At 42.7% G+C, this 43,480-nt stretch carries 34 protein-coding genes and 3 tRNA genes (1 of these 37 running past the window's edge); 13 read left to right on the top strand and 24 right to left on the bottom strand.

Annotated features, from left to right (window positions below; all coding sequences use genetic code 11):
• Nucleotides 1-1,103, top strand: the 3' portion of a protein-coding gene (locus HRU23_15500) for a methyl-accepting chemotaxis protein (GenBank protein ID NRA55545.1). It extends 1,222 nt beyond the left edge of the window; the window shows 1,103 of its 2,325 coding nt (coding positions 1,223-2,325); its start codon lies beyond the left edge, outside the window; its stop codon occupies nt 1,101-1,103.
• An 87-nt stretch (nt 1,104-1,190) separates the two neighbouring features.
• Here the strand turns inward: HRU23_15500 and HRU23_15505 are convergent, their stop codons facing one another.
• From HRU23_15505 to HRU23_15540, 8 genes are all read right to left on the bottom strand, one after another.
• A complete protein-coding gene (locus HRU23_15505) occupies nt 1,191-2,957 on the bottom strand; it encodes a DEAD/DEAH box helicase (protein ID NRA55546.1) in 1,767 nt (588 codons plus the stop codon).
• Between the two features lie 6 nt (nt 2,958-2,963).
• A complete protein-coding gene (locus HRU23_15510) occupies nt 2,964-4,202 on the bottom strand; it encodes a glycosyltransferase family 4 protein (GenBank protein ID NRA55547.1) in 1,239 nt (412 codons plus the stop codon).
• 91 nt (nt 4,203-4,293) lie between these two features.
• Nucleotides 4,294-5,025, bottom strand: a complete 732-nt coding sequence (locus HRU23_15515) for a hypothetical protein (GenBank protein NRA55548.1) — start codon at nt 5,023-5,025, stop codon at nt 4,294-4,296.
• 313 nt (nt 5,026-5,338) lie between these two features.
• The gene (locus HRU23_15520; GenBank protein NRA55549.1) at nt 5,339-5,752 is read right to left on the bottom strand and encodes a rhodanese-like domain-containing protein; all 414 of its coding nucleotides are present in this window, start codon (nt 5,750-5,752) and stop codon (nt 5,339-5,341) included.
• Nucleotides 5,753-5,763: 11 nt separating this feature from the next.
• Nucleotides 5,764-5,988, bottom strand: a complete 225-nt coding sequence (locus HRU23_15525; GenBank protein NRA55550.1) for a DUF2892 domain-containing protein — start codon at nt 5,986-5,988, stop codon at nt 5,764-5,766.
• Between the two features lie 10 nt (nt 5,989-5,998).
• Nucleotides 5,999-7,315, bottom strand: a complete 1,317-nt coding sequence (locus tag HRU23_15530; GenBank protein NRA55551.1) for a hypothetical protein — start codon at nt 7,313-7,315, stop codon at nt 5,999-6,001.
• Nucleotides 7,315-8,109 carry an outer membrane lipoprotein-sorting protein gene (locus HRU23_15535; GenBank protein ID NRA55552.1) on the bottom strand — a complete coding sequence of 265 codons (795 nt, stop codon included), beginning with the start codon at nt 8,107-8,109 and terminating at the stop codon, nt 7,315-7,317. Before HRU23_15535 ends, HRU23_15530 begins: the two co-directional genes overlap by 1 nt.
• Nucleotides 8,110-8,118: 9 nt before the next feature.
• Nucleotides 8,119-10,695, bottom strand: coding sequence for an MMPL family transporter (locus tag HRU23_15540; GenBank protein NRA55553.1), 2,577 nt, complete (start codon nt 10,693-10,695; stop codon nt 8,119-8,121).
• Nucleotides 10,696-10,860: 165 nt separating this feature from the next.
• Here HRU23_15540 and sohB point away from each other — a divergent pair, with 165 nt between their 5' ends.
• A complete protein-coding gene (sohB, locus tag HRU23_15545; protein ID NRA55554.1) occupies nt 10,861-11,883 on the top strand; it encodes a protease SohB in 1,023 nt (340 codons plus the stop codon).
• Between the two features lie 239 nt (nt 11,884-12,122).
• On the opposite strand, the gene HRU23_15550 is transcribed toward sohB, so the two are convergent.
• Nucleotides 12,123-14,099: an Ig-like domain-containing protein gene (locus HRU23_15550; protein ID NRA55555.1), complete on the bottom strand. Its 1,977-nt coding sequence runs from the start codon at nt 14,097-14,099 to the stop codon at nt 12,123-12,125.
• A gap of 321 nt (nt 14,100-14,420) precedes the next feature.
• On the opposite strand from HRU23_15550, the gene topA reads away from it, so the two are divergent.
• Together topA and HRU23_15560 are read left to right on the top strand one after the other, a co-directional pair.
• On the top strand, nt 14,421-17,078 hold the full coding sequence (gene topA / locus HRU23_15555; GenBank protein NRA55556.1) for a type I DNA topoisomerase: 2,658 nt from the start codon (nt 14,421-14,423) through the stop codon (nt 17,076-17,078).
• Nucleotides 17,079-17,539: 461 nt separating this feature from the next.
• Entirely contained in the window at nt 17,540-19,033 is a 1,494-nt protein-coding gene (locus HRU23_15560) for an alanine:cation symporter family protein (GenBank protein NRA55557.1), read from the top strand.
• 699 nt (nt 19,034-19,732) lie between these two features.
• On the opposite strand, the gene HRU23_15565 is transcribed toward HRU23_15560, so the two are convergent.
• Both HRU23_15565 and HRU23_15570 read right to left on the bottom strand, forming a co-directional pair.
• Nucleotides 19,733-20,500 carry a hypothetical protein gene (locus HRU23_15565; GenBank protein NRA55558.1) on the bottom strand — a complete coding sequence of 256 codons (768 nt, stop codon included), beginning with the start codon at nt 20,498-20,500 and terminating at the stop codon, nt 19,733-19,735.
• A gap of 29 nt (nt 20,501-20,529) precedes the next feature.
• Nucleotides 20,530-21,225, bottom strand: a complete 696-nt coding sequence (locus HRU23_15570; GenBank protein NRA55559.1) for a HAMP domain-containing histidine kinase — start codon at nt 21,223-21,225, stop codon at nt 20,530-20,532.
• A 239-nt stretch (nt 21,226-21,464) separates the two neighbouring features.
• Between HRU23_15570 and cysB the strand changes: the two genes are divergently transcribed.
• Nucleotides 21,465-22,445, top strand: a complete 981-nt coding sequence (gene cysB / locus HRU23_15575; GenBank protein ID NRA55560.1) for an HTH-type transcriptional regulator CysB — start codon at nt 21,465-21,467, stop codon at nt 22,443-22,445.
• Nucleotides 22,446-22,699: 254 nt separating this feature from the next.
• Here cysB and HRU23_15580 read toward each other — a convergent pair whose 3' ends face one another.
• A complete protein-coding gene (locus HRU23_15580; protein NRA55561.1) occupies nt 22,700-24,067 on the bottom strand; it encodes an L-serine ammonia-lyase in 1,368 nt (455 codons plus the stop codon).
• A 205-nt stretch (nt 24,068-24,272) separates the two neighbouring features.
• Between HRU23_15580 and nagZ the strand changes: the two genes are divergently transcribed.
• On the top strand, nt 24,273-25,325 hold the full coding sequence (gene nagZ, locus HRU23_15585; protein ID NRA55562.1) for a beta-N-acetylhexosaminidase: 1,053 nt from the start codon (nt 24,273-24,275) through the stop codon (nt 25,323-25,325).
• A gap of 85 nt (nt 25,326-25,410) precedes the next feature.
• Here nagZ and HRU23_15590 read toward each other — a convergent pair whose 3' ends face one another.
• From HRU23_15590 to purU, 3 genes are all read right to left on the bottom strand, one after another.
• Nucleotides 25,411-26,370 (bottom strand): DMT family transporter, encoded by a 960-nt coding sequence (locus tag HRU23_15590; GenBank protein ID NRA55563.1) that lies wholly within the window; start codon nt 26,368-26,370, stop codon nt 25,411-25,413.
• Nucleotides 26,371-26,458: 88 nt separating this feature from the next.
• Nucleotides 26,459-27,259, bottom strand: a complete 801-nt coding sequence (gloB, locus tag HRU23_15595; protein NRA55564.1) for a hydroxyacylglutathione hydrolase — start codon at nt 27,257-27,259, stop codon at nt 26,459-26,461.
• Nucleotides 27,260-27,271: 12 nt separating this feature from the next.
• Nucleotides 27,272-28,123: a formyltetrahydrofolate deformylase gene (gene purU, locus HRU23_15600; GenBank protein ID NRA55565.1), complete on the bottom strand. Its 852-nt coding sequence runs from the start codon at nt 28,121-28,123 to the stop codon at nt 27,272-27,274.
• Between the two features lie 255 nt (nt 28,124-28,378).
• On the opposite strand from purU, the gene HRU23_15605 reads away from it, so the two are divergent.
• Complete coding sequence (locus HRU23_15605; protein ID NRA55566.1) at nt 28,379-28,639, top strand: DUF1289 domain-containing protein; 261 nt, start codon at nt 28,379-28,381, stop codon at nt 28,637-28,639.
• A gap of 69 nt (nt 28,640-28,708) precedes the next feature.
• On the opposite strand, the gene HRU23_15610 is transcribed toward HRU23_15605, so the two are convergent.
• Complete coding sequence (locus HRU23_15610; GenBank protein NRA55567.1) at nt 28,709-29,452, bottom strand: YciK family oxidoreductase; 744 nt, start codon at nt 29,450-29,452, stop codon at nt 28,709-28,711.
• 257 nt (nt 29,453-29,709) lie between these two features.
• On the opposite strand from HRU23_15610, the gene HRU23_15615 reads away from it, so the two are divergent.
• Nucleotides 29,710-32,124, top strand: coding sequence for a lipase (locus HRU23_15615; protein ID NRA55568.1), 2,415 nt, complete (start codon nt 29,710-29,712; stop codon nt 32,122-32,124).
• A 118-nt stretch (nt 32,125-32,242) separates the two neighbouring features.
• On the opposite strand, the gene HRU23_15620 is transcribed toward HRU23_15615, so the two are convergent.
• Genes HRU23_15620 through HRU23_15630 form a run of 3 tightly spaced genes read right to left on the bottom strand, consistent with a single transcriptional unit; the run spans nt 32,243 to nt 36,010 of the window.
• The gene (locus HRU23_15620; protein NRA55569.1) at nt 32,243-32,677 is read right to left on the bottom strand and encodes a hypothetical protein; all 435 of its coding nucleotides are present in this window, start codon (nt 32,675-32,677) and stop codon (nt 32,243-32,245) included.
• Nucleotides 32,667-34,805, bottom strand: coding sequence for a phosphate acetyltransferase (pta, locus tag HRU23_15625; protein ID NRA55570.1), 2,139 nt, complete (start codon nt 34,803-34,805; stop codon nt 32,667-32,669). The genes HRU23_15620 and pta overlap by 11 nt, the downstream gene beginning before the upstream one ends.
• 2 nt (nt 34,806-34,807) lie before the next feature.
• Entirely contained in the window at nt 34,808-36,010 is a 1,203-nt protein-coding gene (locus HRU23_15630) for an acetate kinase (protein ID NRA55571.1), read from the bottom strand.
• A 289-nt stretch (nt 36,011-36,299) separates the two neighbouring features.
• On the opposite strand from HRU23_15630, the gene HRU23_15635 reads away from it, so the two are divergent.
• Nucleotides 36,300-36,737, top strand: coding sequence for a DUF412 family protein (locus HRU23_15635; GenBank protein NRA55572.1), 438 nt, complete (start codon nt 36,300-36,302; stop codon nt 36,735-36,737).
• Nucleotides 36,738-36,885: 148 nt separating this feature from the next.
• Nucleotides 36,886-37,290 carry a hypothetical protein gene (locus HRU23_15640; GenBank protein NRA55573.1) on the top strand — a complete coding sequence of 135 codons (405 nt, stop codon included), beginning with the start codon at nt 36,886-36,888 and terminating at the stop codon, nt 37,288-37,290.
• Here the strand turns inward: HRU23_15640 and HRU23_15645 are convergent.
• Both HRU23_15645 and HRU23_15650 read right to left on the bottom strand, forming a co-directional pair.
• Nucleotides 37,270-38,028, bottom strand: coding sequence for a 4'-phosphopantetheinyl transferase superfamily protein (locus tag HRU23_15645; protein NRA55574.1), 759 nt, complete (start codon nt 38,026-38,028; stop codon nt 37,270-37,272). The genes HRU23_15640 and HRU23_15645 overlap by 21 nt on opposite strands.
• Before the next feature lie 102 nt (nt 38,029-38,130).
• A complete protein-coding gene (locus HRU23_15650) occupies nt 38,131-39,759 on the bottom strand; it encodes a BamA/TamA family outer membrane protein (GenBank protein ID NRA55575.1) in 1,629 nt (542 codons plus the stop codon).
• Nucleotides 39,760-39,949: 190 nt separating this feature from the next.
• Here HRU23_15650 and HRU23_15655 point away from each other — a divergent pair, with 190 nt between their 5' ends.
• On the top strand, nt 39,950-40,600 hold the full coding sequence (locus HRU23_15655) for an MBL fold metallo-hydrolase (protein NRA55576.1): 651 nt from the start codon (nt 39,950-39,952) through the stop codon (nt 40,598-40,600).
• 32 nt (nt 40,601-40,632) lie between these two features.
• Here HRU23_15655 and HRU23_15660 read toward each other — a convergent pair whose 3' ends face one another.
• The 3 genes from HRU23_15660 to HRU23_15670 form a co-directional block, all read right to left on the bottom strand.
• Entirely contained in the window at nt 40,633-41,034 is a 402-nt protein-coding gene (locus tag HRU23_15660; GenBank protein ID NRA55577.1) for an acyl-CoA thioesterase, read from the bottom strand.
• 298 nt (nt 41,035-41,332) lie between these two features.
• Nucleotides 41,333-41,408: transfer RNA gene (locus HRU23_15665), tRNA-Val, on the bottom strand.
• 40 nt (nt 41,409-41,448) lie between these two features.
• Nucleotides 41,449-41,524, bottom strand: a tRNA-Val gene (locus HRU23_15670).
• A gap of 381 nt (nt 41,525-41,905) precedes the next feature.
• Here HRU23_15670 and gltX point away from each other — a divergent pair.
• A complete protein-coding gene (gltX, locus tag HRU23_15675) occupies nt 41,906-43,315 on the top strand; it encodes a glutamate--tRNA ligase (GenBank protein ID NRA55578.1) in 1,410 nt (469 codons plus the stop codon).
• An 88-nt stretch (nt 43,316-43,403) separates the two neighbouring features.
• Nucleotides 43,404-43,479, top strand: a tRNA-Ala gene (locus tag HRU23_15680).
• The last annotated feature ends 1 nt before the right edge of the window (nt 43,480 follow it).

A 43,480-nucleotide genomic window follows, 5' to 3' on the forward strand; every position in this document is an offset into this window, starting at 1 on the left:
TTGCCGATAAACAGCAAATACTCAAGAACCTGGCGACAGACAGCGCAATTGTTATTATCGTTGCGCTAGTAGTCGCGACATTATTTGGGATTTTAATTTCGAGATTGTTGGTTAATCCAATTCAGCAGTTGGTGAGTTCGTTTGAGGAAATAGCGCAAGGCGATGGCGACCTTAGCATTGTGCTCGCTAGTGCCGCGCGCAAAGATGAAATAGGGGAGCTCTCCCGGGCCTTTAACACTTTTATTGCAAGTATTAGAGGTGTCGTGTCACAAGTTATCACCACGGCGACGGAGTTGACTTTGGTCGCTGCTAACTTGCAGCAAAGTGTCGACAATACGTCGTCAAGCATGGGGAAACAGCGCTTGATGACCAATACAATTGCTAGCGCGATGACCGAGTTCTCTGCGTCGATTGATGAGGTTGCCAGAGGAAGTAACGATACGCTAGCAACAATGAATAACGCTGGTCAGGCGACAGTGAAAGGCGCTAGCAGTGCCCAAAAGTCTGTTGTTGAAATTGATCAATTAGCCCAGGGCACCAGTGAGTCAACCAGTTCGATCGCGCGACTATCTACAGAGATAGACCAAATAAGCGAGGTGCTTGATGTGATTAACGGCATTGCAGAACAGACGAGCCTGCTGGCATTAAATGCGGCGATTGAAGCAGCGCGGGCGGGTGAGCAAGGCCGAGGTTTTGCGGTGGTTGCCGACGAAGTGAGAACGCTGTCATCACGGACTCAGTCTGCCACGGTCGATATTAAAGAGAAGATGGTCCAACTAAGAAGCGCAGCTGACGAGTCAGTGAGCCGAGCTAATAGTTCGCTTGATAATGCCAAACACGGCATTGCTTTAGTCAACCAAACGGCGAGTGAACTTGAATTGATATTGAGCTTAGTGAGTGAAGTAGAGACAATGCATTCACACATTGCATCAGCCGTTACCCAGCAGCAAAGTGCGATCAGAGAAATAGAACAAAATGTCATTGAAATTGACGGGCTTTCTGAAATGACCCTTAGTGGCACCGAGCAAGCAGCGAAGTCTACGCAGGAACTGCAACAAATGGCGGTTAAATTACGTGATTTAGTCGGGCACTTTAAAACCTGAGACTAACCTAAAGTTAGTCGACTGATAACAAAAGGGGTGCTTACTTAAAGGCATCCCTTTTTTTTTACTCAATCAATATTCGTGGTATTAACCTAACTGATTGGCTTTGCGGTAGTTGCCTTGATAGTCGAAAACTTTTTCTTTGATTTGCCAGTAATGATTTTGTTTACGGGCAATCACAAAGTCAGGCGCAATAAAGGCTGCTGCGACAGCTAATACTGTAGCGGCATCTTTAAATTGTTCTGGCCGTGAACCTTGTTCGAAGCGCCGCCCAAATTGCTGATTGAAGAGTTCGCGTGACGTTTTATGGTTAAAATTAAACTGTTCACTAACTGTGGCGCCATCTTCATCAAAATATGAGATTTTAATCCGATTCTCAGCTTTGGCGGCTGGCTCAATTAACATACCGCTGCAACGTAAGACCATGGCATCTTTGAGCTTAAGTGCATTTTTCAGTAATTGGTCTGGATCGATAATCGCATGTTGGCATTGTAAACAGCGCCGGGCTGCAATGTCATTTTCGGCACCACACTGGCTGCATTCTTTAAATCGAAAGCGGTAATCACAGCGCACCTTGCGTTGTTGTTCATCTAGCTCATAACCCCAGCAGCGGCGGCCATAATGCTCGATAATTTGGTTGTCTTCACTTACTTTGCCCCAAAAGGTATTGCCGAATTGGCAAATAGGGCAGTTAACTAACACGGGCACACTGTCGCTGTTTGGTTTGGCACTGCCAACTTCTGGGCTGTAAATATCAAAGCCACTACCAGCGTAGTCGATAATTAGGCAGTCTTTTTTGTCTGGAGCGAGGCGTAAACCGCGGCCAACAATTTGTTGAAACAAGCTCAGTGATTGAGTAGGGCGTAACAAGGCAATAAAATCGACATGGGGCGCATCAAAGCCGGTGGTTAGCACCGCGACATTGACTAAATATTTAATCTGTTGCTGTTTAAAATCATTAATTATTTGGTCGCGTTGCTGGTTAGGCGTATCGCCTAAAATCATCGCGGCATTGTGACCCTTAAGATAACCCATAATTTCTTTGGCGTGATCAGTGGTCGCCGCAAAAATCATCACCCCACGGCGGTTTTTACTTAAGCTAATCACTTGCTCGATAATCGCTTGGGTTACCCGGGCGTGCGTCGTTAGCAACGAATTTACTTCCTGTGCAGGGTAGTTGCCTAATTGGTTGGCATTAATGCTCGAAAAGTCATAATGCGCAATGGTCGCGTCAATCAAATTAGGCTGGGTTAAAAAACCCTGCTTAATCATTAATGCCAGCGGCATTTCATAGATACAATCAACAAAGGGTCTGGGTTCGTCGGTTCGGGTAAAACCGTGGTAATGATGTTGATAAATCCATCCAATGCCTAACCGAAAGGGCGTGGCAGTTAATCCCAGTACTTTTAGTTTAGGGTTAGCGATTTTTAATTTGCTAATCAACTGTTGATATTGGTTTTGTGCCTCGTCGTCTTCACGGGTTAAGCCAATGCGGTGGCATTCATCGATAATTAATAATGAATAATAGTCGCTAAAATCGGCTAAGTTCGGTGCCGCCGATTGAATACTGGCAAAAGTCACTTGATGATCTAATTGCTTGCGGCCAAGCCCAGCGGAATAAATACCCGCGGTTAAACCATAACTTTGATACTTTTCATGATTTTGCTCGACCAGTTCTTTGACATGCGCCAGCACCAATATTTTATGCCGGGCTAGGCTGGCCAGTTCGCTAATGACCAAGCTTTTACCACTGCCAGTGGGCAATACGATAACCGCGGCATCGTCAGTTTGACGAAAGTGTGCCAAGGTCGCGTTAACCGCTTGTTGTTGATAAGGACGTAAGGTATATGCCATTAGGATTTAATCTTGAGCCGGTAATTTGTTTTTTGCTTCAATCCATTGTGCCATATATTTGGTACTTTTATGATGATGATGACGTAACATCGCGCCCGAAAAATTGGCAAGTCGATGTTGCGGTAAATCATTAAGCAGCTGATTAATTTGTTGCAACAATAAATTACCTAAATGGTGTTTGTCATAAAGTGTTTTAATAATTTGGTCACCATGGTTGACCGCTTGCTGCCAGCTTTGTTGGTCGTTATAAAGTGCCACTGCTTGATCTGCAAAGGTTTGGGCATCGTCCGTGATCATGCCAGACCACGGCAATTGACCGTGCATAGCCTCGCTGCCGATACTGGTAGTGACATTAGGCGTACCATTAAGCATTGCGTCGGCTAACTTGCCCTTGATGCCAGCGCCAAAGCGAATTGGCGCCAGACAAACCCGTGCTTCTCGCATCACTTGGTGAGCATCTTTAGCCCAACCTTTAACATGAAAACCTTGTTTTGGATTATCAAATGCCATGGCTTTCGCTGGTGGATAAGCGCCATATACATTGAGTTTGGCTTTAGGCAGTTGCTGACGAATAAGCGGCCAGATAGTCTCTTTTAAATAACGTACGGCATCCCAGTTTGGGGCATGGCGAAAATTACCGATTGAGACAAAATCAGCGCGTTGATCAAAGTCAGGTCGTGGCTGTGACAATTGCTGTGGCTCGAGCATAAAGGGCAGGTGGTGCAACAAAGCGGGATCAACACGATAATGCTCGCTTAATAAGCTCATTTCATAAGTAGATATAATCAATGACATATCGCAGCGTAAAATCGCGGCGATTTCGCGCATTGCAATATCAGAGCTCAAATCTTGCTTGGTGACAGCCCGCTGCTGCTTGTAAGCACGGTGTCTGGCATCGCGTAATGAATGAAGGTCTTCGGTATCTAGAATGCGTAGTGCATTAGGGCACTGCTGCTCAACACGCCAACCAAACTGTTCTTCCATCATAAAGCGGTCGAACATTACGATATCGGGTTGTAATTGGCTAATGTAGTGATCGAAACTTTCATTGTTCAGCTCAATATTGACCGTGGGCACATCGATAGCCGCAAGGTCAGCCATGTGATCTGACAGCGCTGCTGGACTGGCAAAGGTGACTGCCCACTGTTGACTGCGAAATAGGGAAATTAATTCCATCATGCGGGTGCCAGCGGCTGAGGAATTTGGTTCAGGCCATACATAGCCAATTATTAGGACATTTTTCATCATAAGTATCGATGGTGCAAGATGGCGCAGATTGTAGCTGGAACTTAGCGAGGAAACTATCGCAATCAACTAAAAAGGCTGGTTAAGTCCATTAATATTTAACTTGGGCGCCGTTTCTCTGCTGCTTGATTTTATTGGCGATCGCTGGCAGTAAAGCTTGATGTTTTTTATGCAGAAATAAATACAATGGGTCGGTTCGCAAAGTTGGTTCTAAAATACGTAGGCTACCAGTTAAATCAATATTTACGTGACCTTGGGCAAAACTGCGGCTATATAAAATAATATCAAGACGCTTTGCTTGCAGCATGTTAAATAAAATTTGCTTATTAGCAATCGCATAGGTGTTTTTTAAATCTTTTATCAATGGCTTAATCAGTAGCCAGCCGGCAATGTAACCAATTTTGTAATGACTAAGCTCTGATAGGCCGTGGCTTAAGTTAATGTCCGGGTTGGTTGTGATAGCCACTAACTCGTGTGAGCCAAGTGATTGTGGCACCTTGATTAAATTTTTATAATGTAAACTTGTGCTGGATATATGTGGGTATGAACCGTCAACAAAGCCTGAGTTAGTTTCTCTAAAGGTACGTATCGAAGGGGTGTTGCGATATTCTAGCTTAATATTTAACTGAGAAAAAACCTGCTCGATAAACTGATCTAAACTATGTGCTGCTTGACCTTTATCTGAGGGCGGCACGGCGGAATTTAATATAAAAGTGTTAGGTTGGTTAACCGAGTGTTGACTTGCTAGTACCTGCTGATTAAGTCCGAGGCCAAGAGCTAATAACCAGCCAAGGCGGATTATGGTGCGTCTTAAATAGTTCAAATAAACCCCTTATCTCCAATTATTACGTGATCAATATGCAGGCAGCACTATTTTTGTGCTCCAATTTAATCACTACTCACATCCTTGTTGTTTTATGTTATCGGCCAAAAGCATGATTAGTATAACTATTTTAATAAACAATTGTTAATTATTAAAATGGTGGCAGCTAGCCGTGAGCATTAAACAATGCCGTGATGGAATAGACGAGAAGAGGTAATGAGGGAAATACAGCGAATAAGTCGGCTTGGTGTTAAAGCCAGCCGACTAATATTAAGTAACTAATGTGTATAAACTGGGCACCGCTAGTGTAGCGTTATTGGCTAAAAATTTCGGGTTTGGCAGCCAATATTGCGTTTAAACCACCGCCATTGTGCAAATTGGTATAACCGGCTTTGGTTAAACTTTCAAATGCCATTCCTGACCTATTGCCACTGCGACAATATAAGACAATGTCGCGATTCTTGCTAATATCCAAGGTCTTAAACAGACTAACCGCGACATCAAACGGAATGTTTATTGCACCCTCTAAATGTCCCGCAGCGTACTCTTGCGCCGTTCGAGCATCAACAATTAACGCGCCAGCTTCGATTAACTGCCAGGTTTTTTGTTCGCGGCTTTCTTGGACGATAGTGCTCTGTTCTAGATTCTTTTGCGGTGACAAATCACCAGCAATTACCGATCCTGCGATTAATAAATACAACATACTTACGATTTTAAAATATTTCATCAGAGACTCGACTAGTTGTTAGCGCTGCTATTTGTGGTGGTATCACAGGCTGACTTTAGACCAATTTTTTTGAATAACCAAGCGGCAGGGCAATAACCGCTTACCGAAAATTGCAACATGTTGGCACCAACAAACAAGGTAAACCAATAAAATCGTGGGTCAACCCATAGTGTTAAGGCGACCGATAAAAAGATCATCATGCTAATAAAGATAAAGAGTGCGCGTTGTTGAGTCATGTTATTACTCCTAGTAATAATAAGTGAGCCGTAAGTAGGCATTGTTGTTAAGCTGAAATTGACCAAAGAAGCGAGCTGCATCGCCGTTAAATATATTGGTGCCAAGCACTAATTGCAGTTGATCATTGGCACGATAGCGCAGCGATGCTCGGGCATAGCTGTCATGCTGATTCGGTGAGATAAACCCAAACAAAGTGGCGTGCCATTTATCGTTGGCACTGCGATGTGTTAATCCTAGTGTCAACACCTGACGGCTGGCATCAGTGCTTTGTTTTTGATGGTCGGTATCGTGTTCAAGGTAAAACTGGCCAGACATTGTCAGCCGAGTTTGTAGCTCTTGTTGATAGCCGACCAGCAACCTGACTTGATCGCTCGGGGCGTTTTGGTCTGTTGACTCGTAATCATGATAACCAAGCTCAACATTAACCAAACCCGCTGCCAATGGGCTAATGATGCTAGCGCCAAGCGTGGAAAGTTGAGGATGATAAAAAGCACTGTTTTGCTGGTTAATATCTTGGTGGCTGACATGTTGTCGGTAGATCGGTGTGCCGCGATAGCCATGGTTGACGTAAATACCGATATCAGCTTGGTGATAAGTAAAATAGAGTCGCGCTGCTATAGCTCCATGAGGCTGCTGTTCACTGGTCAGTGGTGAGCTTGGCACAATAATCTTTTGACTTAGCGGGTCGTAAAAACTAAAACGCTGGCCATCAATATAGCGATCGCTGACAAAGCGGGGTTGCCAAATTAAATCAAGGTTAAGTCGTTGGCCAAAATAACTCAGCTTAACAACATCGATTGGTGCTTTGAGGTATTGATCGTCGCGGCCATTAAAAAAAGAACGCCAATCTTTGCGAAATAAATCGTTGATAAACACCAGATCACCCGTGCCCCATGTCACCACTTGCCGACCCAGTTTAAAACTGAGGTTATTTAATACAGGCGCAGCAGCAAGCGCAGGTAAGGGCACAACATCAGCAAAGTTGCCACTAAGCAATACTTGGCGCGGTTGCAGCTTAAACTCGGACATGGCCTGATCATAGAGCGCGTCGAGCTTAAATTTAAACTCGAACGTGTCAGCTTGGTAAGCTGTTTCAAGGCGCAGGCGCAATTCACTGAGACTGTTGGTTAGCGGTAATATGTCGTTATTTGTTAACCAACTGCCGTAAGCGAGTTGACCAAAACCGCTTAAGGGTTGCCACGACGATTCGATTGGCGTTGGTAACTCATCCTGCCAATTGTCCCAGTCGTCGAGATCATCACCTGTGGCAAGAACGCTGGTGCTAACCAGTGCCAAACCTGCCAGCAACAGCGGGGCAATATTCATTAGTTAAACCACTTTCTTGGCGGGTTACGCAAACTGCGTTCACTAAAAATAGCTTGTGGCATGTGATTGTCATAACGAATTCGTCTAAATTGGATTACCGTTGAACCGCCATTGATAAGGTCGCTTGCCTTTGATTTAACCACGCTAACCTTGCCTTGAACTTCGGTTAACTTAAGCACCTCAACTTTACGATATTGTTGATTATGGCTGTTGGTATAAACAATGCTCATCGGTAGCATGGTGGTTTTATCTATAGTGACCAGATAGCTGGCGAATTCGACCGAATCAGGATCTTTAGGCACCGCCTTAATTTGATAAGCACTGGTTGTTTCACCCACTAGGGTGAAATTATCGTCGCTGATGTTACGCCCTGAAATATCCTCGTAAAAGAAATGCGAACCAACAAAACTGGTGCGTTTGTCACCCGCTGAAATGCGTTTTACCAGATCGAGCGCCGGTAAATACAACCACCGATCATCATCGCTGTTTATATGCTTGGCGACTCGCAGCATGGTGCCCTTAACATCGGACGGTTTACTAAATTTAAGCATGATGTCTTGATCGCCACCATCGAGCTTATCTTTTCTCGCCAGTGAAAATTGACGAATTTGTTGATTACCTTGCGAGTCACTAATTAACATTCTCGCTTGGGCTGTTGCATCGTCCCCGAGATAAAACGCCGCTAAGTTCGCTTGTGACACAATAGCCATCACATCGGTTTTGGTGTTCGCATTAGTCGAGGCATTAGTGATAAGTAATGCTGCAAGTAGCGATAATTTAATGATATTTTTCATCAGATATTCCTAATTATTTGCTGACTGAGCGTCGGAGATTACCTTGGATACTGGCCGCGGCGAGTTCGCCAGCGTAATAATGGCAGGCACGAGCATTAAGGTAATGATTGCTGAAATCACCATGATGCTGGCGAGGAACAATCCAACGGTGATATAGGGCACTAAAGGTGCGAACAGCAAGGGGGTAAAACCGCAAGCGATCACAATGGCATTACGGCTAATGGCTTGCGCGGGTTCTTTGAACATGAGGTTGATTGCCACAATACTGTTGTGGCCCTCGGTCAGCAGTTGTCTATAACGTTCAATGAAATGAATCGCAAAGTCGACCGATAAACCAAGGGTTAACGATGAAAGCACGGCAATTGGCATGTCATAATCTTTGCCAACCCAGCCAATTAAGCCATAAATTAGACCAATGGTGATCGTGAGCGGTAACATTGCCAGCAAACCATAACGAACTGATTTAAACAGTGCCATCATCATTAACAGCACCACCACAAATGCACTGGCTAATGAATTTAACATGCCGGCGACCATTTCTTGTTGCCACACCACATTGATATAGGCTTTACCTGCCCACTTTAGGTCAATGTTGGCCGGCAGAGGGTGAGCGGTTACGTACTGTTCAACCAGCGCCATTACCTGTTGCATGCTTTGATTGTCGCCACTTTTTAATTGTAACCACAACAAACTTGCTTGTTGGTCACGCGTGACAAAGTGCCATAAATCATTGGGACGGTGCGACGATTGATACTGCATTAACACTTGAGCAACGCCATTGCTGGTGGCTGGCAGGACAAAATCTTGCGCTTGACCACTGACTAATTCACGATTAACGGTTTTAACCAGATCGGGCAATGAATTAACGTTGCCAACAATTGGCGAGCTTAATAAGGCTTGTTCTAGTTGCTCGATATAGCGCAACATTTGCGGCTGATAAAAACTCGCGCTCGAGCTTCTTAATGCCGCTGTGACTGTTAACTGTTGCTGGATTAAACGCATTTGTTGCTGGGTTAACTGGCTGTCAAATTCAAATAAGTAATCATCGAGCAGTAACGTCCATTGGTTGAGTGCCGCGGTTAAATTGTCGCTGGTGGTCACTGGTGGCAATGGCAAGGCTAAATTTAAGTCTAATGCACGAGCATCTACGGTAAATTGATTTAGTTGCTGAGCAAATAGCGCCTGTTGTGCGACTTGATCGTTGCGAGACAACACCAAATAAGCGTTATAGGTGCCAGCGAAATGCTGATTCAATACTTTATCGGCAATTCTAATTTGATGATCTTGTTTAAACCAGCGTACCGGATTGTCGTTAATGGTGATTTGGTTAATGCCAAAATAACTGATAACACCAATAAGCAACGTAATGCCAACAATGAGTCGGGGGTAACCAATACTTAATCGTCTGATTACGTCTAATCGGCGCTCAAGCGGTGAAGTACGTTCGACCCTGAGTGATTTAAGCTTGGCTAATGCACTAGGACTTAGCCGTGACAGGTAAGCGGGCAATAACACCATGGTTAAAACAAACGCCAGTAATATCCCAAAACCAACGAAACCACCAAAAATTTTGACCGGCGGAATGGGCGTTAACATCAATGAGAAAAAACCCACTGCAGAAGTGATCGAGGTAAATAACATTGGCCTAAATAAATGACGGACAACTTGAGTTATAACTTGGGCCGCCGTCTGATTACTCGTGCGGTAGCGATCTGAAAACTCAGACATAATATGAATGGAATCAACCACGGCGATCGGCATTAGAAAAATGGCGATCATCGACGATAATATATGCACCTTAAAACCAAGTGCGATCAGCAAGCCCATTGTGATAATGACTGTCGCTAAGGCAACTAACATTGGCGCGACTATTAAGGTGACATTGCGAAAGAGCAACCACATCATGAAAAATATCATCACCCCTGCCAGCGGGGCACTGATTGCCATTTGCACAAACATTTCACGGCCAAATTGGTCTTCTGCCACTGGCAAACCACTGATATAAAACTGATGTTCGCCGCTTAGCGGTGCCACATAGGCCCGAATTTGCTCTGCGAGCTGATAACTCATCGTTTTCGACGTTAGCGGAATGAAAATGGCGATGGCCTGATGATCGCTTGAAATCATCGTGCTGTTAAGTAAAGGCAGACGGGATATGGCATTGGCTATTTTGTCAGCGCCGACCTGAGTGGCTGGTGGCTGCTTCATTAACCACTCAAATCGAATTACACCTTGATCTTGATTATAGATGTTATCAACCACACTTGGCGCAATGACGTCTTGTTTAATCACGCCATCAAGCGACAACAAATACTGGGTAACTTGATCAACGAGTGCCAATGATTGCGGGTTATAAATACCTTGGTTATTGACTATGCCCAATACCATTGAGTCGTGTAAGGCAAACTGACGTTTAACTTGATTATGGTAACTGCGGTCAACATTGGTTGGTGCGAGCATGTTTTCTGGATCGGTATCAATATCGAGTGCCGGGATCTGGAGCATAAAAAACAGCACCACTACGGATATCAGGGTATAGACAATTTTAGGAAAACGGATCACATAATCAACCAACGTACTTTTCATCACCATGCCTTTTAAATACAAATATTATGAATTGCTAATATAATACGACGAAATCACACTACATACAATAGTGCTAATGTATGAATTGCTAATATACTGAGTTGATGACTTTTATGCTGATGTTTTGATAGAATTAAACCGACCGTTAATGTATTGGAGAATATTTTGGAATTTTTGTTCGAGTATGGATTATTTTTAGCGCAAGCCGTGACCATTGTGGTGGCGATTGTCACAGTGTTAGTAACTGTGATTGGCTTGTCGACGAAAGGAAAAGCAGAATCAGGCAGTTTAGTGATAACGAACCTCACTGAAGCATTAAACGATGTGGTGCTGGCTGTTAAGCAACAGATTTTAACCAAAGAGCAACTTAAAGCGTTAGCTAAAGCCGATAAAAAACAAAAGAAAGCCGATAAAAAGGCGCCGCCAGCCGCCAAAGACAAATTATTTGTGATTGACTTTAAAGGCTCGATGGATGCGCACGAAGTTGAGGCACTACGCAAAGAAGTGAGCGCAGTGGTTCAAGTAGCCACCAAGAGCGATAAAGTATTAATTCGCTTAGAAAGCCCCGGTGGTGTAGTGCATGGTTATGGTTTGGCCGCTAGTCAGCTTAAGCGCATTACCGATCGTGAAATTCCGCTGGTGGTTGCGGTTGATAAAGTAGCAGCCAGTGGCGGGTATATGATGGCTTGTATTGCCAACGAAATTGTCGCCGCACCTTTTGCTATTATTGGCTCAATTGGTGTAATCGCTCAAATACCAAATTTTAGTAAAATCTTGAAAAAGAATGATATTGAATTTGAACAAGTGACCGGCGGTGAATTTAAACGGACCTTGACCTTGTTTGGTGAAAATACCGATAAGGATCGTGAAAAGTTTCAGCAAGAAATCGACGAGACTCACGAGCTGTTTAAGCAGCATGTCAGCGTTAACCGGCCAAGTCTTGATATAAATAAAGTAGCAACCGGTGAGCACTGGTTTGGTAATCAGGCGATTGATCTTGGTTTGGTTGATAAAATCACCACCAGTGACGACTATCTATTGGAACAACATCAAGTGCGCGATATTTTTCATCTTAAATTTATGGTGCCAAAAACCTTAAGCCAAAAGCTAGGCAAAGCAGCCAGTGTTTCCGTTGACAGCACGTTGACCACATTATGGAATCGTTTACATAGCAATCGTTGGTTTTAAGCCTTTGTAAGCTCTATTTAGATTCTCTGTTTTTAAAGGCCATCACTAAGGTGATGGCCTTTTTGTTGGCAGAAGTTAAATAGACACTTCAGATTAAACTAAACATTAGGCTAGAGTTTTATAGTAGTAGGTCGGCAATTGCTAATACTGATTAAGAGCAGAGCCAAATATTTAGTGGCTATGAATAAAAATGGCTCCACAAGGGAGCCATTTAATTACAAAAGAGAATCAACTAAGGATTAATCGGATGTAGAGCAATCGCCTAATAGGCCAAACGGACCATTTCTACCAATACCGGCTCTAGGCGGGGTTACATTTTCTGCAGAAACATCTGAGGCGAGCACCGGCAATGTGAAAATTGCCTGAGCAGAGCTTTCTGTACCACCGACCTGTCCCGAAACCACTAATCTGATGTCGATCCAGCGCGCGAAACTTTGCGCATAGTCAATATCAATGGTCGCTTGGCCGTCATCATCGGTGGTGATCTGGCCCTCTGCGGCAACCACGTTGCCTGGGGTTAGCATGCCGTTGTCGTTTGTATCTTCGCCAGCGTCAAGAGTACCATTAGTATTGAGATCTTCATTGACACATTTAAATCGGCTTTCAGCACCAGTCGCTCCTAGAGCAGCCCAAGTTTCAAAATCGCCATCGGCATTATAAATCTGGTACCAGGCACCTTTATAATAACTTTGTGGCACTGCCGAAACAGTTAAAGCTTGATTTTTAATCGGGTTTGAATCGACGTCGGTGACAAAGACGGTATATTGCTTAGTGTAGGAATTGTTATCTTTTTCGATCAGACTATTACCCGTGCCTAAGCTAATAAATAAACCACTGTCAGCGACAGTGAGTGTTACGGTATCAAAGATAGAGGTGTCTTCACGTACTGTAGCAATAATCGAGACATCATCTTGAGCTGAGACTGCATTTGAGGTGTAAACAGTCGAGGCGCTACCGCTACTATCTGTTATTGCATTAGCAGGATAAATTGTACCGCCATTGGTATCAGTAAGGGTGAAATCAATCATTTTGTTTTTGACCAAATTACCATTAATATCACGCACTACCACTGATATTGTAGACGTTTGACCATTGGGCCCAATACTTTGAGGGAAAACTTGCGCTACTACGGCGTTAGCGGTTTCAGCAACAAATTCAAATTCTAACTGATTGTTTAATTCGATGACCTCACCGTTATCGTTATCTGTCCCGCTGAAGGTCAATAACGCTTTGCCCGAATTATTCGAAGTAACCCTAGCTGTTACTTTTCCGTCTACAGTTCCCGCTGATGATGCGGCTAAAATGCCTCTAGTTGAAGAAAAATCAACTTGGGTGCCATCAGTTACAGGCTGACCCTCACGTAACCAAGAAAGTGTTACTTCGACTTGATTCGAAAGTAAAACATCTGGAATGACGGTGCCTAAAGATGGATTAACAGTACTAGAAGTATTGTTAAAGCTAGTGAATAAAAATGAATCGGCTTGGACTGCAACAGCGTGGGTAGAGCTAGCCCCTAGTGCGTTGGCTACAATGCTATTAGTACCGCCTGAAGTACCAGTAATATTAACCGTCACCTGACCATTAGAGTCTGTCGTAACTGAGTCCGGTATTGTAATATTGGCCACATTACCACCATTGGTGGCTGCGTTTGTTAATGTCAGCGCAACGTTAACATTGGCAATGCCGGTACCATTAGAATTGAGTACATTTATAATATATGGCGTTGGGTCACTAAGTGCTAGCGAAGCTGAGCCCGTAAAAGAAACCGTGGTACCAATGACCTGCACCGTTATAGAATCGGTAATGTTACTACTAATTGCTGAAATTGAAATCAACCGGTTTTCCGGAGCATTCTCGGTTGTTAGTGTGGCAGTTGCCTTGCCATCTGACCCTGTCACAGCGTTAACAATTTGCAATTGACCAGAGTCGCTGGCAAATTGCACCGTAATCCCCTCAAGCAAGTTGTTACCGGAATTTTTAGCTATGGCAGTAAGAGTAACTTCTTGGGAGCCATCGGATGATATTTGTTGTGTGTTGGCATATAAACTGATGTCATCAGCTGTAATTGTTACTACGCTATCATCGCCATTTGAACTAGAGTCGGTTGTGTCGCCATTCGTTGAACTAGAGTCACTTCCGTCTAAGCTTCCGCCGCCACCACAACCAACCAACATTGTGAGTAATAAAAAACAACTGAGTCGCTGAACTATGCCCATATAACATTCCCTAAACTAAAAAAGTTAACAATAGTAATTTCCAGCCATTATATTAGCTGATAAATATCCAAAAAAAAGCACTAATTGATGAATAAGTGCTAGTTATTAGTAAGGTGGTTTATCTGAAACAACAAAATAAGCGATCACTTCTCTAAAATATTAAAAGTGGCGATAAATAAAACATTTGTTGCTCGGTTAAGCAAAAAAACCGAGTAAAGAGGTGTTATTTTAGGTTAATGCTTGAAATCCTCTCCTAAAGCAATTATATAATGGCAAATATACAATCATTTTTTCCATCTCCTTATTGGACGCATTTAATTTATGGGTAAATCATTAGTAATAGTGGAATCGCCAGCGAAAGCGAAAACTATTAACAAATACTTAGGCAAAGACTTCATTGTAAAGTCATCGGTTGGTCATATCCGTGATTTGCCGACATCAGGTTCGGTAAAGAAAAACAAATTTACCAAGACACCAGCCGAAGTACGGAAAATGCCTGCCGAAGAAAAGGAAATTTATAAAGCGGCTCGCGACAAGCAACAGCTAATTAACCGGATGGGCATTGATCCACTCGGCGGCTGGGATGCGCACTACGAAGTGCTGCCGGGCAAAGAGAAAGTGGTTAACGAGCTAAAAGCTCTGGCTGAAACCGCTGATTTTGTCTATCTCGCATCGGATTTGGATAGAGAAGGTGAGGCTATTGCTTGGCACCTCAAAGAAATTATTGGTGGCGATGAGTCGCGTTTTAAACGCGTTGTGTTTAATGAAATCACCAAAAATGCGATAAGCGAAGCCTTTGAAACGCCAACCCAGCTAAATATGGACGGTGTTAATGCCCAGCAAGCCAGACGCTTTTTAGATCGCGTGGTTGGTTACATGGTTTCACCACTATTGTGGAAAAAAGTGGCGCGTGGTTTGTCTGCTGGTCGAGTACAGTCGGTGGCAGTACGCTTGGTTGTTGAGCGTGAGCGAGAAATTAAAGCGTTTAATCCTGAAGAATTTTGGGATCTACACGCCGATTTAATTAACCAAGCACAAACACAGTTGATGCTTAAAGTCACAAAGTTTGCCGATAAAGCGTATAAACCTGTTAGTGCTGAGCAAAGCGAGGTGGCAGTAGCTGCATTGAAGGGTGCTGACTTCACGGTTAAGTCTCGTGAAGACAAGCCAACCAAATCTAAACCTAGCGCGCCATACATCACATCAACGCTTCAGCAGGCGGCAAGTACTCGTCTTGGCTTTGGGGTTAAGAAGACCATGATGATGGCTCAGCGGCTCTATGAAGCTGGTTACATCACTTATATGCGTACCGACTCGACTAACTTGAGTAAAGAAGCGGTTGAGAACGTGCGTGAGCACATTTTGAGTGAATACGGCAAAGCCTATGTACCTGAAGAACCTATTCGATACGGTAGCAAGGAAGGCGCACAAGAGGCTCACGAAGCTATTCGTCCTAGTGATGTCTCACGCAGCGCAACGTCATTAACTAAAATGGAGCGTGATGCCGAGCGTTTATATGAGCTTATCTGGCGTCAGTTTGTTGCTTGTCAGATGACAACAGCGCTTTATGATGTGACGAACTTAAAAGTGACCGCTGGTGACTATGAACTAAAAACGACCGGGCGCACACTTAAATTTGATGGTTGGACTCGCGTTCAAACCTCTGTTAAGCGAAAAAATGAAGACGATGTTACTTTGCCCGCTGTTGCTGTTGGCGAGTCATTAGACTTACAAGAGCTTCGTCCTAAGCAGCACTTTACTAAACCAACGGCGCGATTTAATGAAGCGTCACTGGTTAAAGAGCTTGAAAAACGTGGCATTGGTCGTCCGTCAACGTACGCATCAATTATTTCAACCATTCAAGATCGCGGTTATGCGCGGGTTGAAAATAAACGATTTTTCGCTGAAAAAATGGGCGAAATTATCACCGATCGTTTAGTGGAAAACTTTGAAGAATTGCTGTCTTATGACTTCACCGCGCAAATGGAACAAGAGCTTGACCAAATTGCCCAAGGTGGCATGGACTGGAAAGATTCGCTTGATAAATTCTATGCCGGTTTTACACAGCAGCTTGATATCGCCAATTTAACACCTGAAGAAGGCGGAATGCGCCCGAACCAAATGGTAATGACGGATATTGAATGTCCGACTTGTGCCAGAAAAATGGGGATACGTACTGGTACTACCGGCGTATTCTTAGGTTGTTCAGGTTATGATTTACCGCCCAAAGAGCGTTGTAAAACCACCATTAATTTAACCAGTGGTGACGACGCAGTCGCTGCTGATGATGAAGCCGAAACGCAAGCATTGATGGACCGACGTCGCTGTAGTCAGTGTGATACCGCGATGGACCCCTATTTGGTGGATGAAGAACGTAAGCTTCACGTGTGTGGTAATAACCCCGCGTGTGAAGGCAACGAGGTTGAGCAAGGCCAGTTTAAGATTAAAGGCTATGACGGTCCAATTATTGAGTGTGATCGCTGTACGCATGACATGGAGCTTAAGAACGGCCGCTTCGGTAAGTACTTTGCTTGTACTAATGTTGATGAGTGTAAAAACACCCGTAAACTGCTTAGAAGTGGAGAGGTTGCTCCGCCTAAAGAAGATCCGGTTCACTTACCTGAATTGGAATGTGCTAATCACGACGCGTATTTCGTACTACGCGATGGTGCCTCAGGCATATTCTTAGCGGCGCATACTTTTCCTAAAGCTCGTGAAACTCGCGCGCCACAGGTGGCAGAGCTGCATCGCTTTAGAGACAGAATTTCGTCAAAGTTTTATTACCTAGCTGATGCTCCACAAAAAGATCCTGAAGGGAACTCAGCGATTGTTCGTTATAGCCGTAAAAATAAAGAACAATATGTCATGACTGAAATAGAGAAGAAGGCTACAGGCTGGACCGCTCATTTTGAAAATGGCAAATGGGTTGAAAACCAAAAAGCTAAGCGAGCACCTAAAAAAGTTGCTGCTAAAAAATAGTACAAACTCTTAATTGTTAAAAAGCGCCTTAGGGCGCTTTTTTTGTTACTGATAGGTATCAATAACTTTTAATACCTCATATCTCCTTATGCAGTCTTTTTAAAGTAACAAGCCTTAACTCAAACACTGATATTTAACCTTTTGTTAACAAGTTTAACATCTGTTATGTGGGCTTGATCATGTTTTTAGGCTCGACTGCCTGAAATGTGGTCTATTCTCGCTTGTTTCGCCGTTCAAACCAGTTGCAATTGTAATTAATGGTTAATACAATTGTTGGCATGTTTTTTTACCTGACTTAACTTGTTAAAAGGTTAAGCAGACGAGTTGTGTGGCTTGGGATCAAAAACATTTAGATTATCAATTCAAATGATTGTGACGCTATGGTGTAACAAGTTGTTTGAAAAAGAGAAATCACTAATTATAAGAACAATCAATACAAAGACAATAAAGAGGTTTTATAGATGCAAGATTTAGTTAATTATATTAACGGTTTTATTTGGAGCCCGGCATTAATTTATTTATGTTTAGGCACTGGATTATTTTATTCGATCGTAACGCGTTTTGTGCAAGTTCGACTACTTAAAGAGATGTGGAATTTACTATTTACAGGTAAAGAATCTGAAAGCGGTATTTCATCATTTCAAGCGTTAGCCGTTTCGTTATCTGGCCGGGTTGGTACTGGTAATATTGCAGGTGTTGCTGCTGCGATTGGTTTTGGTGGCCCTGGCGCTGTTTTCTGGATGTGGATTGTGGCCTTTTTGGGTGCTGCCACTGCATACACCGAATCAACTTTAGCGCAAATCTATAAAGAAGAAGATGAAGGTCAGTACCGTGGTGGTCCGGCTTACTACTTCGAAAAATGCATGGGCCAAAAATGGTTTGCATGGATTTTTGCTATTTCGACTATCTTCGCTTGTGGTGTTTTCTTACCGGGTATTCAGTCAAATGCGATCGGTAATGCGATTGCAACGACTTTTGGTAGTGGCAACATGATTGATACCGCGATTGGTGTTATCAGTGTTACTAAGATTGCGACTGGCACAGTGATTGTGACTATGCTTGGTTTCATCATCTTTGGTGGTGTTAAGCGTATTGCACACTTTACTCAAATTGTTGTGCCTTTCATGGCATTGGCATACATTATTATCGCTTGTGTCGTGATTATATTAAACATCGACATGCTGCCTGAAGTATTTGCGCTGATCATCGGCGATGCATTTACTCCGATGGCTGGTTTTGGTGCTGCGATTGGTTGGGGTGTTAAACGTGGCGTTTACTCGAACGAAGCTGGCCAAGGTACTGGTCCTCATGCTGCTGCGGCCGCTGAAGTTGCTCACCCAGCTCAGCAAGGTTTAGTACAAGCATTTTCGGTTTACATCGATACCTTATTAGTTTGTACCGCGACAGCATTGATGATCCTTATTACGGGTGCGTATAATGTTCACGGTGCGGCAGAAGGCGCATTTATTATTCAAAACCTTGGTGCGGATGTGGCGGCAAATAGCCCAGCATTTACTCAGCAAGCGATTGAAACCGTGTTACCAAACGTTGGTAATCCATTTGTTGCTTTCACGCTGTTCTTCTTCGCTTTCACTACGCTGTTAGCTTATTACTATATTGCTGAAACCAACATTGCTTACATTAATCGTACGATTAAAATTCCTGGTCTGACGTTTGGGCTTAAAGTTGTATTGATGGTTGCTACATTCTACGGTTGTGTTAAAACAGCTAACTTAGCGTGGGGCCTAGGCGATATTGGCGTTGGTTTAATGGCATGGTTAAATATCATTGGTATTCTAATTATCTTTTTTGTGTCACGCCCAGCGATTAAAGCGTTAAAAGATTATGAAACTCAGCGTAATGCCGGTGTTAAAGATTACACCTTTGATCCAATTAAACTAGGGATCAAAAATGCAACGTTCTGGGAAAAGAGAATTTCTAAAGACAAAAAATAAGCATCAAGGCGTTAGCTAACTGCTAACAAATTATTAGCTTAAAAGGCTCAAGTCGCAAGACTTGGGCCTTTTTGTTTTTACGATGTTATTTAGTGTAAAAATATAAATGGACCTAATACCCGAGGCTGTCTCAGGTCTATTTAATTGTGTGGTTTGTTGCACCCATGGAGTTGCCATGAGAGCAGCCAGTCCGTATAGCCATTGCTATGTCTGCGAAGTTTCAGCGGCTATTGAGGCATTTGTGTTTGCTTAACCTGAGTTCTGGATAAGAGTTTTGTAACAGCTAGAAACTAAAGGAATACTTATATAATGAACTTCCAGTGACACAATTTTGGTGGATATTACAAGTTATCTGCTCCAGGCATAACTTAAGTACCAGCATCTATGTAGGTAAGGCATTTTTACTCCCAATAGCTGGCTATCAGCGTTGTTGGAAAAATTCACTTATCAGGTATTCAGGTTGCTTAATACTCTAATGGAATGTTCGGTTTAGAAGTACGATTAGCAGTCCTATCCCATTATTTAAATAGAAGCTGGGTAGGGTAATGCTGATTAAAAAGATACTGCCCAATGAAACTAGCGACAGCACTTGATATTAGACAGGGCGAGATTGGTCGATATGTCGGAGCTATTGAGCAAGGAAAAGCGCCACTAGGGCGCTTTTATCGCGAGATGATTACCGGATCTTTGTGGTAATTATTACCATTTCTTCTTCGGTTGAAACAGTAAATCTAGATCGGTACTTGATTTTTCTTCTTGTTCTTGACGCTGGCGTTCTTGGCGATCAATTTTCACTTGATCGAGAGTTTGCAACATTTTGCTGGCTTCTTCTAAACGTTCGCCAACAAAGGTGTCGCCGTCACTGTTGATCGCTTTGAGGGTTTTAATCGCCTTGTCTAAGTAAGTTCTCGCTGAGCCTATTTGCTTAGCTTCAATCGCTATTTTAGCTCGCTTGATAATCGAATTAATATTGACACGGATTTGTAATAAGTCGATGCGTTTTATTTCATTACTATAAACTTCAGGGTTTATTCGGCCACGCTTTTGCTCCGAATTAATTGTGCCTTTTAGTTTTTTTAGTACCTGGACCAATTGCAGTACTTCGCGATCGTCGGTTGGTAAATTAAAGGTATCAAGCCCTTTTGAATGAAAGGTTTTGCCAATTTGTTCAATCAGCATCAGCCGGTCATTGATTTGGCTGGTTAAACTATTATCACTGTTAATTTGTTTGATGCTTTTCTGCGTTTCCATAATGCGGTTGTGTAATACCATCATCAGTGATTTGGTGACCGGAATATTGGCAATACGCGATAAAAGATCTTCTGTCTCGTCAACCGTAATGGTTAACCGTGCAACCTCTGCGCGTTGATCTTGCTCAACGCGACGTTTTTGTTGCTGCATCACAGTGAAGGCGATAAGGATAATAATGAGCGCCGAGACTGCAACTAAAATAAGAGTAAAGGACATGTAAGGCAATCCATATTGTTCTAAGGAAACTAAGGTAAGCGAATTTTAAACGAACTACCGTTGAGTTCGCTATCGTTAGATAAAATTATTTCACCCGTTATATCATTTTGCAGGTGTGATACAGCAATTAAACGGGAAAATAGTAAACCTATGCCCATTCTACCGTATTTAGTATCAAGTGTATCTATTGGAGCCGCAGCCGCTTCAATCATTTGAGCCGGATACCCGCTCGAATCATCAATCACGTCAATTTCAAGAATATTGTTAATTAACATAGCCCTGATAATAATTTTATCTTTGCTGTATCTAATTGCATTGCTGAGTACATCATCGATTAAATATGAAATTAATTCTTTATCTAAATACCACATTAAATCAATGTCGACATCAAGTTGGCAGTCTATTTTTGTGCTTTGACTATAGATATCATTTTGGCAAATCACAGATTCCAGTAAGTCATGGACCAATACTTGCTCTATATTAACCAGTAAACGATCTTCTTCGGCTTGATATAATCCCATTATTTGGGTTAGGCCACCGTTGATTCGCTGAACTTGATAATTAATATCGGATAGTTCACGTGCTGATATTACTTTGTCTTGTTCTGGTTGTTGATTAAGCGTTTGCAGCGATTGAAACATCATCGTTAATGAGTTTCTCATATCTTGAGCTATAGCAGATAAGACCTTGTTGTAATTAATTTTACTGCTGGATGATTGCGTCATAATAGATATCTTTTATCCTACATTAGCCGATTTACATATTTCTCTATCATAACGCTACTAGCGATATAAAAGCTAGTTTCAAGCCTTAACTGAGCAAGTTATCCGTCGGATGAAAAATAAATAATTAGACAAACTTGTTTCTTATTACCTTTGTACGGTATATTGTGATTGCTTATAGCAAAAAGCTATTAGTAAACGACTAGCTAGAATCCCCGTAATACCTTATTAGAGTATCCATTATGAAGTTACAACAGCTTAGATATATTGTTGAAGTCAACAATAACAACTTAAATGTTTCGGCCACCGCTGAAAGTCTGTTTACCTCACAGCCCGGTATCAGTAAACAAGTTAGGATGCTTGAAGATGAATTAGGGATTCAAATTTTTGGCCGTAGTGGTAAGCATTTGACCCACGTGACCAACGCCGGCCTTGAAATTATTAGCATTGCTAATGACATCTTGTCTAAAGTTGAGAGTATTAAGTCAGTGGCGTATGAACATACTAAACCAGACGAAGGGGCGCTAAATATAGCGACTACTCATACTCAGGCCCGTTACGCCTTACCAAATATTATAGGTAAGTTTATAAAAAGCTATCCTAAGGTATCGCTGCACATGCACCAAGGAACGCCATCACAAATTAGTGAAATGGCGGTTAAGGGCGAAGCTGATTTTGCAATTGCAACCGAGTCGATGCACCTTTACCATGACCTTATCATGTTGCCTTGTTATCATTGGGGCCGCTCTGTGGTGGTTAAAAAAGATCATCCCTTGGCTAAAATGACTAAAGAGAATTTAACCATTGAAGCGGTAGCTAAGTTTCCATTAGTGACTTATGTGTTTGGCTTTCAACGCAAATCAGATTTAGAAATTGCGTTTAACAAAGCTAATTTAGAACCCAATGTTGTTTTTTCTGCGACTAGCGCTGATGTGTTAAAAACCTACGTTCGGTTGGGCTTAGGGGTTGGGGTTATTGCGACAATGGCGATTAATGCTGAATTGGATGATGATCTTGTTGCAATCGATGCTTCACATTTGTTTGGTTTAAGTACCACTAAGATTGGTTTTCGAAAAGGCACGTTCTTACGTACTTATATGTACGATTTTATTGAAGAGTTTGCACCGCACTTAACCCGTAATTTGGTGTCAACTGCCGTTACTTTAAAAGATTCAGATCAAGTGGATGCTTTGTTTAAAGACATTAAGTTACCGATCCGCTAGTAACGCACTTAATTAATAAAATTGATATTACGGCATAAAAAAGGCGAACAATTAATTGTTCGCCTTTTTCGTTCATCATGTTAGTGACTAATACAAATTCCGTTAAATTAGTGGCCAATTTATTAACGAGGGAAAACGGATGAGAACAAGGCATTTATTTACGTCTGTAGTAATTCTACAGAGAAAATAAATAACGCGGTTATCATTTGTTTTAACCGTTAAGAATGATCAGTTAATTATCGGAATTGGTATAACTAACACTCAACAATATTCACCGCGAGACCACCACGAGCTGTCTCTTTGTATTTGGTCTTCATGTCGTTGCCAGTCTCCCACATGGTTTTAATGACTTTGTCTAACGACACTTTTTGATTGCCATCACCACGCAGTGCTAACCTTGAGGCATTAATCGCTTTTACTGAGCCCATCGCGTTACGTTCAATGCAAGGTACCTGCACCAAACCACCAACAGGATCACAGGTTAATCCTAGATTGTGTTCCATGCCTATTTCAGCCGCGTTTTCGACTTGGTCGACCGTGCCACCCATAATATCAGTAATGGCAGCAGCGGCCATTGAACAGGCAACACCCACTTCACCCTGACAGCCAACTTCGGCACCGGAAATTGAGGCGTTTTTCTTGTATAAAATACCAATGGCGGCGGCAGTAAGCAGATAACGAACCGCAATTTCATCGGTGACCGGCTCAACGAACTTGTCGTAATAACACAGTACAGCGGGCAGAATTCCTGCCGCCCCGTTGGTGGGTGCTGTGACCACTTGACCGCCAGCGGCATTTTCTTCATTGACTGACATCGCGAACAGATTAACCCAATCGATAGCTGTTAAAGGATCGGTCGAATGAATGCTTTCGGCACTTAACTGGCGATACAATGCCGGGGCACGACGGCGTAATTTTAAACCGCCTTCTAAGATCCCTTCACGACGGAAGCCACGCTCGACACTTTTGCGCATAGTCAGCCAAATATTTGCTAGCTTGTCACGTACTTGTTGTTCTGGCAGCAATTGCTTTTCATTTTCCATCATTAAAGCCGAGATACTTAACCCATTCTCTTTGCAGGTTGCTAATAGTTCTGCGCCGCTACCAAATGGATATTTAGATTTATCTTCTTGGTTGGTGTCGACCAATTTTATTTCTTCGTCGTCAACAATAAAACCGCCACCAATTGAGTAGTAGACTTTGCTAAATAAAAGTTCTTTGCCATTGTAAGCGAGTAATTCCATCGCATTAGAATGCGTCGGCAGAGTTTTACGGCGATGAAAGATAATGGCATCTTTTTTTGGAAAGCTGGTATCGTGACTGCCAAGTAAAGAGATCCGTTGGTCGGTCGCCACTTGTTTTAAAATGCTGTCGATAATTTCAGGATCAATGGTGTCTGGTTCATGACCGGCTAGCCCTAAAATTACGGCTTTGCCGGTACCGTGGCCGATCCCGGTTTGACCTAGAGAACCATAGAGCTCGGTCTTTACATGGCTCACTTGGCTTAACAGGTTTTGCTCTTCGAGCAGCTTAGTAAAACGGTAGGCCGCTTTCATCGGGCCGACGGTGTGGGAGCTTGAAGGGCCTATACCGATACTAAACATATCAAATACACTAATCATACTTTTTCTCAATAAATACTTAATACTATACTTAAGGCTAATGTTACACTATGGCCCATTTCCACTCAACGTTCCACTAGGTTGTATTTGGTAATTCTTTGTTACCAAATTGTAAATAATGAGTGTGTAAGCGGTATATATCAATCCGGATTGAATGCGGGATTGGCATTAGTTTAAAGTCGTTGTCAAACAAAGGAGTAAGGTTTTGGGACCATTGATGTTAGATATACAAGGGTTGAGTCTATCGGCAGTTGAGCAAACACAGCTCGCTAGTCCTTTAGTGGGCGGCGCTATTTTATTTAGTCGAAATTTCGATAATTTAGATCAACTAAGCCAGCTAATAATAGCGATTCGTGAGATTACCGGTGAGCAATTTATCATTGCGGTTGATCATGAAGGCGGCCGAGTTCAGCGCTTTAAACAAGGGTTTACCCACATTCCGGCAATGGCGAGCATTTTAAAACATGCGCAGGGCGATCTAGTGCAAGCAAAAGTCGATGCGGTGGAATTAGGCTGGTTAATGGCGAGCGAATTGTTAAGTCTCGACATTGATATCAGCTTTGCACCGGTACTAGATGTTGATGGTTGTTCAAGTGTGATCGGTGATCGTGCCTTTTCAAGTGAGCCAGCGCAAGTAATCGCGCTAGGGCAGAGTTTTATCGAGGGCATGGCGCAAGCGGGAATGAAATGTACCGGAAAACACTTTCCGGGTCATGGCAGTGTCGCGGCAGATTCACACATTGCAATTCCGGTTGACGAGCGCTCTCAGGCTGCAATAGAAAGCTTAGATATGTCAATTTTCAAGAACTTGATCGGTCAACAAAAACTGAATGCGTTAATGCCAGCTCATGTTATCTATCCGGCATTTGACGACAAACCAGCAGGGTTCTCGCCATTTTGGATCCAGCAAGTACTGCGGCAGCAGCTTAAGTTCGATGGGGTAATTTTCAGTGATGACCTTGGTATGGAAGGCGCGACTGTTGCCGGTAATTTTGAGCAACGAACCCACGCGGCGCTAACGGCCGGCTGCGACATGGTTTTAGTGTGCAATAAGCCACAAGGTACCATTGAAGTTTTAGCTTACTTAGAGCGCGAGTTTAATCAGTTAGTATCTTTAGTCGAGCGTAACCAATCGGCGGCTCGGTTACGTCAAATGTTGCCAACAGCGCAGCATGATCGCGTGCAATTATTGGCGAGCCAGCGTTGGTTAAGTGCAGTGGCAACCGCTGAGGAACTTCGACTAGCCTTGATAAGCTAAGCGTAACAAGGCAACTCTACGCACGCTTACGCACAACCTCAGTGATTGTGCGTAACTGTGCTAAGCGTTGCAGCGACTAAAAGTATTAACCTTCAGCACACTTTTTCTTATTTCGTTTAAACATTAGCCCCAGCTTTCCTTTACTGCTTAACTTTATCTCGCTGAGCAAAGTCGCACCAATAATTAATGCCGCGCCCCACAGCTGATTGCCGGTTAAAATTTCGTTGCCGACATAGACCCCAAAAAAAGCGGCGCTGACGGGTTCCATGGTAAAAATTATCGCGGTTTTGGTCGCTGTGGTGTACTGCTGCATGTATGTTTGCACTAAAAATGCATAAACAGTCGCAAAAACAGCTGTAATCAATACTGCTTTGACAAAAGTGTAATCAAAGTTTAAATCGAAGGTCGCAGGTTCTAGGCCCAGTGAAAAGACCAATGACAGGACTGTTACCGTAATAAATTGAAATAACACCACGATAAAAACATTGGCTTTACTGGAAAATTGCCCGGTTAGTACAATATGTAAGGCAAACATCAAGGCGCAAATTAAGACCAGTATTTCGCCAAAGCCAAAACTAAGGGTACCGCTCATGGTTAGGAAGTACAACCCGGCTAGGGCGACCAGTGTACTAATGATAATCTTTTTACTGATGTGCTGTTTAAACAGCATATAAGCTAAAAATGGCACCAAAATGACATTGAAGCCAGTGATAAAGGCAACGATAGAGCTTTTTACCGAGAGCAGACCGAAGGTTTGAGTCGCAAAACCCGCAAATAGTACCGTGCCTAAAATAACCCCATAACGAACGGCCACAAGGTCTATCGCCGGCAAATATTTATAAGCAATCACTGCCATTAATAAGGTGGATATAAAAAATCGCCAAAATAAGAAGGCATATACCGGGACATCTGCAATGGCGTCTTGCACCATTAAAAAGGTTAAACCCCAGGCAATGGCGGTTGTTAATAACAAAAAATCTGCTTTTAGTGCTTGAAATCTAGCTAAATTCACTTCTACTTCTCTCAACTGTTGACGGTAAACCATTGGGCATCTTACTGGCTAGTTCCGTTAAATTCAATCGAAGTGAGTATAAATTAACCCAGATTGAGGGTTGCTTTAGGCCGGTTACTAACTAAAAGTTGTCTTTCCATTGCCGCAGTTGGGCAAAAGTCTCAACGGAGTTGGGGATGGGTTTTGTCGATGAACGAATTACAATACTGGCAATAACCGTCGCTTCTTTGGTACGTAAAAAGGGATTGGTCGCACGTTCTTGCTCGATGGTTGAGGGCACGGTAGGCTGCTTAAGCAGGCGTTGTTGCTGGCAGTAAGCAATGCGCGCCGAAATCGTTTCATTGGTCGGCTCTACAGCCTGCGCAAAATCAAGATTACTTAACGTGTATTCATGGGCGCAGTATACTTTGGTTGCGCCGGGCAGCTCGGCTAACTTTTGCAGTGACTGAGCCATCTGTTGCGGCGAGCCTTCAAATAAACGACCACAGCCGCCAGCAAATAAGGTATCACCACAAAATAGACTGTCTTGATCATAAAAGGCAATGTGGCCTAAAGTATGACCGGGCAGGTCAAGTACTTTAAGAGTTAGCCCCAACGCCTCAATGTAAGCAATATCACCTTGTTCTAGCGCGATATCGGTTACTGATTGCGCTTCAATTTTGGGGCCGTAGACCGTAAACGGTTGCTTGTTTAAGGCTGCATGGCTTCGTAATTGCGCGATACCGCCGATATGATCTTGATGATGATGGGTCACCAGAACAGCCGCCAATTCTAGTTGACGCGTTGCCAATTGCGCAATCACTACGTTGGCATCACCGGGATCAACAACAACACACTGATTGCTGTCGGGGCGGGTAATTAGCCAAATGTAGTTGTCATTAAATGCGGCAATCGGGCTTACGTCATAATTGTGGCTGTTCATGGTTACCTGCTTTTAGTCTAAAATAACGGTTTTGTTACCGTGAATTAATATTCTGTCTTCAATATGAAGGTGCAGGCCACGGGCTAACACGAGTTTTTCAACATCTTTACCCAATCTTACCATGTCTTCAGGTTGGGTGCGGTGACTGATCCGTGCAACGTCTTGTTCGATGATTGGGCCGGCATCTAGATGTTGCGTTACATAATGACAGGTTGCGCCAATCAGTTTTACGCCACGCTCAAAGGCTTGGTGGTAAGGCTTAGCACCGGCGAATGAAGGTAAAAAGCTGTGATGAATATTGATAATTCGATCTTGGTATTTATGACAGACCGATTCCGGTATTATTTGCATATAACGCGCAAGTACGATGGTATCGGCATTATGCTGGTCGATAATCTCACTCACTTTATCAAAATGAGCCTGCTTATCTTTGGTCATTGGCACATGGAAAAAAGGAATGCCATACCACTCGACAAGTTGACGTAGATCGTCATGATTAGAAATAACACAGGGAATATCGCAAACTAAGTCACCACTGTGCCAACGGTTTAAAATATCAGAAAGACAATGTGATTGCTTACTACACATCAACACCATGCGGTGAGCGATAGCGCTGTCGGTGATTTTCCATTGCATTGATAGCTCTTGCGCTAGCGGGGCAAATTTTTGCTTAAATTGTTCGAGTCCAAAAGGCAGTGAACTGGCGGTGATTTCGTTGCGCATAAAAAACCAATTCTGATCTTTCTCAGTGTGATGATTGGCCTCTAAAATCGAACCCTGATGTTGGGCAATAAACTGACTTACTTTTGCCACAATACCTATACTGTCTGGGCACGACACGGTTAAACGATATACTCTTTCCACTGTTGCTCTTACCTATTAATTAATGACTTAAATGACCCTAGCATCTTAGGTCAAAGCGGTCATCATGCCAACGACAATTTTAGTAATGATTAGGCCAATGGCTAAAATTGTGATTAACGCTGGTGTTATTGAGTTAAGTTGAGTAGCTTGGTTAAAATAACCGCATTTTTGGCGTGTTACGGATACGGTCATTAATCCGGATTGGTATAATAATTAATGGCTTTAAAATGACGCCTTTAAAATAATGGTTTGATAATGACAACCGCGATAAATGATCAATTACAGTTATTTGATATTGAAAACCCTTGCATCAAAGTGTGCGAGGTCAACAATCGTGGGTATTGTCAAGGCTGTATGCGTAGCCGTGAGGAGCGTTTTCATTGGCATCAGTTAAATGATTCGACCAAAAGCAAGGTGCTTAAATTATGTCAGCTGCGACGTCGTCGTCAGGTGCGTGATAAAGCCAGAAAACAACAGGCTGAGGACAAGGGACCAGAAAATTTGTCTCTGTTCTAACCCTGTCCTGAACTTGCGCCTGTTGGTGTAAAATAGTCATTGAGCCGTTATTGAATTGTCATTGAGTATTTATTTCGGTTGGGCGTCGATTGACTCACCCGTTACCTTGGCGCTTTCATCGGCCATTAAAAACAAATATGGTGCCATAATATCACGTGGCGATTTAAGTAAGCTGGCGTTCTCGCCTGGGAAAGCCCGTGCGCGCATTTGGGTGCTGGTCGCACCTGGGTTGATACAGTTAACTCGCACTGGGGTGTTTTCTAATTCATCGGCCAAGGTTTGCATCATGCCTTCTGTTGCAAATTTAGAAATGGCGTAGGCGCCCCAGTAAGCACGACCTTTTCGACCCACGCTGCTCGTGGTAAAGATAACAGAGCTGTGAACTGATTTTTTCAGTAGCGGTAGTAGTGCTTTGGTCATCGTAAACGCGGCAGTTACATTTACCTTCATGACATCGTCAAAACTGCTTTGTTCTATTTGCTCAAAAGGCGATAACACGGTTAATATCGCGGCATTATGCAAAACACCATCTAAACGCTTAAATTGCTGTTCGATGGTATCGGTCATGTCGATATAATGTTGTTCGGTAGCACCTTTAAGATCTAGCGGTACTATTGCAGGCTCAGGGTGACCCGCTGCGACTATTTGATCGTACACACTTTCTAACTTACTGACTGTCTTACCGAGCAAGATGACGGTGGCGCCTTGCTCAGCATATGACAACGCTGCTTGACGCCCAATGCCGTCTCCTGCACCCGTTACTAATATCACCTTAGATTTTAGTGCATTTGCTTTAATTGAAAGGTTTAACATGGAATGTCCTAATAAAAAAAGATTAGAGCTTTTTGTCTAAATATAACTCAACTTTCAATAAGTTATTTAAATATCTATTAAAAAACAATATCTTTGAGAGCTGTAAAACCTTCAAAATTGATAGATTAATCAGATTCTTTAGGTTAAGTTGAATACTATCTGTACATATTTCATAAAGATACCACTCGATATAAGGGCTATTCTATCAAGCTTGACACGAGATTAAACAATAATAATTAAAGTAAATAGGGAAATGTATGAAAAAATTACTACTGAGTGTTTCTATTGCCAGTGTCCTTGGTTTAGCGGGCTGTAGCGGTGATGAATCAATCGCCGAAATTAAGCAGCAAGTAGAGGACGCAGGGGGTGTGCAACAGCCTGCTTCACGGATTATATTTGATCCATCTGGGGGAAACCTATCAGTACCAAATGACTTACTGTTTAAAGATACTACAGACGGTACGTTGTTTTTACCTGGTGAGAAAGATGCTACTGGTGTAGCGTTAGCTGCTCCTGATTATACCGACCCGAGCATTGCACTTGGCGCGTTAGATGGGTGGTCAACCACTTCGGCTTTTTCGGTTGATGTTGCTATGGGTGCTGCTGGTGTTACTCTTGCTCCTGCAGCCTTTGCACAAGCTGGAGCCGTCCGTTTATTTGAAGTCAACTTAGGCGGCCTTTTATCACCGGTTGCAGATTGTAATACAGTTGCTTCTCTTCACTTGTGTGGTGATATTGTACAAGAGTTAGAGTATGGTCAAACGGGCGACTTTATTGCTGCGCCTAGTGACAAGAAGATAGTTATTATGCCAATGAAACCTTTCAAAGCTTCGCAAGGTTATTTATTAGTATTAACTAATAATATAGAAGACAGCGAAGGTAACGCGTTACGCGGTTCGTCTACTTATGAAACCGTGCGAACAGATATAACAACCATGCCATTACCTTTGCCATCGCAACTTGGTTTGCAATCTATAATCAATTCTTATGAAGCTGGCGCCGTTGCTGCAAGTGATTTAGACCAAGATAGCATCATTTATACCGCCGCTTTCACCACTCAATCGGTCGTTGACGTGTTTGAAACAACGAAGTTCTTGATGGTAAATCCACTAGCTTCTCCATCATATACATCATACAAACCGAGCATTTCGGCAGCTCCAGAAATCGGTACTTCACCTGCACCATCAATTTCTATTGCCGCCGTCGACTATTATACTGCGAGCTTAACTGTACCATTTTACGGTGAATGTTCGAAAAGTGCTTGTCTAGGCCTCAATGATGAAAACGAGACTGTCGCATTAATTAATGGCCGTTGGCAAGCGGCAAGTGAAAGTCCGGTTGCACAAGCAATGATGGTCACTGATACAGCCAGACACTTAACACGCTTTAACCCCGTGCCCGCTGTACAGAGTATTGAAGATATTCCAGTTCAAATTACGATCCCTAAAATTGGCACCAAGCCAGACGCCGGTTGGCCAGTTGTTATTGCCATGCATGGTTTAGGAGGAGGCAAAGAGTCAACGTTAGCCTATGCTAATGCCTACGCTGCTGCGGGAATTGCGACAATTGCGATTGATATGCCTTTACACGGTGAGCGCTCGTTTGGTTTCGGTGCTGGTAGTACAGGAGGTTACCTTGTAACTGCCACTAATGTCGCCTATGGTTCATTAATCGGTCAACCAACAGCATTTACTGACGGCGATACTTTAGCTTTCATTAATGTTGGCAGTCCGTTAACAGTGCGCGATAATTTCCGTCAAGCTATTTTAGACAACCTTGCACTGCGTTTAGCACTGAACTCAATGCCTGATATAGCAGGTATATCTGATACCTTAGATGCTACAAAAGTTAGTATTCAAGGATTGAGCTTAGGGGGGATTGTTGGCACGAGCGTGGCCACTTACGCCAACTCAGGTTTGTTTAATCCTGCGACGAAAGAGCTGCTAGCTGTACCTAATTATTTTGCGCTTACGAATGCTGCTTTAGTCGCACCAGCAGGAGGATTGGCGGGCTCATTTGCTGGCTCATCAGCTTTTTCACCAGTATTGTTTAACACCATTGTCGCTACCGATGACTTCCAAGAATTGGTTGATGCTGCTAATACCCAAGGCCATGCTGAAGGTACGTCGGATTATAATGACGTTGTACGGGCAGAGTACGGCAAGTTCATACCATCATTTGCTTTTGCAATTCAAACCGCGGTTGACTCCATTGACCCAATTAACTATGGCGCGGCATTAGCGGCATCAGAAATACCGGTTCAGGTCATTGAAATTGTGGGGGATGGGGCTGATAATTTGTCTGATCAAACATTACCAAATCGCGTTTTACAACTGCCATTGCCTAACTTAGACCCATTGCCTATCCCATTCCTGCTGTCAGGTACTGAACCATTGATTGCTAGTTTAGGGTTGGATTGTGTTGATAGTATGACCACTGGTGCAACGTCTGGAGTCGTGCGTTTTACCAAAGGACATCACAGTTCATTAGGTGACTCGCGTGAACAAACTGGTATTACTGAGGATTTGGGTTTTGCACTACTAGCCACTATGGAAATGCAAGCACAGGTAGCTAGTTTTGCCGCGACTGGTTTTGTTGATTCAATGACTGAGACTGTCACTAGTAGAATCACAGTTACTAATGATGACGTAGTAAAAGCTTGTGCCCCTTAAGTAATAAAGAAAATGCGTGTTAGCTGTCGCGATACAGTAAGTTGCAGCTAGTACAACAAAAAAGCCCAATCAATTTTCATTGATTGGGCTTTTTATTACGCTGTAATTAGCGATTTTTTTAAGACTTAGATATCCGCTTAACTTTCCAGCGGCCATCTTGATGAGTCATTAATAAAAAACGATCATCGGCGACAATGCCACCATTAACCTTGCCACGAATGTGCAATTCAACCGTTAGATCCTTGCGGGTCTTGCGAAAGAAATCGCCGCCAACATCTGACACCTCAATCGTTGCTTTATTCAGTGACAAGTCCATGACATGACGCTGGATCATTTTTATGCTGCGATAATGGCCAACGATATCGGCAATTTTCTTAGTCGAATGCGACTTAATCGTTTTGATGTCTTTTTGATTGTAGACCGCATCAACAAATTCCTTGGCAACTTGCTCAGGTAACATGATTGATTCTTTATCGCCACAAGCTGTGACGCCAATAGCGAGCGCCACAATGAGGCCTTTACGTAATATTTTTAGGTATTTATTAGTTTGCATTTTGCTCGGCTTGTTTACTTTGAATTGCGGTTAAAGCAATAGTGTAAACAATATCATCTACTAATGCACCTCTAGAGAGATCATTTACCGGCTTACGCATGCCTTGCAGCATTGGACCAATACTGATTAGATCGGCACTTCGTTGCACAGCTTTGTAGGTAGTATTACCGGTATTTAAATCTGGGAAAATAAATACATTCGCTTCACCGGCCACTGGGCTGTTCGGTGCTTTTGACGCAGCGACATTTTTCATCACTGCAGCATCGTACTGCAGAGGTCCGTCAATAATTAAATCGGGACGACGCTCTTTTGCGATTTTGGTCGCTTCACGTACTTTTTCAACATCAGAACCGGTACCAGAAGTACCCGTTGAGTAACTGATCATGGCCACTTTAGGTTGAATGCCAAAGGCTAGGGCTGAATCAGCCGATTGAATTGCAATCTCTGCTAGTTGCTCAGCGGTAGGATCTGGATTGATCGCACAGTCACCATAAACATAAACTTGTTCTGGTAACAGCATAAAGAAGATTGATGAAACTAAACTTGAGCCTGGGGCTGTTTTAACCAACTGCAACGGCGGACGTATCGTGTTGGCTGTGGTGTGAATGGCGCCGGAAACTAGCCCATCGACTTCATTTTGCGCTAGCATCATTGACGCTAATACTACATTGTCTTTAAGCTGTTCACGGGCGACGACGCTGGTTAGGCCTTTGTGTTCACGTAGCTTAACCATAGGCTCAATGTAACGCTCGCGTACTGATTGTGGATCAACAATAGTAACACCACTACCAATTTCTACACCTTGCTGCTTAGCAATTAATGAAATTGTTTCAGCGTTGCCCAATAAAATACAGTTAGCAATATTACGCTGAGCACAAATTGTGGCGGCTTTAATAGTACGTGGTTCTTCACCTTCAGGCAGTACAACTGTCTTTTTAGCTCGGCGCGCCATTTCAGTTAATTGATAACGGAAAGCGGCAGGAGACAAGCGGCGTTGCCGACTAGACACTTGAGTTAGAGTACTAATCCAGTGCTTATCAATATGACTGGCCATAAATTCTTGCACTTGAAGAATACGCTCGTCGTCATCAACTGGAACTTCGTGATTAAAGTTTTGTAAGTTGATTGAAGTTTGCCATGTGTTGGTTTCAACTAACAAAATGGGTAAACCAGTCGCCATTGCTTGTTGACATAACGCCATTACAGCGGCTTCTGGCTCATAATCATTGGTGAGTAGTAAAGCACCAACCTTGACGCCATTCATTGCGGCTAAACATGCAGAGACAATAACATCAGAGCGGTCACCTGAGGCGACCAATAATTTGTCCGCGACAAAATTCTCAACCATGTTAGGAATACTGCGTGCGCAGAAACTGGTACTGCGTAAACGTCGGGTATGTATTTCACCCTCGTTTAATACCTTAGCATCAAGGTGTCGACATAAATCAATCACGCGTGGCGCGATGATATTCTCATTCCATGGCACATAACCTAAAACGCGAATTGGGCTGCGACCAAACAACTGGAATACTTCCATTTGTTTTTGCTGATTGTTGCTTTTTGTGCCGGCTAAATCAGGTCGAATCACGCCATTGGCATCAATCGGTGCATTGATTTGATTTACGATACAACCCAAAATTCGTTCTGAGTCGGTGCCGCCAAAGCTTTGGCATGCAATTTCGATTCGTTCTTTTTGTTGAATTGCATTGTCGCTACCAGGTGAAGTAACAAAAACAACTTCAGCGTCTAACGCACGCGCAATATCATTGTTAAGGCTGCTCGAAAACTGGTGCTTTCGGCTCGGCACTAGGCCTTCAATAATTAAAATATCATTATTGAGCAGAGCTTTGTTTGCCCGTTCGACAATTTCTTCAAGCAAGGTATCTGCTTGATCGTTACTCATTAAACCAGCAACGTAGGCCGAGCTAAAAGGCTGTGGCGGTTTAATATTAGGGTTTTTACCAATAATAGCGGTAGAGCGTTCGCAGCCATTGTCGCTCGGTTGTGCTACTGGTTTAAAAAAGTTTACCTTAACGCCATGGCGTTCCAGCGCATGGACTAATCCGAGACTAACAGAGGTTAAACCAACACCTGAACAGACTGGGACTAACATAATAGTTCTTGCCATGATTATTGCTCCAACGTTGCGATTAAGCTGATAGCATCTTGAGCGATAACCAGTTCTTCATCGGTTGGAATAACGATGGCTTTCGGGCCTGTTGGACCATTGATAAACCCAGCATTACCAAAACGAGCATCAAGATTTGCTTGTTTGTCGACTGTAAAGCCAAAGATCTTAAGTAATGATAAAACTTTGGCGCGAATTACGTCTGAATTCTCACCAATGCCACCAGTAAAGACGACAGCGTCTAGCTCACCTAATGGTACGGTATAAGATGCGATATATTTAGCTAACCGATAACAGAAAATATCAAGGGCCAGTTGCGCGCCTGCATGACCTTGTTCTGCTGCTTCTTCGATTAAACGACAATCGTTAGATAGCTCAGAGATACCTAGTAGGCCACTTTTCTTGTTAAATAACTCGGTAACTTGGCTTTGATCATAGTTCAATTGTTCGATCAAGTAGTTATTAATTGCAGGATCAAGGTCGCCACAACGTGTGCCCATCACCAAACCTTCAAGTGGGGTAAAGCCCATGCTGGTATCGACACTTAGGCCATTTGCAATGGCTGTAACACTAGCGCCGTTACCAAGGTGGGCACAAATAATATTGGTTTGATTAACTGGCTTGTTAAGCATTTTTGCAGCTTGACCGCTAATGTAGAAATGGCTAGTACCATGAAAGCCGTAGCGACGGATGCCGTTCTTCTTATATAACTCATAAGGTAGCGCATATAAATAAGCATGAGCAGGAATAGTTTGGTGATACGCGGTGTCAAATACTGCAACTTGTGGCAACGTTGGAAATGCAAGAATAGCCGCATTAATACCGACAATATTGGCAGGGTTATGCAATGGCGCCAACTGCGAAACTTGTTCTATCTCTGCGATAATTTCAGGGTTAATTAACGCTGATGTTTTAAACTTCTCACCACCGTGTACGACACGATGACCAACCGCCACAATGCGATCGTCTAAACCGTATTCTTTCAACTGAGCCACTAAGGTATCAATCGCACTTTGGTGCATAGCACCGGCGCCTAATTTAATAGTCTCTTTGTTGCCATTATATTTAATTTTAATAAAAGGGCTGTCTGAGCCTAATGAATCAGCTAAGCCAGAAAGGATTTGTTGTTCAGTTTTGCTATCAACTAATGCGAATTTCAGCGAAGAACTACCGCAGTTTAGAACGAAAACAAGTGAGTTTGTCATTTATGCTACCAAATTGTGTTGTATGCAATCATAATTAATAAAAGTGCTATCGCGTGAACTATTACACGTTATTAGGACTAAAATTAATGAAGATTGGAATTACTAGAAGTTACCAGTTAATCTTATTAAAAGTGAAAAAAATGAATTGTCGCGCTTAAAACAGATATAGTACAATTATACTAATTGTTTTGGGTTTGATATAGGCGCTAGCCGTAAAATTATGACGTTGGCATCACAAAAGCTCATTTTTTTAGCATATCGTATAGTTTTTACCCGTTGAGGATACATAATGACTGAATTAGTTAAGTTAATTGCTCTTGGGCGTAAATATCAAAAACTGTGGCCGATTAAAGGTGAGCTTAGTGTCATTTTTAAAGAGCCGAAAATTATCACTCTATGTCTATTAGTGCAAAAAACCGCGCCAGCAATTGCTTGCCTTTCTTTCGTCGCTCAGTTTACTTACTTTGGCGCTGATGTGATCCCGCGTGCTTTAGCGATGTCATTACTCATTGTTAGCATGCCTTATCAAGGTCTTATTTGGTTGGGGCATAGATCTCAACAACCGTTGTCTCATAACTTGATTAACTGGTGCAGCGAAATTCGCACCCAGATGGTTAACGCCGGTATGTATGTTAAACCGGTCACGTCTAAGGCGAGTTATATGGATATGGCTCAGCTGCTAAATGATGCTTACGCGAAATTAAATAAAGCCTTTCAATTACCTTAATCATTTTTATAAACCAACGTTCTTACTGATGCAGCGGCTCTATGCCGCTGATACCTATCTATTATATTACCCGCTGCTTGATCCAGATCTTAGAACCATTCACGAATCTATTTTATGATTAGATCATCGTTATTAGTAGGGGATCCGCATGATAAAAATTTCTGTGCTTATATTGGGTTGCATAACCACGCTTATTATCCTGTTGGTTAATCAGCTCATTTTTATACTAATAGCGGCCTATAGTGGAATTGCGGGTAATGAACATCAATTGTGGTCACAGTACCAAGGCATAATTTGGCAAGTAATGGGGCTGGCGACGTTGTGTGGTTCGATGTGGCTTGGTGGTTTGACGGTTCGCCTGATGGTGACACATCATCGGGCGTTACACGGTTTTATCGTTGCCTGCGTGATTAGTGGCACATTTATTGGAAGCTTGGGCGATCGCGGTCAATTAACCGCGATGTCAATGGTGGTATTTTTGTCGGCTGCAGTCTGTGGCGCTTTGGGGGCACACGGTTTACCTTGGCGAAAATTAAAGCGGGATCTCAACTAAATCTGTTTGTGCTAACGGTGTTAGATATCGAGTCGTGATGGTCATATTTTGGTTACATGGTGCTTTTACCGTTAGGGCCATTCGGTGATCTTTACTCGCTTCAAACAGCCAGCTTTTCCAATGTGCTGGGTTGTCATTTCGCTGCGCGCAAAAGCTAAGCTTAACCTGTGCTCTGTTGCTTAAGTCAAAACTAAAGTGGTTGAGTGGAATCGCTAAACCATCGCCACAGGCTTTAATATAAGACTCTTTAAGGGTCCAGTAATCATAAAAATGCCAAGGTTGCTGTGCGTGTTCAAATTGCTGTAGCGCCTCAATTTCCGTGGGTGAAAAATAACGCGGTGCCAACTTATATGTATCACTATTACGTTTGGTATATTCAACATCAATGCCTAATGGAAATGACTTTGTTACCGCGCAGACAATCATGTCATTCGCGTGAGACAGGTTAAATTCGAGACTTACTGATGAATCTTTTAAGTAAGGTTTACCGTTGAATCCACGACCAAATTGCCAATCTTGCGGCTTAACATCGCCGTAGTGCGATAATATGCAGCGTATAAAAGCGCGTGTCACTAATCCACTGTGCTGGTCGGCAGGGCGAATGTAACGATTCACTTTATGCTGCTCGTCACTGCTAAGTAAATCGAAATATTGAGTTAGCAATTGTTTATCGGTGATTGTGCTAGGGCGCACCAGCCAGATATCGATTTGATTGTTTGATAAGGTAAGTATGGACAAAGCAGCACGTTCATTAGTTAAAGGAAGTCGATGATAACATGGTTACTCTAACCGAGATAATAGCTTAGCGTAGAGTTGGTGGAATTACTGAACCGCCAGTAACTAGAATGACTGCTTGACCTTAATTATCAATTGCATGCTATCAATTGTGTCGTTGTTACTGAGGGGAAAGGCCAAATCTAGATGGATAATATGGTTGGCATCAGCTCGGGTTGGCGTTAAGCGCAGACCAACCCCTATATCGCTGATAAATTGGCTATGATTAGTTTGAGCTGCCTGTTGTTCGCTTTGCCATACTTTTCCTATGTCAAAATAAACAGCTGCTCCGACCCGCACCAATTGATACAAATAAACATCACTGTAATAACGTTCTTCCAAAGATAATACCGCACTATGCTTAGCTTCAAGAAAGCGTAATGGATAACCACGTAATCCGGTGTCACCACCAAGAAATAGTTGTTTTTCTCGGTGCAGTTTATCGGTTGAATTGATGTTTATTGAGCTAAAAAATACCCAATCTGGTGAGTGGAAGTTATAATAATCGCTCTTAAAGTGAAATAACTGCTGATCTGCTTGAAAGTTGTCACCTTGCCAATTCCCCTCAAAAGAAGCCGTTAAATCGATAAGTTGTTGATCGAATTTAAAAGCATTTTTAAGCTCGGCCTTAACTATGACTTGGTCTGGATCGTCACTTAGCGATTGGTCACTGTAGCCAATTAATGCGCTAACATAGTGGCCTAAATTAATATCTTCGGTGCGTTTTATCGAACGATAATTTTGGAGCTTAATGTAGTTATCTTCTAATAGTTCAATACTTAACCAGGGGTATATCGCTTTCCTGTCGCTTGGCACGATATCGAGAGGGTTATGCAGTGATTTTTTTAAAAAACTATCTTGCTCTATTGATAGACCGTAGCGCCAGCGGACACTTTTTTTGTTTTCATAGCCGCGAGAGTGGCCAAAGAAAAGACTGGAATGTTGTAATTTATGTTCAAATTCACTGCTTAATTCGGTGTCATGATAAATTGAATCGATCCGTTTTTCGTTATTGTATTGGGCACCATAAGTGTAGGTACTCGCTAGTGAATAGAAGGGTAATTCGAAGCTTGTAAATTGACGATAACCATCACTATTATCGCTAAACTCAAGATTAATTTGGCGGCGAGTTCCCATAATATTAGGATCTTTGTAGCTAATTAAATACTCGGTTCGTTGATCCGCTTCAGTACGGGCAACTGTAATACGCTTGCCTCTGCCCAAGAAATTTGAATCGCTAAGCGCCATCGTCGTTTTAGACTCACCGCCACTACGCGACACGCTAAACGATGGGGTTAGTGACCACAAATCTCGGGTGGTAACTTCGACGTCCACTTGGTTGTTACATAAACTTAGCGGTCGAATTCGTGCACCGTAAATATACTTTCTACCGCGCAGCAGACGTTCCGATTCCTGTTGGGTAGCTTGAGTATAAAGCTCACCAGATTTAAATAGAATGTTATCAGTAATGACTTGTTCTTTAGTGACGATATGCAATGAATTGAGTGTGCGAAACAACCAATTTTGTTCGTCAGGATTTCGTTCATCAAATACGTTATAGCGATTAATGCGGATGTTGTTGACGGTGGTATTTTCATCGATTAAATGTTCGGGGAGCAACTCAACATCGTCGGTCAGTGCTAATTCAAAAGGTGCCGATAATTGATTATGACTGAGCCATTGGCAATTAGTCAATTGGGCATTGACTTGATAGCTCGCACACAACAACAGCGCGCTGGTTATTCTTTTTGTTGCTAGGTTAACCTTGATGATGGAAAACTCCTTGTTCCATAAATTAGACAGTTAACAGTCTTAGTCATTTATTCTTATCATAGAAGTTATGTTAGGATCTAACAATATTTTTATTTTATAGGTCAATTTGATGTTGAAATACCAAGTTATTCCGGTCACGGCTTTTTCACAAAATTGTACGGTGTTGTGGTGCGATCAAACACAGCGGGGCGCTGTTGTTGATCCCGGTGGTGATATTGAACTTATCATTGATGCAATTGAACAACACGAGATTACGGTTGAAAAAATATTACTGACTCACGCTCATATTGATCATGCCGGCGGTACAGCTCAACTCGCGAAACAGTTAAACTTAACCATTGAAGGTCCGCATAAAGAAGATAAATTTTGGATTGATGCCTTAGATCAACAAGCGCAAATGTTTGGTTTTGATCCTGTCGAAAGTTTCACCCCAGATCGCTGGCTTGAGCAAGGGGATGTGGTGGCAGTTGGCAATGAAGTATTACAAGTGATATATACACCGGGGCACACGCCAGGCCATGTCGTTTTTTACTCTAAAACTTTAGACAAAGCTTGGGTAGGCGACGTGCTGTTTGCTGGTTCGATTGGTCGCACGGATTTTCCTCGTGGTGACCATCAAACATTGATTGACTCTATTTGTGAAAAGTTATGGCCGTTAGGTAATAGTGTCGAATTTATTTGTGGTCATGGTCCTAATTCAACGTTTGGTCAAGAACGACAAAGTAACCCGTTAGTCGGAGATCGCGTAACGGGCTTGGCATAAATTAGCTTATTTTATCTAATCAGAAGTTTAGTTTATACCGGTAGTACTGGTGTTGGCTTACCGTCGTCATCTACTGCAACAAAACTAAAGGTACCAGTGATCGCCTTTTCACGGTGATCATGGTACATGTCTTCGACATAAATATTCACTTCAACTTTTAAGCTGGTGCGGCCTACATGTACCACTTGACCAACTAACTCAACCAAACTGCCGCCAGGGATCGGATGTTTAAAATCAATGCGATCCGATGAAACCGTCACCAAACGCTTACGACAAAAACGTGTGGCAGCAATAAAAGCAGCCTCATCCATCCAAGATAATGCTTGGCCACCAAAAAGTGTGTCATGGTGATTCGTCGTAAAAGGAAAAATTGCTTTGGTAATACGTGCTTGGCTGTTCTCTAAACGTTCTAAAATGGCAGGATCTTTGATCATAATAAATATTACGCTGGTAAAAGAAGGGATTATACCAAATTTAAAATTAATCTTTTAGGTTTAGATAGATAAAGGAATTTTTGGATATTGTTTAATAACAAGGATAGTTATTTTTAGAGGTTACTAAAATATTAATTGTTTAGTAAGAATTACAGCGTCGCGATGAAGTCAGTGCGAGGTGCTAGTTTATATTATCGATGGTCAGGGATACTGGGTTAGAACGAGTGATTCGGTCGGGTTGTAAAGAGTAGAAGATGCTATCGCAACTGAGCTAATTGTTTTCTAGGGGATAATATGATGGTGGACGATACTGGGCTCGAACCAGTGACCCTCGCCTTGTAAGGGCGATGCTCTCCCAACTGAGCTAATCGTCCTCAGGGGTACAAGATAAGTTTTACATTTTAATCTAAAAAATGGTGGACGATACTGGGCTCGAACCAGTGACCCTCGCCTTGTAAGGGCGATGCTCTCCCAACTGAGCTAATCGTCCGGGATAGTAATACTAATGTTTTTCTTCTTTAGCTAGAATAGAAACTAAGTTTGTTTAACTGCGTTAATCTCCCTTGGTTTCGGGAGCGTATTATAGAGAGACTCTGTTTAGAGTCAATGGTTTTTTTTTAGATATGGATTGAGTGGTTGCTTTTAAATCGTTTTGCTTGTTGTTGTATTAAATTGCGCCAATATCCGGTTGAATTATGTCACATATTGCTAAAAATGGATAAACCAGATGATTTTAAATAGACCGTTATGCTTTTGAATTGGCTTTATAGATTGTAGTTATTGGTTATCTTGTTAAAATATGCATCATTATTTTGCTGTGTATACAATTATTAAGACACAGTCGCTTTCTACATAAGGTTAATCATTGATTATGACAATCAAAACACGTTTTGCTCCTAGCCCTACTGGCTATTTACATGTTGGTGGTGCACGTACTGCACTTTATTCTTGGTTATATGCCCAGAAAATGGGTGGCGAATTTGTCTTGCGGATTGAAGACACCGACATTGAGCGTTCAACGCAAGCGGCTATCGATGCGATTATGGAAGGAATGGAGTGGTTAGGACTAGAATGGAATGAAGGACCGTATTATCAAACCAAACGTTTTGATCGTTACAAAGAGTTACTTACGCAATTATTAGAGCAAGATAAGGCTTATCGTTGTTACTGTCCTAGTGAGCGCCTAGATGCCATGCGTGAAGAGCAAATGGCTAATGGTGAAAAACCTCGTTATGACGGTTGTTGTCGTAATTTAAGTGAGTATCCAACGGATGTTGATCATGTTATTCGTTTTAGAACGCCGCAAGAAGGCAGCGTTACTTTTGACGATCATGTTCGAGGCACTATTACTACTCAGAACAGTGAACTTGATGATTTAATCATTCAACGTACCGATGGCAGTCCAACGTACAACTTCTGTGTTGTGATTGACGACTGGGATATGGATATTACTCATGTTGTTCGTGGTGAAGATCATATTAACAATACGCCGCGCCAAATTAATATTCTTAAAGCATTAGGCGCGCCTATTCCTGAATATGCGCATGTGTCGATGATTTTGGGTGATGATGGTAAAAAGTTATCTAAGCGTCATGGCGCAGTTGGTGTGATGCAATACCGTGATGACGGTTTCTTGCCTGAAGCATTATTAAACTATTTAGTACGCTTGGGCTGGTCGCATGGCGATCAAGAAGTTTTCTCAATTGATGAAATGAAAGAACACTTCTCATTGGATGGTATTAATAAAGCCGCTTCTGGTTTTAACACTGAAAAATTATTATGGTTAAACAACCACTATATAAAGACCATGGACACTAGCTATGTAGCAAAGCATCTACAATGGCATATGGAAGAGCAGGGCATTGATATGTCTAATGGTCCGGCGTTAACAGAAATTGTTAGTGCGATGGGCGAGCGTGTAAATACTCTTAAAGAGTTGGCAGCCGCAAGTAAGTACTGTTATGTCGACTTTGAAGAGTTTGACGCTAACGCCGCTAAAAAGCATTTACGTGGCGTGGCATTAGCACCTCTTGAGTTAGTTGCTACTAAATTAGCAGCTATAGATGAGTGGACGGCCGAAAACATTCAACAAGCTATAGAAGCAACGGCTTGCGAGTTAGAGGTAGGCATGGGTAAAGTAGGTATGCCGTTACGAGTAGCTGTTACTGGAGCAGGCCAGTCACCAGGGTTAGATATTACCCTTAAACTCGTTGGTAAAGCCCGTAGCGTTGAAAGAATAGCCGAAGCGGTTAAATTTGTAGCTGCTAGAATTAATTCTTAAAAAAGGGGTTGACTCTTTTGTTCGAGGTGCATAGAATGCGCCTCGTTGTCAGGGAGGAGTCATCCACCAAGGCAGCAAAAATTAGTTCGGGGCTATAGCTCAGCTGGGAGAGCGCTTCGCTGGCAGCGAAGAGGTCTGCGGTTCGATCCCGCATAGCTCCACCAA

Source organism: Gammaproteobacteria bacterium (genome assembly GCA_013214945.1).
Lineage (GTDB): Bacteria > Pseudomonadota > Gammaproteobacteria > Enterobacterales > Psychrobiaceae > Psychrobium.

Bases quoted from the DNA above. Each gene is read 5' to 3' on its own strand.
- HRU23_15505 (NRA55546.1), bottom strand. From the start codon at position 2,957: ATGGCATATACCTTACGTCCTTATCAACAACAAGCGGTTAACGCGACC.
- HRU23_15510 (NRA55547.1), bottom strand. From the start codon at position 4,202: ATGAAAAATGTCCTAATAATTGGCTATGTATGGCCTGAACCAAATTCC.
- HRU23_15520 (NRA55549.1), bottom strand. From the start codon at position 5,752: ATGAAATATTTTAAAATCGTAAGTATGTTGTATTTATTAATCGCAGGA.
- HRU23_15525 (NRA55550.1), bottom strand. From the start codon at position 5,988: ATGACTCAACAACGCGCACTCTTTATCTTTATTAGCATGATGATCTTT.
- HRU23_15530 (NRA55551.1), bottom strand. From the start codon at position 7,315: ATGAATATTGCCCCGCTGTTGCTGGCAGGTTTGGCACTGGTTAGCACC.
- HRU23_15535 (NRA55552.1), bottom strand. From the start codon at position 8,109: ATGAAAAATATCATTAAATTATCGCTACTTGCAGCATTACTTATCACT.
- HRU23_15540 (NRA55553.1), bottom strand. From the start codon at position 10,695: ATGAAAAGTACGTTGGTTGATTATGTGATCCGTTTTCCTAAAATTGTC.
- HRU23_15550 (NRA55555.1), bottom strand. From the start codon at position 14,099: ATGGGCATAGTTCAGCGACTCAGTTGTTTTTTATTACTCACAATGTTG.
- topA (NRA55556.1), top strand. From the start codon at position 14,421: ATGGGTAAATCATTAGTAATAGTGGAATCGCCAGCGAAAGCGAAAACT.
- HRU23_15560 (NRA55557.1), top strand. From the start codon at position 17,540: ATGCAAGATTTAGTTAATTATATTAACGGTTTTATTTGGAGCCCGGCA.
- HRU23_15565 (NRA55558.1), bottom strand. From the start codon at position 20,500: ATGTCCTTTACTCTTATTTTAGTTGCAGTCTCGGCGCTCATTATTATC.
- HRU23_15570 (NRA55559.1), bottom strand. From the start codon at position 21,225: ATGACGCAATCATCCAGCAGTAAAATTAATTACAACAAGGTCTTATCT.
- cysB (NRA55560.1), top strand. From the start codon at position 21,465: ATGAAGTTACAACAGCTTAGATATATTGTTGAAGTCAACAATAACAAC.
- HRU23_15580 (NRA55561.1), bottom strand. From the start codon at position 24,067: ATGATTAGTGTATTTGATATGTTTAGTATCGGTATAGGCCCTTCAAGC.
- HRU23_15590 (NRA55563.1), bottom strand. From the start codon at position 26,370: ATGGTTTACCGTCAACAGTTGAGAGAAGTAGAAGTGAATTTAGCTAGA.
- gloB (NRA55564.1), bottom strand. From the start codon at position 27,259: ATGAACAGCCACAATTATGACGTAAGCCCGATTGCCGCATTTAATGAC.
- HRU23_15605 (NRA55566.1), top strand. From the start codon at position 28,379: ATGACAACCGCGATAAATGATCAATTACAGTTATTTGATATTGAAAAC.
- HRU23_15610 (NRA55567.1), bottom strand. From the start codon at position 29,452: ATGTTAAACCTTTCAATTAAAGCAAATGCACTAAAATCTAAGGTGATA.
- HRU23_15615 (NRA55568.1), top strand. From the start codon at position 29,710: ATGAAAAAATTACTACTGAGTGTTTCTATTGCCAGTGTCCTTGGTTTA.
- HRU23_15620 (NRA55569.1), bottom strand. From the start codon at position 32,677: ATGCAAACTAATAAATACCTAAAAATATTACGTAAAGGCCTCATTGTG.
- pta (NRA55570.1), bottom strand. From the start codon at position 34,805: ATGGCAAGAACTATTATGTTAGTCCCAGTCTGTTCAGGTGTTGGTTTA.
- HRU23_15630 (NRA55571.1), bottom strand. From the start codon at position 36,010: ATGACAAACTCACTTGTTTTCGTTCTAAACTGCGGTAGTTCTTCGCTG.
- HRU23_15635 (NRA55572.1), top strand. From the start codon at position 36,300: ATGACTGAATTAGTTAAGTTAATTGCTCTTGGGCGTAAATATCAAAAA.
- HRU23_15640 (NRA55573.1), top strand. From the start codon at position 36,886: ATGATAAAAATTTCTGTGCTTATATTGGGTTGCATAACCACGCTTATT.
- HRU23_15660 (NRA55577.1), bottom strand. From the start codon at position 41,034: ATGATCAAAGATCCTGCCATTTTAGAACGTTTAGAGAACAGCCAAGCA.
- gltX (NRA55578.1), top strand. From the start codon at position 41,906: ATGACAATCAAAACACGTTTTGCTCCTAGCCCTACTGGCTATTTACAT.